The organism is Flavobacterium sp. PL02 (genome assembly GCF_035013205.1).
In the GTDB taxonomy this organism is placed as follows: Bacteria; Bacteroidota; Bacteroidia; order Flavobacteriales; family Flavobacteriaceae; genus Flavobacterium.
In genome coordinates, this window is sequence record NZ_JAYGJP010000001.1 from 230686 (window position 1) to 288356 (window position 57671).

Below are 57671 nucleotides of genomic sequence, written 5' to 3' on the forward strand. Positions count from 1 at the left end.
AGATTTAATTTCAGAAAATATACCCCTGATAGGAATCGAACCATCTGCAATATTGACTTTTAGAGACGAATACATTCGATTGGCAAAAGACAAAGAAAGTGCTGAACGATTATCGAAAAACACATTTACAGTCGAAGAGTTCTTTAAGAGAGAAATAACAGCAGGAAAAATTCATTCTGGACAATTTTCGAATGTAGAGAAAACAATAAAAATTCACGGACATTGTCATCAAAAATCATTAAGTACAGTCGAAGCTTCTTTTGCAATGCTCAATGTGCCTAAAAATAGTTCGGTTACCATTTATAATTCAGGTTGTTGTGGTATGGCAGGTTCATTTGGATATGAAAAAGAGCATTACGAAATAAGTATGCAAATGGGTGAGGATACTTTGTTCCCAAAAATCCGTTCAACCGAAGCAACAACAGCAATTGCTGCTGCAGGAACGAGTTGCCGTCACCAGATTTTTGACGGAACCAATAGAAAAGCAATGCATCCAGTGACGATTTTGAGGGATTGTTTGAAATAAATTTCTCGAATCTAAATTTTATATTTTTTGAGTTTTATTAAAGAAATAAAATTGTAACAAAAAAAGTTAACCATGTAAGTGATGTAAGAAAATATAAGCATGACTAATCAGCATAAAACTTAAATGGACTTATATCACTTACATGGTTAAAATAGTTTTATTTAATTGTGTGTTACCTTTTAGCTCAAGCTTTAAAGTCAGTGAAATAAGAACTTAAAAGAAAGAAAGTTAATCATTTAACCCGTTATATTTTTTTGTCAAAATGTATCAGAAATAAAAAATCTCATACATTTTGAAGAAAAGTTATTGCCTCTTTTTAACTAAAAGAAACCATAATTCTATGAAAAAAACAATTTACACATTACTCTTAGTATTTCTATTTTTTTCTGCCAAAGCTGCTAAGATTGACACGATACAAGTGTTTAGCGCTTCGATGAATAAAAACATAAAGACGTGTGTAATAGTTCCTGATAATTATAAAAAAAGCAAGAAAAAATTCCCAGTAGTTTATTTGCTTCACGGATACAGCGGAAATTATGCAACTTGGGTAAAAAGCTTTAAAGAAGTTGGAGAACAGGTTGATAAATATGGTTTTATAGTAATTGGTGTTGATGGGAATTATTCAAGTTGGTATTTTGATAGTCCAATAGATTCCACTTTTAAATATGAAACTTATGTTGTAAATGAGTTAGTTCCCTTTATAGATGAAAATTACAAAACGATTGCAAGTCGTGAAGGCAGAGCTATATCAGGTCTTAGTATGGGTGGACACGGAGCATTATATCTCTCGTTTAAACATCAGGATGTTTTTGGAGCAGCTGGGAGTATGAGCGGAGGAGTTGATTTTCGTCCGTTTCCTGAAAAGTGGGATATAAAAAAACGTTTAGGTTCTATAACTGAATTCCCTGAAAATTGGGAGAAAAATACAGTAGTAAATATGCTTGGATTAGTAGAAAACAATAATCTAAAACTTATTATCGATTGTGGAGTAGATGATTTTTTTATTGATGTAAACAGAGAACTTCATACAAAGATGCTTGCCCAAAAAATTAACCATGATTATATAGAACGTCCAGGAAAACATAATATTGAATATTGGGAGAACTCCTTAAAATTTCAATTGCTGTTTTTCTATAATTTTTTTAATAATTGAGAGAGGTTCAAAGGGACAGAGTAACAAAGGTTCAAAGGGACAGAGGTTCAAAGGTTTTCTGTAGACGCACAGTGTATACGAACAGTGTAGAGACGCACCGCAGTGCGTCTAACATAAAGGATTAAAATATTTTTTTCGCCACGAATTAATGAATTTGCACGAATTGAATCTGCTAAATCTGCCGAATCTGCGAGAGAAAAAACGCAAAGATGTATCGTAGAGACGCACCGCAGTGCGTCTAACAAAACAATAACACACAACAATTGCTTATGAAACATTCATTTTCGATAATATTATTGCTTTTTATAATTGTATCAGGGTTTTCTCAAAAGGCAGAAAAATCAGGAAATATCAAGTTTGTGCAACTTACAGATTTGCATGTTTCTGTGGGGAACGAAAATGATTTTTTGTTGCAAGACATTATAAAAGAAATCAATAATTCGGATAATGAATTTGTTGTAGTAACGGGAGATTTAACGAATCGTGGTGCAGATGATGAACTAAAGCAAGTGCATTCTATTCTGGCTAAATTGAAAATTCCGTATTATGTAATCTCAGGAAATCACGAAACTAATTGGAGTGAAAGTGCAGGTTTGACTTATAAAAAAATATGGGGTAATGATCGATTTGTTTTTTCAAAAGGCGACTATCTTTTTATCGGATTTCCGTGTGGACCTTATATGAAAATGGGTGATGGTTTTGTAAAGCATGAAGACGTTCTTTGGCTTGACCAAACACTAAAAGACAGTCTTAAAAATAGCAATAAAAAAGTATTGAACTTTGCGCATTATCCATTAGATAATAGTGTGAGTAATTATAAAGAAGTACTTTCTGTTTTAGAAAAATATCCTACAGTTGTTAGTTTTTGTGGTCACGGACACACCTTAAAAAAATATGATTTCTCTGGTCTAAGCGGTATTATGGGAGCATCGATTACCTCTCGCGATGGAAAAACCAGAAGCTACAACGAGGTTGTAATCAATAATGATAGCATTAGTGTTTATCAGAAAATGATAGACAAACCAGGTGTTTTTAATTTCTCAGTTCCAACAAAGCCTTCAAAAATTGAAATTCCAAAAGATAATCTAGAAACTAATTTCCCACCATTTGTAAAAGACATTGCATCAATTTATAGTGTTCCTTGTTTTGATAAAAAGAGCCTCTATTTTACCAATTCTATTGGCGAGATACAATCGATTAATTTGAAAAACAAAACGCTGAATTGGAAAACAGAAATAGGAAATGCTATTTATTTCTCCCCAATTATTGTAAAAAACAATCTTGTTATTGGTACAATAGAAGGGAATCTATTGGGATTTGATACAGCATCAGGCAAACAAAAATGGAAGATTCCTGTAGGTGGAGTTTTGGTAGGTTCGCCAATTGTTGAAAATAATAAAATTTATACAGCAAGCTCTACAGCGTTTATATGCATTGATGCCGTTAGTGGTCAGGTAATCTGGAAGAATAATTTACCACAATCGTATTCGCAAGGAACTCCATTGATACAAGGAGATAAGATTATTTTTGGAGCATGGGATGCGAATGTTTATTGCTTAAATAAAAACACAGGAGCACTTATCTGGCGATGGAATAATGGCAATATAAATCAGCTTTTGTATTCAGCTGGAAATGTAAATGTAGTGTCGTCAAAAAGCAGACTTTACTTTGTTACACCAGAACGTTTTTTGACCATTCTGGATATTGAAACAGGTAAAACTCTTTTGAGAACCTCTAAATGGAAAGTCAGAGAATCGATGGGAAAAAGCCAAGATGGAAAATGGTTTTATGCAAAAACAATGAATGGAGAATTGTTAAGATTACCATTAAGCGATAATCTAGAATTAACCGAAGAAAATTTGATTAGTCAAAGTAAGATTTTAGATTTAAAACTAGGGTACGAACATAATCCAGCGCCAATAGTAGAAAACAATAATAAAATATATATAGGAAGCCGAAAAGGAGAAGTCGTTATTGTTGATGCAGAGAAATTTGAGATTATAAAACAAATCAATTTAGGAAGCTCGAGCGTAAACGGATTTTCAGTTGATGATCAGGGAAAAGTTTGGACATCACTTATAGAAGGTGGAGTTTATTTGTTAGAGTAAGTTTATGTTGTAAAGGTTTTCGCCTCGAATTACATAAATTGAATCTGCTAAATCTGCCAAATCTGCGAGAGAAACAATAAAAGATTATATAGATTAAATGAAAACTTTGCGAACCTTGCGTAAATCTTTGTGAGCTTTGCGTTTAAAGTTTCAACACGAATACAAAACCAAAATAACTAACCAAAAATAGAATTTATGAAAATCTTAAAAATTTTAATTCTAGTGCTGTTGTTTCAAGCCAATCTCTTTGGACAACAACCAGCAAAAAGAGAAATGCGGGCTGCTTGGATTTCTACTGTAGATAATATCGATTGGCCTTCAAAACCAGGTTTATCAGACAAAGCGATGAAAGCCGAAATGATAACGATTCTGGATAATTTACGGTCGTATAATCTGAACACCGTAATCTTTCAAATTCGCCCTACGGCAGATGCCTATTACAAATCGACCAAAGAACCAGCATCACATTGGATAACCGGAACTCAGGGCGTTGCTCCGGGTTTTGATCCATTGCAATTAATGATTGACGAAGCAGGAAAAAGAGGAATGAGCGTACATGTCTGGCTAAATCCGTATCGTGTACAAAAAGATACGGCCAAGAATGTACTTGCAAAAACGCATTTATATTTTAATAAACCAGAGCTATTCCTTACTTACGGAAATACGAGATATTTTAATCCTGGTTACAAAGAAACCAGAGATTTTGTAGCCTCGGTAGTGGGCGAAATAGTTCGAAATTATGATATTCAGGCGATACACATGGACGATTATTTTTATCCATATAGAATTGCTGGACAAGAATTTCCTGATCAGGTTGCATTTGCCAAAGAGCCTCGACAGTTTAAAGACAAAGACGATTGGAGAAGGGATAATGTCGATTTGATAATCAAACAAATACGTGATACTATAATTGCAAATAAACCAGAGGTCGAATTCGGAATTTCACCTTTTGGAGTATGGCGAAATATTGCCAAAGATTCAGAAGGATCAAACACTATGGCAGGAGCTACAAACTATGATGATTTGTATGCCAATGTTTTAAAATGGCAAAAAGAAAACTGGATAGATTATGTAACACCTCAAATATACTGGCACATTGGTTTTGACAGAGCTAATTTTGAAGTTTTGGCAAAATGGTGGGCAAAACATAAATACGGGGCAAATGTATATGTAGGTCACGGAGTTTATAAGCTTTCGAAAACAGCAAATGAAGTAGAGTGGAGAAGTCCAGACCAGATTGGGAAGCAAATAGAAATGGTTCGGTCTCTGCCTTTACTAGATGGTTCCATGTATTTTACAGCAAATAATTTTCTAAAAAAAGGAGATACGCTTAGAAAGCCTCTTATCGAAAAACAATATAAATATATTGCATTAACACCCGAAGCAAACAGAATTACAAGAATAACACCACAGCCGCCAATAAATGCTACAATTGCTAAAAGCGGAGATAAAGGACTGCTTACCTGGAAGGCTGGATTGAACAATAAAAAATATGTGATTTATAGATTTGCTAAAGGAAAAATAACCGATTTCTCTAATCCTGAGAATATTTACTATGTGACCACAGACACAAAATTAGAAGTGCCAAATGCTAATTTTGAAAAATATATTTATGCCATTACCGCTTTGAGTACCACACAAACGGAAAGTATTCCGATACAATTTTAACAAAACAAAAAACCAGAAAAGATGAAAAAAAGTATGCTACTAATCGCAGTTTTCCTGAGTTCCCTGAATGTATTACAGGCTCAGAAACTCGATATAATTCCGCAACCAGTAAAAATAGAACAGAAAGAAGGAACATTTGTAATTCCTTCATCAGTACAAATTGTTGTAGACAAAAAGTTGCAAAAAAGTGCCCATTATATAGGGAGTGATTTTTTTGCAACTACAGGAATTAAACCGATTGTTTCTATTGGAAAAGGAAATAAAAAAGATGGAATATCATTTTTAGTAGATGAAAAACTAAATCTTCCTAATGATGGTTACGAATTGAGCGTAACTAAAAAAGGAGTGGTTATAAAAGGAAAATCTTCAAATGGAGTCCTAAACGGACTTCAAAGCTTATTACAAATTTGCTCTGCCAAAGAGGTAAAAAAAGGAACAATTCCGTTTGTGAAAATAGAAGATTATCCTCGTTTTGAATGGCGCGGAATGATGCTTGATTGTTCAAGACAGTTTTTTGATAAGCAAACGGTTAAGAATTATATAGATTGGCTAGCAGCACACAAAATGAATGTTTTTCATTGGCATCTTACCGATGATAACGGTTGGAGAGCCGAGATTAAATCAATGCCAGATTTAACCTTAAAAGGAGCTTGGAGAGGACCAGGAGAAGTATTGTTGCCATCTTACGGTTCAGGAAACAAACGTTACGGCGGTTATTATACCCAAGCCGATATGAAAGAAGTTGTGGCTTATGCAGCAGCTCGTGGAATCTCAATCATGCCCGAAATCGAAATTCCGGGACATTCACGCGCTGTAACGGCAGCATATCCAGAAATAGGATGTGCTACGACTCAGGAAACAAAAAGTGTTCAGGGAGAAGTAAAAAATGTATGGTGTGTGGGGCGTGAAGAAAACTATCAAATTTTGGATTCTATAATTAGAGAGGTTTCAGAAATGTTCCCTTTTGAATATATTCATGTTGCAGGAGATGAGGTAAACAGAGCCAATTGGGAACATTGCCCAAAATGTAAAGCGCTGATGGAAAAAGAAGGATATACAGATACTTTTCAGCTTCAGAATTATTTCTTTAGGCGTGTTGAAAAAATCGTAGAAAAATACAATAGAAAAACGGCTGGCTGGAATGAAATTTTAAAAGGAGGAGAGATAAATCCAAACACTTTAATTAGTGCCTGGCAGGGAATAAGCTACGGAATTGAATCGGCTAAAAAAGGGTATGAAACTGTTATGATGCCAGGACAATTTACTTATTTTGATATGGCACAGTCCGAAAATGAACGCGGTCATCGTTGGGCAGCAATTACAGATACAAAAAGAGCTTATTCGTTTGAGCCAATTCCAGACAACGATTTAACTCCCGAACAACAAAAATTAATAAAAGGAGTACAAGGTGCTTTGTGGAGTGAATATCTTGATCGTCCGACACGATTTGTAGAATACCAAAGTTACCCAAGAATTAGTGCTTTGTCGGAAATTGGATGGTCTAAAAAAGAAGATAAAAACTGGGATAATTTTTATGGAAGATTAACCAATAGCCATTTACAACGTTTGGCTAATATGGGAATTGCTTTTAGAGATTTTCCGCCAACGGCAATTTATAAAAGCGGAACTATTACAGTAACACCACCTTATGAAGGAGCTGTTGTACGTTATGATGCGCAAGGAAACGAACCTACGAGACAATCCCCTTTATATACTGGACCAATCCAGACTAAGAATTACGAGCAATACCTGTTCCGTACCTTCTTTAATGAAGATTCAGCAAGTCCTGCGGTAAAAGTTGAGAAATTACCAGTTGCAAATTGGAATACATCAAAAGTTGAGGTTTTAAATATTTCAGAGAATATTACGGAGCATGTTGATAAAAGCGGGATTTGGTATCTAACTTTTAATCCAACTGCAGATGAGGCTAGTAATGGAGTTATTAAATCGGTTTCACTTTATGAAAATGATAAATTAATCCAAACTTATTCAGAAGAAAAAACGCTGAAATCCAAACCTCGTTTGCGATTTGTGATTGATAATTATAATGATAAAAACACTTATCGTTTAGATTTTACTGTAGATAATAAAGAGGCTACAGCATCTTCGGCTAAGGTAAAATTCAATTGTTCACCTTATCTGGAACCAGAGGTAAAAGTGACCTCATCAATGGCTGAAAATCCTAAATTCCCAATTTCAAGATTAGAAGATTATAATGAAGAGACTTATTTGCGTACCGATGTTCCGTGTGTAAGTGGTGACTGGATTTTATACACTTTTACCAATCCTGTTGTTTCTTCAAAAATTGATGTGCTGACAGGAATTCCACATCACCCAAGATTTATTGTAAATGATGGTTATGTAGAATATTCGTATAACGGAATTGATTTTGAAAAAGGAGATATTTTTGATTATGGGAATGCTTCCATCTACCCAAAGAAACCTGTAAAAGCAGTTAGAATAATGATCACAGGAACCAACAACGAGCCTCTTATGGCAGGTCAGGACTTGAGAGTTAATCCATAAAGAACATGAAGAAAATAGGAGTTAAAATTGTACTTGTTTTTTTGATACTTCTAGAGATTAGTTGCCATTCTCTAAAAAGTTCAATAAAATCTTTCGATACAAAGCAAAATGAAGTTTACATCGATTCGATGATGAATAATGCGCTCGAAAAAGGATTTTTCCCTGGAGCACAAATTATTGTAGGTAGCAAAGATTCTGTTTTCATTTTGAAAAATTATGGATATCACGATTATTCAAAAAAAGAGTTAGTAAAAACAGGCGACGTGTACGATTTAGCTTCTATGTCTAAAGTTTTGGGAGCTACGCTCGTTGCAATGCGTTTGGTTGGAGAAAACAGAATGAATTTAGATGATAAGTTGGGAGAAGTAGTTCCTATGTATAAAAACACGGCTATTGCCGATTTAACCCTTTTTGAGTTACTTACGCATACATCAGGACTAACGCCTAGTATTACTTTTTATCAAAGTTTGCTGTCTACACCAGATGGATCTCCTTTGTTAAGTAAAGAAAAGTCTGAGAACTATCCTGATTTATTTGATACGATGTATGTAAACAAGAATATTGTTTATGATGCAAATTATCTCTCTTTTGAACCTAAAGATAATTATGTACAAGTCTATAAAAATATGTGGATAAATCCAGAGTTTTATAAAACGGTTTATGCAAAAATTGCTGTTGCCAATACCAACCCTCGTGGTAAGTATTTGTACAGCGATTTAAACCTGATCCTTGTGCAACAAATGATGGAGACAAATACAGGTAAAAAATTAGATCAACTGGCGAATAAAATTTATGCTGAATTAGGGATTTCAAAAATTGGATATAATCCTTTAAAATGGACTTCGGAGCAAAATGTAATGCCAACCGAAATTGATAATTTTTTCAGAAAAGATACCATCAAAGGATATGTTCACGATGAAGCTGCGGCTATTTTAGGTGGAGTTTCCGGGAATGCAGGTTTGTTTGCCAATGCACAATCGATCTCGGTAATTTGCCAGATGTTGCTTAACAATGGGAAGTATCAAGGAAAGCAAATTCTAAAAGCAAAGGTGGTTGCAGCATTTACTAATTCACCTCTTGCCAAAGAAGGAATTTATCGTGGACTTGGTTTTGATAAACGAAAACCTGATGCATTTTATTGCAAAAATGATTTTGGACATACGGGTTTTACAGGAACATTTTTCTTTTTGAATCCCGATAATAATAGGTTCTTAATTATTCTTACCAATCGTGTAAACCCTACAAGAACTAATAGATTAATGTATAAAGATGATTTTTGCCCGAAGATTTGGAAACAAATAAATGAGTGAAAAAAGTTAGCCACAGATTAAAAATGATTTTTGTTTTGTTGACGCTAAGTTTTTCACGCAGATTTTACAGATTTAAGCAGATCAACACAGATTATAAAATTTAAATCTGCCAGAATCTGCAAAATCTGCGAGAAACAATTTATTATAATGTAAATCTCCTAAATCTGCAGAATCTGCGAGAAACAAAAATTAGTGGCAAAAAACAATCTGTGTTAATCGGCTAAATCTGAGTGAAACAATTTATGCTAATTCGTGCAATTAGTGAAAAACAAATAAACCCTATGAAAAAACTAACCATAATATGCGTATTAATTACAACCGTTTCTTTTGCGCAAAAAATAAAAACAGGAGCAGAAAATTATACTGAATATTTACCTTTACTAAAAGGGAAAACTATTGGTATTGTAACCAATCAAACAGGAATTATTGATAAGAAAACCCATCTGGTAGATTTTTTGGTTGAAAAGAAAGTAAAGATAAAAACCATTTTTGCACCAGAACATGGTTTTAGGGGGACAGCCGATGCTGGCGAACACGTATCTGATGAAATCGATACAAAAACAGGATTGTCGATTGCTTCCCTTTACGGGAAAAATAACAAACCAAATGCTGAGCAATTAAAAGGAATTGACATCATGGTTTTTGATTTGCAAGATGTAGGAACACGATTATATACGTATGTTTCTACAATGCATAGAATAATGGAAGCATGTGCCGAGAATAACATTCCGTTAATTGTATTGGATCGCCCGAATCCGAATATTGGTATTGTAGATGGTCCTGTTTTGGATATTGCGTTTCAAAGCGGAATTGGAATGCACCGAACTCCCTTACTTCACGGAATGACTTTAGGCGAAGAAGCTAAAATGATTAATGGTGAAAAATGGCTTAAAGACGGAATTCAATGTAAACTGACAGTTATCCCGTGTCTGAATTATAATAGAAGCATGAGTTATAGTTTACCAGTGCGACCTTCGCCTAATTTACCTAACGATCAATCGATTAATTTATATGTTAGCTTATGCCTTTTTGAAGGAACTAATATAAGTATGGGACGTGGAACTGAGAAACAATTCCAGATATATGGTTCTCCTTATTTGCCCAAAAGCGACTTTGCATTTACTCCAAAACCAAATTTTGGAGATAAAGACCCTTTATATAATGATGTAGAATGTAATGGAGAGGATTTGTCGGCAATTCCTAGAATTAATAGACTAGAAATTAAATGGCTGATTAAGGCGTATCAAACAACTGCCGATAAGTCTAAATTCTTTGATAAAAGAAAATTCTCTATACGAGCTGGAAATGAAAAATTGCAACAACAAATAGAAGCTGGAACCTCCGAAGAAGAAATTAGAAATAGTTGGAAAGATGGTTTGCGAGACTTTAAAAAAATGAGAGCAAAATATCTGATTTACAAATAAAAATAATAAATAGAAAGGCATAGCCCTAACAAGATTTTAAAACTTGTTAGGGCTTTTTTTATTATGAAAAGAAAGTAACGCAGATAAAACGGATTTTTACATCTAAACAAAGCCTTTGAACCTTTGTCTCTCAGCACCTTTGCGCCTCAACACCTTATCCACTTAAATGGTACTGTAAGAAAAACAACATTTTTTGTAACAAAATTATAATTATAACTTATTGATATATAGTATGTTAAAAACTTGATTAAAATTTAAATTTATTCGATGTACTGCATGAAAATATGAGAAATATTTTAATTATATGCAGAAATATTTTGTTAATTTTATCATTAAGTTTTTTAAACGTCTGTAATTCAATAACTTATGAATTATGTATTTCTTGATAAAAAATGCATTGATAACATTTTAATCAAATGGAATTTCTTTTTAATACCACACTTATCATAAATACCCTTTACCCCAAATAATTAACTGATTTTTTTCATTATTAAAACCTACTATTATGAAATTAAAATTATTTTTATTACTCGTCTTTATTAGTTCTTATTCGTGGTCCCAAGCAGGATCGACGAAAACGTATACCAACAATGGGACATTTCCTGTCCCTGCTGGTATAACTAGTGTCATTGTTCAGGCATGGGGCGGTGGCGGATCTGGCGGTGGAGCCAGTGGTGCCCCATTGCTTTTAGGAAGAGGTGCTGCCGGAGGAGGAGGAGGAGCTTATGCAAGTGCTCCAATTACAGTTACTCCCGGAGCAACGCTAAATGTATTAGTTGCTAGTCAAACCGCTGGTACCAGCGGAACTGGTGCTGCAGGAGGGAACTCTACTATTAGTGGTTTCGAAACGTCTATCTTAGCCGCAGGAGGTTTAGGTGGAGATGCCAATAATGCCGGAGGTTCTCCAGCAGGAGGAACAGGAGGAACAATTGCAGCTTCGGCAGGTTCTAGTAAGTTTGCAGGTGTAAACGGAGGTAATGGTAACTCATGGAATCTTCTAGGATTATTGCTTTCGTCTGGTGCTGGAGGTGCCGGAGCAAATTCAGGAGGAGCCGGAGGAGGAGCTGTTTCAGGTTTACTCTTAAGTAATGCACCCGGAATCGCAGGTTCACCAGCTGGTGGAGGAGGTAGTGGTGCCATAAATTCGGCGTTGGGTGTTGCACAAATTGGAGGTGCAGGCGCAGCAGGAAAAGTGATTATTTCTTATTCTTGTCCTAATTATAGTATTGCATCTACAACTGCTGCAAGTATTTGTGCTTCTAGTGGTACAACATCTACAATAACATTAGCGGGTAGCGTTACGTCATTGCCTGTTGGTAATTATGTAGTGACTTATAACAGAAGTAGTCCTAGTGCTACAGCACTAACTGCAAATTTAGCAGTTAGTACAGCAGGCACTGGAACTTTTACAGCGGAAGGACTAACTACTGCAGGTTCGAGCATTATAACAGTTACTAAACTTACTTCAGAAACTTGTTCTTCAACTATTACGACTAATAATTCAGCTACGGTAATTGTATCACCGGCAACAGTTGGAGGAACAGTAAGTGGCGGTACTACTATTAATGCTGGAAATACAAGCGGCTTGCTAACATTATCTGGTCATACAGGAGTAGTTATTAAATGGCAATCTGCGGTGAGTCCGTTTACAACATGGGTCGATATCGTCAATACAAATACAACTTATACTTCAGGAACATTAACAGCAACTACGCAATTTAGAGCAGTTGTTCAGAGTGGTGCTTGTGTAGCAGCAAATTCTGCTGCAACAACGGTTACAGTAGTGCCTTTACCCACTATAACGGGATTAGCTGCAAATAGTGTATGTACGAGTGATGATGCACAAAGTACAGCTCTAAGTTACAGTGCAACAACGGGAGCTCCAATTACCTATAGTATAGTTTGGAATTCTTCTCCTGCAAATAGCTTTGCAGCAGTTACAGATGAAGTGTTGCCATCTAGTCCAATTACGATTGCAGTTCCTGCCGAAGCTGCCGCCGGAACTTATACCGGAACATTAACGGTAAAAAATGCAAGCGGTGGTATAAGTACAGGTTCAGTTTTTACTGTAACTATAAATGAAACTCCTACAATTATATCAGATGGAGTACTTTCTCTAATTTGTGCAAACGGCAATTCACAAACATCAACTTTATTTTATGTTGCTTCTTTTGGTAATCCAACAAGTTATGCCCTTGATTGGAATAACGCAGCAAATGCAGCTTTGTTAGCGGATATCCCTGATACTTCATATAATTTTGCTTCAAGTGGAGGAATCCCAATTCAAATACCTGCAAATGCTTTACCGGGAACCTATAACGGATCATTTATAGTGAAAAGTGGATCTTGCAGTTCTGCATCTACGGTAACGATAACAATAATTGGGCAAGCTATTGGTGGAACAGTAACTGGCGGAACAACAATTAATTCCGGAGAGACAAGTGGTTTGCTGACTTTATCAGGTCATACAGGATCTGTTGTTAAGTGGCAGTCATCAGTAAGTCCGTTTACGGCTTGGGTTGATATTGACAATACAAATACAACTTACACTTCAGGAGTACTAACAGAAACTACACAATTTAGAGCAGTTGTACGAACAGGATTTTGTCCGGTTGTAAATTCTGCTGCAACAACTGTAACGGTAGAGGCTTTACCTACTATAACAGCGTCAGCTTCGGCTGGATCTCGATGTTCAATTGTGGGTGCGCAAAATACACCGTTAAGTTATAGTGAAACAACGGGATCTCCAATTAGTTATAGTATTGTTTGGGATTCTTCTCCAGCAAATAGTTTTGCAGCAGTTACAGATGCAGCATTACCGTCTAGTCCAATTACGATTGCAGTTCCTGCCGGAACAGCTGTGGGAACTTATACGGGAACATTGACTGTGAAAAATGCAAATGGTGGTGTTAGTACGGGTTCAATTTTTACTGTAACTATAAATGAAATTCCTAAAATTACATCAACTCGAATATTCTCTGCGATTTGTGCAGGCTCGCAAATATCAGATTTAGCTTATAGTGCTACTACTGGAAGTCCTACAAGCTATGCAGTTAATTGGGATAACGAAGCAAATGCAGCTTTCTTAGTAGATATTCCTGATACTCCACATCTTTTTACTTCAACTCCTAATACATTTCAAATCGAAGTATCAGCAAATGCTTTACCAGGAACCTATCAAGGATCATTGATATTAAAAAATGGATCTTGCGGTTCTGTATATCCCGTGTCTATAACAATATATCCGCCAACAGTTGGTGGAACAGTAACTGGCGGAACAACAATTACTTCTGGAAACACAAGTGGTTTACTGACTTTATCCGGTCATACAGGATCGGTTGTTAACTGGCAGTCATCTGTAAATCCGTTTACGACATGGGTTGATATCGCAAATACAAATACTACGTACACTTCAGGCGTATTAACAGAAACTACACAGTTTAGAGCTGTTGTACAAAGTGGGGATTGTGCAGTAGTAAATTCTGTGGCAACAACTGTAACAGTAGAGGATTTACCTACTATAACCATATCAGACGGAACCTTTCCTATTTGTCCAGCTGATGAAGAGCGAATAACAAATTTATATTATAGTGAAACAACGGGTTCTCCAGTTACTTATAGTATTGTTTGGGATTCTTCTCCAGCAAATAGTTTTGCAGCAGTTACTGATGCAGCATTACCTGAAAGCCCTATCGATATTCATGTTCCTGCGGGAACTGTTGGAGGATCTTATACGGGAACATTGACTGTGAAAAATGCAAGTGGCGTAGTTAGTACAGGCTCATCTTTTACTGTGCCTATAAATGAAAAACCTACAATTACAACAAATGGAACAATTTCTCCAGTTTTTACAAGTACGAACTCGCAAACTGCATCATTAACATATACTGCAGTTACAGGAGATCCTATAGGATATTATATTGAGTGGGACGTTTTTTCAGGTAATAGTCCAATGCAAAATCAAGGTACAACTTCATTCACTTTTGCTCCCGGCGGAGGTGTAATAAATACAATTGAAGTATCTCCTAATGTTCCGCCTGGAACCTATATTGGAAGTTTGGTTATTTACAATGGAACTTGTATCTCAGCAGCTCAGGAAGTATCAATAGTAATTAACCCTGAAGCACCCACTATAACAGCAGCAGAATCAACAAATGCTGTTTGTTCAAGAGTTTCTGCGCAAGGAGCAGCATTAAGTTATAGTGCAACAACAGGATCTCCTGTCTCTTATAGTATTGTTTGGGATTCTTCTCCAACAAATAGTTTTGCAGCCGTTACAGATGCAGCATTACCTGCCAGTCCAATTAAGATTAATGTGCCTGGGGGAACTGCTGAGGGAACTTATACCGGAACATTGACTGTTAAAAATGCGAGTGGTGTTAGTAGTGCAGGCTCACTTTTTACAGTAACTGTAAATCCACTTCCTACAATTACAACAAATGGAGAAATTACACCAGTTTTTACAAGTACCAGTTCGCAAACAACATTATTAGCATATACTGCAGTTACAGGAAACCCTACAGAGTATTCTGTTAAATGGAATGTTATTTCCACTAACAGTCCAATACAAAACCAAGGTTTAACTCCATTCACTGCAGCTCCAGGCGGAGGTGTGATCAATACAATTGAAATATCTCCAAATGTCCCGTCAGGAACCTACGTTGGACTACTGACTATTTATAGCGGAACTTGTAAAACGGATCTAGCAGTAACAATACAAGTGAATGATGTAGTACTACCACCAACAATAACAGCAGCAGAATCAACAAATGCTGTTTGTTCAAGAGTTTCTGCGCAAGGAGCAGCATTAAGTTATAGTGCAACAACAGGATCTCCTGTCTCTTATAGTATTGTTTGGGATTCTTCTCCAACAAATAGTTTTGCAGCCGTTACAGATGTAGCATTACCTGCCAGTCCAATTAAGATTAATGTGCCTGGGGGAACTGCTGAGGGAACTTATACCGGAACATTGACTGTTAAAAATGCGAGTGGTGTTAGTAGTGCAGGCTCACTTTTTACAGTAACTGTAAATCCACTTCCTACAATTACAACAAATGGAGAAATTACACCAGTTTTTACAAGTACCAGTTCGCAAACAACATCATTAGCATATACTGCAGTTACAGGAAACCCTACAGAGTATTCTGTTAAATGGAATGTTATTTCCACTAACAGTCCAATACAAAACCAAGGTTTAACTCCATTCACTGCAGCTCCAGGCGGAGGCGTGATAAATACAATTGAAATATCTCCAAATGTCCCGTCAGGAACCTACGTTGGACTACTGACTATCTATAGCGGAACTTGTAAAACGGATCTAGCAGTAACAATAGTAGTTAATGATGCGGTTGTACCACCAACAATAACAGGAATAGGTGCAACTGACATATGTTCAAGCCCTAGTGCGCAAAATACAACATTCTATCTCTTTACAACCGGCTCTCCAGTTGTGTATAGTATAGTATGGGATTCTTCGCCTACAAATAGTTTTGCTGCTGTTACTGATGAAGCATTGATTGATAATACGGTCACGGTTGCTATTCCTGCAGGAACTGCGGCCGGGGTTTATAACGGAGCATTGACTGTAAAAAATGCGAACGGTATAAGCAGTAGTTCAAGTTTAATAACTGTGACTATTAACGAAACGCCAGCGGTTACGCCTACAGTTACACCAGAAACATCTTCATCTAAGGGAAGTGTTCTTTTAGAAAATTTACCTGAGGGTGATTGGACTGTATCATTTAATTCAGGAGCAACTGTTTATGAGTCAGATCTACCTTCTTTATTAATTCAAAATCTATCATCCGGCACTTATACTTTTATAATAACTTCAGATCAAGGTTGTGTGCAGGAATTAACAGTTGGTATTCCTTTCGTATTTGGTCGTGCAGTTGCTTCAAAATATTCTGCATCGGCAAACAATACAATTTCTGTAGCTACTTTAAACAAAGTGATTAGTGTTAATGCTTTTGATCAGAATATTAATCAGGTACTTATTTATGATGTTTCAGGTAATTTACTCTACCAGAAAGATGGGGTAGGAAATCCTAAATTGAGTATTGATAATTTAAAATCTGCCAATCAGGTTCTGGTGGTTAAAGTTGTTTTAGATAACAATCAGATTAAAATTAAAAAAGTGATTTATTAAATTGAATAAAGTTTTGTTTTTAAAACCATTCCGTTTTGCGGAATGGTTTTTTGTTTTTTAATAGATTCTAAACTGTTGAGGTTTAAAGGTGCTAAGTTGTAAAGTTTCAAAGGTGCTGAGGTTCTAAGTTACAAAGAGACAAAGGGACAAAGACTTGACCACAACATAACCCCAATCTTGTCACCCTGATGAAAGAAGGGTCTCCGCGAGAAACTCGATAATTAAGAGATGCAAAGGTTTTCTATCGATGCGCTAAGAAAGGTTTAAAGTTGCAAAGTTGCAAAGGGACAAAGACTTGATCACAACATAACCCCAGTCTTGTCATTCCGAAGAATTGAGGAATCTCCGCGAATGGCTCCGCAATTTAAGAAAAACTTTATGTTAGTTACTTGTGGGGCTTCGACTCCGCTCAGCCTGACATTCGCAAACCTAACTTTTACACTTTTGTCTCCCAGTTTCAAAGGGACAAAGGCGCTGAGGTTCTGAGCTACAAAGGGACAAAGACTAAGGCAATTTTGCGGTTAATTTTTTAGCTACAAATTTCACGAATTTAAACTTTTAAAATCCGTTTTTATCTGTGTTTTTCGCTTTAGCGAATCTGTCTTATCCGCGTTCCTTTTCATCCACAGATTATCCCGATGCTTTGGGATTGCGTGCTTTGCGTAATTCTTTGCGAACTTTTCGATTAATTTTTTCTACCACAAATTGCACAAATTTTCACAAATTTAAACTTTTAAAATCCGCTTTTATCTGTTTTATCCGCGTTCCTTTTCATCCACAGACTTAAAAAAAAGCTCCGAAATTAAATTTCAGAGCTTTTAAAATGGTATTATATAATTACATTTTTATTTGTCTATTCTAAGGAAATTTCCAAGAGTGTCAAAAATTAAATCTGTATCATTAGAAAGTTCTACTTCAGTATATGTTTTTTCATTATCAATAGATGTTATGAATAAACCTGGATAAGTGGTTGTAACATATGTATTGATTTTTGCAGGAATTAATGCAACAGGAATTGCAAGACGATCTCCATCGATATCAATCCATTTTCCATTTACATCAAAATCAATTTCAAATCCGTTAGAAAGAGAAACATCATAAACAGAACCGTTTGCATCTGGTTTATTTTGTTTTTCTACCAATCTAATTGTTGCATTAGGGAAATGTGTGCTAATTAATGTTTTTGCTGTTTGTGGTAAGTCAGCTGGATTGATAACAACTTCATTGTGATTATCTCCATCATGATCTATTCTCACAAAATCGCCTTGTAGAGTAAAAACTAAATCTACATCATTAGATAATTCTACGTCGTATTTAGTTTTTTCGTTTTCGATTTGTACGATAAACAAACCAGGATAATTTGCAGCAACATAAGCATTAATTTTCTCTGGAATTAAAGCAGTAGGTATTGCTTGGTTACCTCCATCTATTTCAGTCCAGTTTCCGTTAGCATCAAAATCTATTTCGAAACCATTTGCAAGCGAAACATCATAAATAGTTCCATTTAAACTAGGTGTGTTTAATTTTACTGTTGATTTATATACAGGATTAGGAAAATAGGTTTCGGTAAATGTTTTTGCTGTAGTAGGAAGATTAGTTGGCTCGATTACAGTTTTATCTCTGGTAATTATATCGTCATTACTATCGCAAGATGCTATTGAAAGTAAAATTGATAGGGCGATGAAACTTGTTAAAAATGTCTTTTTCATAATTATAGTATTTAATAGGTTAAACGTATATTTCGTTTTATTATACTGCAATAGTAATATCTGAATCTGGAAAGATTTAGGAATATTCTTATTTTTAATAAAAGAAATAATAAGGGGATTAATTTTACTAACGATATATTTTTAAATAAATTATATTTATTTTGGTTTTAACTATTTGGTAGTTAGTGATTTGTGTTTGTTTGATTTATGGGGGTTTTATAATTCGTGTAGATTCGTGAAATTTGTGGCGAAAAAATGAACCGCAAAGTTTTAGGAAAAGGTTCTAAGGCGCAAAGGTTTCTCTGAATGTGCTGAAAAAATCCTTTTATCCTTTTATCCCGATAGATATTCTGAATGGGTGAATTTTTTCTCACGCAGATTTTAAAAATTTTTAAGCCGATGAGCACAGATTTATTTATTACTTTTTTTTAAATTAAATCTGCTTAAATCTGTCGAATCTGCGTGAAAAAAATCATTTTAATCAGTGGCTAAAAAAGGTACTGAGTTACAAAGGTTCAAAGGTTACAAAGGTTCAAAGGTTTCCTATCGATACGCTTATAAATTTGTATAATTTGTGGCAGAAAAATTTTAAAATCTCCAGCAAAAAAAAGCCCCGAGATTAAATTTCGGAGCTTTTAATGTATTATGTAGTTTTATTTTTATTTATCTATTCGAAGAAAATTTCCTTCAAGATCAAAAACTAGTTCAAGATTATTAGAAAGTTCTATTTCTATAAACGTTTTTTCGTTATCGATTGATGTTACAAATTGATCAGGATAATTTGTAGTTACATACGTATTGATTTTTACAGGAATCAAAGCAACCGGAATTGCCTGATGATTTCCATCTATATCAATCCAATTTCCTTTAGCATCAAAATCAATGTCGAAATTATTACTTAGTAAAACATCATAAATTGACCCATCGGCATCAGGAATATTTTGTCTAGTTATAAGCTTATAAGTAGCATCAGGAAAATATGTAGTAACAAATGCAGTTGCTGGTTGAGGTAAATCAGTGGCACTAATTATTGTTTCATGATCATTATCATCATCGCTATCACAAGATGTTGCCGAGAATAAAAGTGTTAAGGCTATAAAACCAGATAAGATTATTTTTTTCATGATTGTTGTATTTAATGTTAATTATCAATTCTTATAAAATTGCCTTTAGAGTTAAACTCTAATTCAAGACCGTTACTTAAATTTACTTCATATCCCCAAGTTCCTTTGTCAATTTTTGTTATTGCCGTATTTGCAAAATTAGTAGTAACGTAAGATGTTATTTTTTTAGGAATTATACTATTTGGAATTGCTTGGTGATTACCATCTACTTCTTCCCAATTTCCTTTTCCGTCAAATTCTATTTCTATATAATTTGTAAACTGAACTTTGTAATCTTTAGAGAAAGTTTCTTTATCCTCAATAATATTAACAGGTTCTTGTCCTGGAAAATGAGTTTTTAAAAAAGTTTGAGCATTTGCAGGTAAAGCATTTTTTGTAATTACTGTTTTTTGTGCATTTGCCGAAAGTCCAAATGCTAATCCTGCTATTAGGCATGTAGCCAAGTTTAATTTAGTTTTCATAATTGATGTTTTTAATTCTGGTACAAGTGTATAACCAGAATTTGGAAACAATTAGGAAAATAAATAAAAGACTACTTTTTTGGAAAAATAATTTTGAATTGATGATTTCCGGTGAACAAATATTCGATAGTAATCGAGTAATTATTTATAATAGATTTTACGATAGACAAGCCTAAACCAGTAGATTCATTGGTTGTAGTATGGCGATAAAATCTACCAAAAATTGCTTCAGGATTTAATGGAGAATTATTACCACTATTCGAAATGATGATATCATTCTTGTTTATTACAAAATTTACAAAACCATCAGGATGATTATGAATCAAAGCATTTTTTAATAAATTACTAATTAATGCAATGGCTAATCCTTTGTTCATCATAAAAAACAAAGTATCATTTTCGGTTACTGTGATTTTTATTTTTTTGAACTCTGCTAAGTCTGCATAATCCTCTGTTAATACTAATATGAGTTTATTAAAGTTGACGCTTTCTTCTTCAGAATATTGTTGGTTTTCTATTTTGGATAACATCAATAACGACTTGTTTAATCTTGTTAATCGAGTCAGGGTATCTGTTATTTTACCTATTTCCATCATTTGTTCATCAGAAAGTGTAGTATTCTCTGCAAATAATTCGAGTTTGTTAATGCTAATTGCCAGAGGAGTTTGTAATTCGTGAGAAGCATTCTCTATAAATTGTTTCTGACTAGAATAAATGGTTTCATTACGATTTAACATTTTCTCTACTTCTTTTGCCAAAACATTAAACTCATCAATAGGTGAATTTATAGGTTTTAATCGGCTGCCAGTTCCTAATTTAATTTCTTTAAGATTTTCTAAAATGATATGAAACGATTTCCAGATTCTTTTTAATAACAAATGGTTTACCGCCAATATGCTAATAACAAGCATAACATACAAACCTATTAAAGCGAGAAATAGATCTTCGAGTAATTCATCTTCTTCTACAATTGATGCTTTTATAATTAATTCATGAGGATTACCTTTATCATCATTAAAAATGGTTTTTAATGTTCTGATAGGCTCGTTATCGTTATCATATTCCATGAATTCCTTAGAAGTAGAAAATTCATCTTTTCGAGAATAATCACCTTTAGGAAGTGGTTTTATAGTAAACTTATTGATACCAAATTCGGGAGAATTTAATAGTTTTTTGTCGGCAAAAGTATGTCGGATAATAATGATTTTAGAGTTTTTTAAATCATCATCAATATTATCATGCACTTCATCTAAAATCAGCATATAAAAAATCCCAGCCCAAATTGGGATGACAATAAGTAGCGTAAGTGCGAGATAGCGAAGTGTATAGTTTTGTAATTTCATTAATTCATTTTATATCCAATTCCGTAAACAGCCTGAATATCAATTTCGGCATTACTGTCTTTTAGTTTTTTGCGTAAATTTTTAATCTGTGAATATACAAAATCCAGATTGTCTGCCTGATCTGTATGGTCGCCCCAAACATATTCGGCTATTGCAGTTTTATTAATTAATCGGTTTGGGTTTATTATAAAATAGTAAAGTAAATCAAATTCTTTTCTGTTTAAGATTAGTTCTTTATTGTCTATAGAAACTGTTCGTTGTTCTGGGCAAAGCGTTACGTTTTTCCAAACAATTAAATTGTCTCCATTGTGATTGTTTCTCCGAAGTGCCGACTTAATTCGGGCATGTAATTCTGATAAATGAAAAGGCTTACTTAAATAATCATCGGCACCTAAGTCCAGTCCTTTTACTTTATCATCAACAGCATCTTTTGCCGATATAATAATAACTGCACTTTGTTTTTTTTGATTTTTTATTTCCCTCAGTAAGTCCAAACCATTTCCGTTAGGAAGCATAATATCGATTAATATACAATCATAATCGTACGCGCCTAGTTTGTCTAGTCCGGAAATATAATCATGTGCGGTTTCGACAATATATTTCTCTTTTTCGAGTGATTGTTGCACGACTTCACGTAAACCAGCTTCATCTTCTATTATTAAAATTTTCATGTTACCTGTTTTATGTAATTCAAATGTATGAATACGAATTCAAAATAAAACTTGGTTTCTGGAAACATTTAGGAATTAATGGAATTTGCATTAAATAATTTATTTAAAAAGGCTAAATACAAAAATGATGTATCTAGCCTTTTTTATAATTGGTTATTTTTTTAATATCAAATTGTTTTGATTTTAGAGCTTAATTATCTTCGACCTCTAAAACCTCCGCCACCATCTAATCTATTTCCGCCACCTCTTTGAAAGTTTTGAAAATCTCGTGTTTGAGTTTCTCCACGTTGTCTGGCAAAATCCGAATGGTTTAGCCCTTGTATGGTATTATCATGATCAGGTTCTCTAAGAGGTCTGTCAGGTGAACCAGAACCAAGCGTTTGGTTCGGTTTCTGTATGTTATTGCGTTCAGTTTCTCCTCCAAGAGATCTGTTAGGAGAGTTAAGCGTTTGGTTTGGTTTCTGAACGTTATCACGCTGGATTTTATCTCCATTATGTTGTGTAGAACCTAGCGTACCAGCTTTAGACCATCCGCCGTTGCCATTATTATAATGGCTCCAGTTACCGTTATTGTCTTTTTTATAAACGTGTCCATCATGTCCGGCATAAAGATTATTGTTTGTGTGTACAGTAGTTCCTCCGCCTCTATGGTGTGTGATTACACCCTCTTTACCACCAGAAGTTTGATAGCCAACTACTGTTCCTTGTCTTGTTGTTACATGACCCGATTGTACCCATTGGCGACCATTGGACGCTGCAGAATGTCCCCATTGTGCATACGCATTATGCCCTTGTTCTGTTCTTCCATAATTTCCTGTCCAAGGGTTGTAACCACCAGCTGCGGTGCGCCCGCCATACCAACCTTGTACACTAGCCGAACGACCATATCTTCCTGTTGCAGGATTGTACCAAGCTGCTGTTCCTACAGATCCGTATGGACCATATGCAGCTCTTCCTGCTGCCCACCCCCCCGACCACGGATTATAAACTGCTCCAACACCATAAGTACATGGCCACGGGCGATATACAGGATAAATTCCGGGACCATAATAAAGATATGGAGGATAGTAAAAACCAGTTCCATAAGTAAGTACAGATCCTATTACTGCACCTACAATAAAAGCTCCAAAATAACCTGCTGTAGTACTACTCTCTACAGTTGTATCTGTAACATTTGTTTGGGTTACATAGGTAACATTATATACAGGAGAGCTAGGCGGAATAGAATAGATTTCTTTAGGTACAGAATCGGTTACTTTCCAAGGGCCATTAGGAGTTGTAGACATAAACCACACTGCCTGAAAACACAGATAATATAAATCTCCAACCTTTATTACTTTTTCTTGTGTGTTGCTCGCGTATTGAAGCGATGTACCCTGAATAGGTTTAAACTGAGGAGTTCCGTCGTAAGTAACTTTTGCTTTTGCTTCGGCATCGGCTTTTTTTACAATAGCAGTTGTAGGAACTTGTGATAGCATTACTGCATCCGAGGCTTCTTGTGTTCCAGGAACAGATGCTAATACATTTGCTCGTGGAGAATCTTTAGGGATTTTTGCAAAATCGGCAGGTAACTTATCAGTTGCATAACTCCATGGACCAGTAAGCTCTTTAGAGCGAAACCATCTCCCCGATAATAATACATAATATTGCCCGTTACCTTCATCTGCAAAAATATCATTATCAGTATTCTCAATATATATTAATTTAGTTCCGGGTATTTTAACAAATTTAGGAGTTCCGTTTATGGCAATAAGTTCAGCCGGTTTATCACTAAAGAAAACTTGTAAAGAGGTATTGTTTGCTGGTGGAGGAATCATTTTCTTTACTTCATCAAAGTTTTGTCCTGATGGTAAATTGCCCATTTCTTTAGGTAAGCTGGTCGTCTTTTCCCATTTGCCTTTTAAATCTGTAGCAGTTAACCAAACATTTTCGACTAACAGATAGTATTTCTTAGCCGATTTATCAAAAAATAAATCCCAATTTGTATTTACAATATAACTCAGATTTGTTTTTTCAATCGGAACCAAAACTGGATCTCCTTGAACCATCAATAATATCGAAGGACTTGTACTATAAAAAATAGGAGGAGGGTCGTTTTTAACCGCTATACCTTTAGGTGGAGTTTTGGTTTTACTTAAATCTGCCATTACACGATCTATAGAAATAGGATCTCCTCCTTTAGGAATTAATTCTTTAAATAGTTTTTCCATTTGTGGAACTAGTTTTTCATCGAGAGCAGGAAATCTAATATCAGTAACTTCTACATTTCTAAAAAACACGCTTCTGGCATCTTTATCTACCAAGGTTCCTGCTTTTAGAGAAGCTACACCCAGAACCTCTTTGCCATCTTTTGGAGTTAAGGCAAATGCAATTCGTGCAGTTATTTCTTTAAAATCTTTCCAGTCATCTACCTGTGGTTGGTAATAAACTAATTTGGCATCATTGTTTGTTACTTCGCGAGGCCAACCATTATCGATTGTTTTTGTAGAATCTGAAGCAGAAGGATTTTCTGCTTGAGCTTTTTTATCTTCTTTGTCTTTTTTACAAGAAAAAGAAATCAAGAGAAAACTAAAGGCTATTGCAATTAAAAATGTCTTTTTCATAATTTTAGAATATATCTCATAAAATTAAGGGGACATGAATTACAAGCCTAATATTTAATAGTTTAGTCTGTTTCAGATTTTAAAATGATACAAAAAAAAAATCAACTATTTAAAGTTTGCGAATTGTTTTAAAATTAAACTGTAAAATGACTCTCTTTTTATTAATAGATTATAGTTCTATTAAAACGCACTCAACATTTTGACGAATGGTCGTATTTCATTGACGTAATTCTCAGATTTGTGATTAAAATCAATTCATTATGTACTATTTTTATATACTTATAAACTCTTGTTAAATAAGTTTTTTTGAAATAATAAGGGGTATTAATTTTCGTTCTAAAAACACAATGAAATCATATTTTTCTTTTTTACTCCTTTTTGCTTTTCCTCTTTTTTGCAATGCGCAAATCGATACGACTTACATTAAACCTTTTGAGAATAAACTTTCGCTAAGGACATATATGTCAATGAAACTTATTTCGATGGAAAAAGAAGTAGATGGAAAGGTTAAAAATTTCATGCCCAATAACCCTATGAGCTTAGGCTTTGGAGTGTCTATAAATAACACAATAATTAATTTGAGTTATGGATATGGTTTGAGCTTTATGAAAGATAAAGAAAAGGGAAGAACCAAAGCATTAGATTTTCAAATTCATAATTATGGTCGAAAGTTTATAATTGACCTTTTTGTACAAAAATATCATGGATTTTATACTGCTGATAATAATGATAAAAACATACAATTATACCCAGATTTAAATATTCAGCAATATGGTGCATTTGGACAATATGTATTTAATAATAAAAAGTTCTCTTATAAAGCTGCTTTCAATCAGAACGAAAAGCAATTAAAATCGGCAGGGAGTTTTTTATTAGGAGGTGGAGTTTATTTTACAAAAATAGATTCAGATAGTTCTTTTGTGCATAAGGACAAGAATTCCTTGCGTAATTTTCAGTTTGGAGTAAGTGGAGGATATGCCTATACCTGGGCAATAAATAAAAGATGGTTTGCTAGTGGCTCTGTAACAGTAGGCGCTAATTTTGGTACGGAAAGAATAGATGACTTTGGAAAAAAAAAGATAGAAATATATCCCACAGTTTTCCCAAGAATAGCGATGGGATATAACAAGGAAAAATGGTTCCTAGGCCTGTCCTATGTCAATAATCTTATATTTTCTTCATTTTCAGATAATAATGATAGTAGTAACATAGGTTTGGCTTCAGGGAATTTTCAGATTGCTTATATATGGAGACTTGATTCTAATCCCTTTTGGGGAAGGAAGAAACCAAATAAGTAGTCCGTTTTTTTTTCAATTTTTAAGCAATATGATTTGGGTAATTATTTACCCTTAATAAGGTATTTTGCAATAGCTTCGTAAGCAGGTAAAGAATAAGGATCATTTGCAGAGTTAGCCGCAACAGGATTAGAAGCAAAACGCACAATAACCATATCCGCTTTTGGGTCAATATAAATAAGTTGCCCATGTACGCCACGAGCACAAAATGCACCATTATCGTTATTAGTTATCCACCACATATTTCGGTAGCTCCATCCTTTTAACAATGTATAGTTTGCTTTTGCAAATGCTTTTTTGTTTCCGCCCTTTTTTATGTCATCAATTGCCGATTTCGGAATAATTTGTTCCCCGTTAGCCTTACCATTATCTAAGATTAACTGTCCAAAGCGCGCCATATCTCTTAAACCTAGGTTATAACCTCCACCTGCAAATGGGGTACCTGCAGCATCTACAGAGTAATAACCATCTTGTTCTGTTCCTAGTTTCTTCCATATTTTTTCGGATAAAACTTCGGCAACAGTTTTTCCTGTAACTCTGGCAATAATCCATCCCAAAACATCGGAGTTTACTGTTTTATAGCCAAATGCATCTCCATGAGTTCCTTTTTTCTTAACCGTTGGTAGGTACTCGTAATAGGTTTTAGGTCCAGTGTAATCTTTAGGTTTTGGTAGCGGATTACCTGCTGCCGAAAATTTCCATATTTCGGCATTAGGATCAGCATAATCCTCACTAAACTGTAAAGCGGTAGTCATATCCATTACTTGCCTTACAGTTGCATCCCCAAAAGCTGAATTTTGAAGTTCTGGAATATATTCTGAAACTAGTTTGGTAGGATCTATAAGACCTTCTTCGACCAACATAATCCCAAGTGTTCCCGTAAAAGATTTTGTTACAGACATGGCAGCATGTTGTCCATCGGTGGTTAATGCTCCAAGATATTTTTCATATACAACCTTTCCGTGGTGCATGATAATAACACCATCGGCATAGGTTTTTTGCAACGATTCTTCCCAGGAAATTGTTTTTTTCTCGTTTAGAGGTTTGAATTTAATTTGATCAATGTCACTTTTAATATTTGCGTCTAATGGAGTTGAATTTCCTAAACCACGAGAAACATTTACTGTTGGCATAAATTGGCGCATATGTGCTACGCTCCATCTTAGTGCTGGAAATTGAAAAAAACTGCCATCATCAAAACGTACAAGACGGTCAGCAGTTGGCGGAGAACCTACCATCCAGCCCATTTTTATAGGATCACTCTGTTCAGCATTTAGATATTTGGTTTTCTCTTGAGCATTACCAATGTTACTTGATAATAATATTGAACAGGAAAATAATACACTGGAATAAAAATAGGTTTGTTTCATATTGTCTTAATTGATTAGCTAATGGGTAATAGAAAATGGAATGTAGAATGAATTATTTTTCAGCTTGTTTTTGGATGTGGTTTTACTGAAAAAATAAGAATTTACGCTAAGTTAAGAACTTAATTTTGAAATGTTAAAATTTAAAGAAATATAATTTATCTAAAATGGAAATGTGATTATTATTAGAAAGGAGTTTTTACTGATGAAAAGTCTTCTTTTTGTGCTAGAATTAATAAGATTAAAAGGATTTTTTTTACGCAGATTCGACAGATTTAAGCAGATTTAATTTAAAAAATCAGGCATAAATAAATCTGCGTTCATCGGCTCAAATCTTTTAAAATCTGCGTGAGAAAAAAAATAATCACTCCAGATAGCTATCGGAATAAAAGGATAAAAGGAATTTCAGCGGATCTACAGAAAACCTTTGTGCTTTTGTACCTAAGAATCTAAAAGGATTTTTTTCACGCAGATTCGACAGATTTAAGCAGATTTAATTTAAAAAATTAGTCATGAATAAATCTGCGTTCATCGGCTCAAATCTTTTAAAATCTGCGTGAGGAAAAATTTAATCACTCCATATAGCTATCGGAATAAAAGGATAAAAGGAATTTCAGTGTATCTACAGAAACCTTAGTACCTTAGTTTCTTAGTGCCTTTTTAGAAGAATTAAAAAAATAAAAACTAATCAATGCTAAAATCCAGACTCCAAAACCTCCGTACAAGAGGATTAAGTCAAAACCATGTGCAAGCGCTTCGTGTACAATTCGACCTGATGCATCTAATGAAGTTAGTTCAGGAAAATCTTGATTGAGAGAGGAGAAGTTTCCTGCTGCTATTTTCTCTGCTAATGAACGTAATGTTTCTCGGTTTAGAGATTCAGAAAAGGCAGTTGATAAATGAGAAAAGATTCCTTCGACTAGTATAAAACCCATTAATGCAATATTTATAGATAATGAAATCATTCGTGCGCTCATGTCTATTCCCGAAGCCATTCCTGCTCGATTACTCGATACAGAACTAGTTGTAGTATTGGTTACAGGTGTGTTGGTTAAGCCTAAGCCAATACCTGCCAAAAGAGAACCAGGAAGCATGGTGAGCCAACTAGGATTTTCTGCTACGCTACCATATCTCATAACAATAAAGCCTAATCCTAGTATAAACAATCCCAAAGGAATTACTACGCCTGAACGATAGCGAACTGAAAGATATTCTGCCAACGGAGGTATAATTAGAGTAGGTAGGGTATAGGCAAGTAATGAGAGTCCTACTGTTACAACATCGTAACCCAAACAGCTTTGGAAATAAATAGGTAAGTAAATTATAAACGGCCAAAAACTAAAATTCATACCGATTGAACCAAAGATAGCGCCAGAGAAATTACGAATTTTAAAAACTGAGAAATCAAACATGGGATGAGGATTTGTTTTTTCGACCCATATAAAAAGTACTAAACTTATTATTGTGATAAGAATGATTGTTAGTGCAATAGGGCTAGAGAAACCTAAATCTGGTCCTTGTGTAATATAATAAGTGAGCCCAAAAATAGATATAGATAAGGTGAGCATTCCCCAAACGTCTAGTTTTTTGGCTTGAGGGTCTTTGGATTCATTTACATTACTATAAACAAGAATAGCTGCTATAATAGCTATTGGAACGTGAATCAGGAATACCCATTCCCAAGATAATAAGGCTGTGATTGAACCACCAATAATAGGTCCGAATCCTAACCCAACTCCAAGGATTATTCCCCAGATGCTAAAAGCCCTGCTGCGTTCTTTTCCTTCTTGAAATTGATAGGATAAAGTAGCTACTTGGCATATAAGCATTGCACCGCCACTTACTCCCTGAAAGAATCGGCTTATGATTAATACGGTTACATTTTGTGCTAAACCACAGATTAGGGATGAAATACCAAATAGAATTAAAGTGATGATAAGAATGCGTTTTCGACCATATCGATCGGCCAAGGTTCCAGCAGCCATAAGAACTGCAGTGCAACCAATTGTATAAATATTCATTATCCATTGCATATCCCGAAGATTAGCGTTTAAGACTTTTTCGAGAGTTGGGAGAATTACAGGAACACTCGAAATTTCTAGTGAGAACATTAATGTGGCTAGACAAATGGCGATTAAGGCAATTGTATTTTTGGTGAGTTTAAATTTTTGCGTCATTTTTAATTTTTTATATTTAGCAAAAATAAACTGAGTATAATTGATATTTCGGTACAATTTTATGATAAAGAGGTATCTTTGCAAGATGAGAAAAGAAAATATGCACCAATCTGTCGAGGTAATTTATAAGAAGGTTAATGAATGCCCTATCGGAAATTCGCAATTCAGCTTTTTCCAGATGGTTTATGTTATTTCAGGAAATGGATTTCTTCATATTAACGGGAATTGTATCTCTTATCAAGCGGGTAATTTAATGTTGCTTACGCCAAATGATTATCATACGTTTGATATCGTTACAACTACAGAATTTTTATTGGTTAAACTTAATAGTGAATATGTAAGAGATTATAAGTCGAAAAGTATCGATCATATTGAATGTATATTACATTATGCAACTCATTTATCAGGCTGTATTTTAAATCGTAAAGAAGATGAATTTCTTGTTAAGTCTATTGCAGAATCTTTGATACATAGTATTGATAACAAAGATATTTATGATGAAGATTTAATTATTCATTACGTAAATGCATTGATTGTAATTGCTGCAAGAAATATTGCTAAAATAAAACCAGTTGGGATAAAGGAGAATGCTGATAAAAGAATTTTGGAAATCATTAATTACATTCAATCTAATATTTTGTGTCCTCAAAAATTGAAAGCTTCTGCAATAGCAGAGAAATTTGATATATCGGATACGTATTTGGGGAGTTATTTCAAGAATCATTGTGGAGAAACGATTCAGTCTTTTATCTCAAATTATAAAATTAGATTGATAGAGCACCGATTAAGTTTTAGCGATATGCGAATTAATGAGATTGTAGATGAATTTGGTTTTTCTGACGAAAGTCATCTGAATAAATTCTTTAAGAAGCACAGAAACATTAGTTTAACGGGATATCGAAAAGCTAAAGTTTTGTTGAGCTAAGAATAGTTTTGGTACAATTATTTTAACACATAGAAACATAGATTTTATATTCTTAAAAAAGGCGTTTCACTTATTTAAAAGGCACAGAGTTGGCTATGTGAAAGGAATGTATTTCTTTTTGTGTTCTTTATAACATATAGTATCTATGTTTCTATGTGGTAAATAAAACAACGATAGCGTGGAAATTCTTTGCATTTTTACAATGAACATAAAAAAAGCCGAAGAGATATCTTCGGCTTTTGTATTTTTATTTACTTCTAAAGAAATTAAAAAGAAGTCAATGCTTTTAAATCGGCGATTGTAGCTGTTGGGTTTTCGGCTTTAAAAACGAAACTTCCTGCTACTAGAACATCTGCTCCAGCTTCAACTAATTGTTTTGCATTTTTATTAGTTACACCACCATCAATTTCAATAATTGTAGATGCATTTTTTTTGGTAATTAAATCTTTTAGTTTTTTAACTTTTGCGTATGTATTCTCGATAAATGATTGTCCGCCAAAACCAGGATTTACACTCATGATACAAACCAAATCGATGTCGTTTATAACATCTTCTAGTAAATCTATGTTTGTATGTGGATTAATTGCTACTCCAGCTTTCATTCCTTCTGCTTTAATCGCTTGTAAGGTTCTATGAAGATGTGTACAAGCTTCATAATGTACGCTTAATATATTAGCGCCTAAGTCGGCAAAAGTTTTAATATATCTATCTGGATCAACTATCATTAAGTGAACATCGATAGTTTTTTTTGCATGTTTGTTAATTGCTTCTAAAACTGGCATTCCGAAAGAAATGTTTGGAACAAAAACGCCATCCATGATGTCTATATGAAACCAATCGGCTTGACTGTTGTTAATCATCTCGATGTCACGTTGTAAGTTTGCAAAATCGGCAGCAAGAACGGACGGTGCAATAAGTGTATTTTTCATTGTGTAGTTGTGTGTTGTGTTATTTTTTTGCAAAGGTAATTTTTTTAACCGCAAAGTTCGTAAGGATTTATGTAAAGTTCATTAGGGTATTTTATGCTGTTTTTTTAACCGCAAAGGGCACAAGGATTTACGCAAAGTTCACAAAGCTTTGTGTTCTTTGCGGTTAAATTTCAATATAAAGCATGAAAACCTCTGACTACTAAAATGGTCTTGCGTGAGGGATTGAGCAATTGTTTGAGCTCTTTTTTAAATGATGTAACGTAGTGGAATGATTTAAAAAAAGCGAGTGCGAAAGCCTGACCTGTAGTTTTTACGGAAGGGCACGCCCAATTATAAGGTGAAATAGTTGATGGTATAAAAAAATAAAACTCCGGTAATCAGCCGGAGTTTCAATCATCAATCAAAAAACGAACAGTCAATCAAACTGTTGTTTACTGTTTAGTCGAAAGTTAAATGTCTTAAAGTCTAAACCTTTGGACTTTATAAACTTTCTAACTTTAAGGCTAGTTTTAACCTAAATAAGTTTTAAGAATTTTACTTCTTGAAGTATGTTTTAATCTACGGATTGCTTTTTCTTTAATCTGACGTACACGCTCACGAGTTAGGTCGAAAGTTTCTCCAATTTCTTCCAGAGTCATTGGGTGTTGGTCTCCAAGACCAAAATATAAACGAACTACATCTGCCTCTCTTGGAGTTAATGTTTCTAATGAACGTTCGATTTCTGTACGTAATGATTCGTGAATTAACTCTCTGTCAGGATTTGGAGATTCACCAGAACGTAATACATCGTAAAGGTTTGAATCTTCTCCTTCTACAAGAGGTGCATCCATTGATAGGTGACGACCAGAGTTTTTCATAGACTCTTTTACGTCATTTACTGTCATGTCTAGTTCCTTAGCAATTTCTTCAGCAGATGGTGGACGCTCATTAGATTGCTCTAATAATGCATACATCTTGTTGATTTTATTGATAGAACCAATTTTATTTAAAGGTAAACGAACGATACGTGATTGTTCTGCTAATGCTTGAAGAATCGATTGACGAATCCACCAAACTGCGTATGATATAAATTTGAAACCACGTGTTTCATCAAAACGTTGTGCCGCTTTAATCAAACCTAAATTTCCTTCGTTTATTAAATCGGGAAGTGTTAACCCTTGATTTTGATATTGTTTTGCCACCGAAACCACAAAACGTAAGTTGGCTTTTGTTAATTTTTCTAATGCTCTTTGATCACCAGCTTTAATTTTTTGTGCTAACTCTACTTCTTCGTCAGCGGTAATTAGGTCAACTTTTCCAATTTCTTGTAAATATTTGTCTAATGAAGCAGTCTCACGATTGGTTACCTGCTTGGTGATTTTAAGTTGTCTCATGTTTTTGTCTCCTCAATTTTTAAGTGTACAAATGGTTATACGTATGAAGTTGCAAAAAAGTTACAAAAATTTAAAAATAATTATTTCACTTCGAAAGTTTCTCTCAATGATACAGGGATTCCTTCTTGTGTAAACCCTTCTAAATTGATCTCATATTCTCCAGATACATCAGAAGTGAAAAAGGAAATTGTGTTCTCTTTATTTTCCAGTGTTAAGTCTGGTTGCCAAAGTAATTGGTATCTATAATCAGGAATTCTATTGTATTTATCACCATCAGTATAATCTTGTTTGAAATAGATAGTTTTATTTAAAGGTCTTTGAATTTCAGATTTCAAAATATAGTTTCCAGTTTCTTTACTTACATAATCATTTCTTTTTGTAGTGATGCTTATGATGCCATTAAATGCTTTTGGACCATAAAAATAAACTCCTGGGACAACACTTATTTTATATATATTTTCTGTTTTGTAATCAAATAATTCGTTGACATTCTGGATTAATAATCCATCGACTAATACTAATGTTGGCTCAGAAAAATATTTTAAATCATAGTTTATGTCTCTCACATTAAGGCTATATTTTTTATCTTCTTCACGATAATAAACTTCTTTTACCACTTCAGTTATTGTTTCTTTTAAACTCGGAAAGCTTGTGTAGTCCCCAAGAATATACTCTTTCTGTAATGGATTAAAAAATGATACAGCTTTACTATTGGCTTCTACACTATCTTTTTTTATGGAGTAATAAGCGTTTTCTATTTGGTTTGCAATTGATCTTTCTTCAATGCTATTTTTATAATCTGAAGTAAGATTTAACTCATCTGTAAATTTTAACTCTGATAAAGTGTATGGTTTGGTTTTATCAATTTCTATAGTGTAATCATTTTTGTCATCTCCTATTACCTGAGCTACAACATTTGTGTAGTTGGGGTTTTTATCTAAAATAAAGTTGAATTTACCATTTTGATCTGTCTTAACTATTTTAAAACCAAAATCAGTTCCAGGTATAGATAATGCTACACTTTTGTCGCTTATTTGTTTTGAATCTTTACTATTTGTAATTGTACCAGATATTATTTCTCCTCTAAGTTCCGGTATAAATAAGATTGTATCATTTATTGTATTTGCCCATTTATTATCTGAATTATACTTTGTAAATTCATAAGAACTCAATGGTTTTTTTGAAGGTAAATTGTCAATCTTTTTTATGGAAAGAGAATAGTTTCCTTTACCGCTAATAGAGTTTAAGGATTTAATTTTAAGTGAAAGTTGTTCTCTTTTTATTGCACTTATCTTATTTAATTCTATTGCAAAAGTTTGGTCTTTAGTAGGAGATAAGGCTAAATCTGATTTAGTTTCAGAAACTTTTGTTTCGTTTTTTTGAGAGTTGGAATCTTTGATCGAATTGCTTTTTACGCTTTTTAGATAGGGATTAATTATTACAAGATCAATTTCTGATACTTTTGAATCTTTTTTGTTTAACATCCAATTTGTATATGCGATAAGCTTGTAGTTACCAGTGTTAATAGTTGTCGGTATAAAGAAATCACCTTGTCCCTTTCCGTTATCTAAATAGATTTTATTCATGAAAATAAGATTATTTTCACTGTCAATAAGTTCTACATGAGCAATTTTGCTGATGCTGCTTAATTTATTATTTTCAGGGTTTACAGCATATAATTTGCAATGCAACGTTTCTCCAGTAATTAGAGTAGAGGTGCTTAAGTGAACAAATATATTTTCGCTAGTTGATCTGCTTATAGATCCATTTTTATTTAATGAACTATTTTGTGCAATAGCCAATGTGTGAATTGCTATTAACATCACTATGCTTATGATTTTTTTTAGTCTATCCAAAATAAAGGTTTAATGTTAGATGAAATTTTTGTGCAGTCGGTACAAGGAGCGGTAATAAATGCAAAGGTATCTTTATCGTTTCCATAATATAAAACATCCATTCCTGACCCTTTAACAATCGAAAGTATTTTATCTCCTCCACATCCTCTATCTTTCCAACAGTTACTGTATAAACTAATTTCACATTTGAAATAATATGGAGGATATGGGTCGTCTATAAAAATATCTCTAAAATTAAAAAATATTCTTTTTGACGAAATTGATGATACTTCAAAAAAGCCAATTATTTTTTCACTTGGATTGTCATTTGATTTTAAATTACCATAGTTAAATCCAGGCTGAACTTGAGAGAAGATGCTTTCGGAAGTAGATAAACTTTTTAATGTTTTGTAATAGGTATAAGATTCTAAGTTCTGAACATATTGGCGTACTATAATACTGTAACGCTCATTAAGAATCGGGTTTTTGATGTCTATAAAACGTATTGGTAAATTAATGCGATCTTCGCTTAGTCCTACAGTATTCATTAAAAGTAAATCATCAGATTTTTTTGTGGTATAACAAACTCGGGATTCTCCTTCTCTGGGTACTACCAAGAAATCAGGATGACCATCTGTAGTAAATGGTGCTACTATAAGTTTATCCGGTTTCCAATCGGGTGCTATAATCTTATAGGTTTCATCATATTCATATCTGTAATATTTTGATTTAGCATCTGGATCATAACTACTCACAACTATTTGTACTCCTTTTTCTCCCTTAATAGTTTCAATCTTTGGTTCTACCTGAATTTCACTAACAGGCGTTAAAGACTGAACAGATGAAGAGTATGATTTTCCTTCTTTTGTAGTGATGTTTAATTGATATGTTTTTCCAGGAACTGCCTGAAATTCATTATTTGAAACATATAGTCCAGATATTTTTTCAAGACTAAATGAATAGTTGTTATTGTCATTATCGGTTACATAAACAGTAGCTCCTTCTTCTATAGTTGGACCATTCTCTTCGAAACGATAAGATCTTGAAATTTTTATTTCTTGTTTTTTGTATTCATTTGTAATGTTTGCCTGAACAACAAGTATATTTTCAAACGTACTGGTTTTAAATGCATATTGTTCTGTGCAACTACTTATAGTAAAGCAAAAAAGTATAAAAAATAATGTTTTATATAAGTATCTGATATGTTGGATTCTTAATTCCATTTGCTTTGGTTGTTGAAATTTATTACTATGTGTTTTAATCTCATTTTTATTTAATGCAATAACAATCTATAATTTCTATCAATTTTAGAATGTTTATTATTTAGTCTCTCCAAAATAAAGGTCTAATGTTAGATGAAATTTTGGTACAGTCGCCACAAGGCGCGGTCACAAAATAAAAGTTTCCTTTCGCATCAGCTCCATAATATACTTGCTCAGTTCCAGATCCGTTAACTAGAGATAGTATTTTGTTTCCTCCGCATCCTCTTTCAGTCCAGCAGTTACTGTATGGAGTAATAAAACACTCGAAATAATAGGGAGGATATGGATCATCAAAAAAGATATCTCTAAAGTTAAAGAAAATTCTTTTTGATGAAATTGATGATACTTCAAAAAAGCCAATTATTTTTTCACTAGGATCATCATTAGATTTTAAATTACCGTAGTTAAATCCAGGCTGAACTTGCGAGAAGATACTTTTGCTAGTTGACAAACTTTTTAATGTTTCATAATAGGTATAAGACTCTAAGTTCTGAATATATTGACGCACTATAATGCTGTATCGCTCATTAAGAATCGGACTTTTAATATCTATAAAACGTATAGGGTAATTAATTCGATCTTCACTTAAACCTAATGTATTCAATAAAAATAAATCATCAGATTTTTTTGTAGTGTAACAAATTCTGGTCTCTTCTGTTCTGGGAACAACCAAAAAATCTGGATGACCATCTGTTGTAAATGGAGCTACAATAAGTTTATCAGATGTCCAGCTCGGGGCAATTACCTTATAGGTTTCGTCATATTCATATCTGTAAAACTTTGATTTGGCATCTGGATCATAACTACTCACAACTATTTGTACCCCTTTTTGTCCATCAATAGTAGTAATCTTTGGTTCTACCTGAATTTCACTAGCAGCTGTTAAAGACTGCACATTTGAAGAATATGATTTTCCTTCTTTTGTAGTAATATTTAATTGATATGTTTTTTCCGGAACTGCTTGAAATTCGCTATTTGAAACATATAAACCTGATATTTTTTCAAATCCAAATTGATAGCTATTATTGTCACTATCGGTTACATAAACAGTAGCCCCTTCTTCGTTAGTTGGTCCATTTTCTTCAAAACGATAAGATCTTGAAATTTTTATTTCTTGTTTTTTGTATTCATTCGTAATGTTTGCCTGAATAACCAGTATATTTTCGAATGTACTGGTTTTAAAAGCATACTGCTCTGTACAACTACTTATAGTAAGACAAAGAAGTATAAGAACAAATGACTTGTATAAGTATCTAATATCTAGGATTCTTAGTTTCATTTGTTAAAATTTAATATTATAAGTTATCGTAGGAATAGGAACAGAAAAAATGGAGGTTTTGTATGCTTTAATTTCTCCATTTGCTGTTACAAAAAAGATAGAATATGGATTATTTCTTCCTAATACATTATAGATAGATATGTTCCAGAAACTATGTGTTAATTTCTTAATTTTATGATTTCCTTCTATATTAAAACCAATATCCAATCGATAATAGTCTGGTATTCTGTATTTATTTCGGTCACTATATACGGTATATTCTATCCCATTGTACATATAACTTCCTATAGGGTAGGTAATTGGTCTTCCTGATTGATATACAAAATTACTTGATACGCTATATCTCTTCGTGAACTTATAATTTAATACAGCACTTATCTCATGAGGTTTATCAAAATTTGTTGGAAAATAATCTCCGTTGTTTACTTTTTCCTCATTAAACTGAGTGTCTAATTTTATAAAAGTACGTGAATAGGTATATCCTAACCAACCATTAAGTTTTCCTGCATTTTTTTTAAGTAACAATTCAATTCCATAAGCTTTCCCTTCACCTTGTAATAATTGTGTTTCTGTGTTTTTGTTTAAGACTAAATCGGCTCCAACTTTATAATCTAGTAAGTTGTTAGATTTTTTATAATACCCCTCCAAACTAAGCTCAATATTATCATTATCAAGATTTTTATAAAAACCTAATGAGAATTGTTGAGCATCTTGTGGCGCAATGTGTAAGCCAGATAACTTCCATGCATCTGTAGGCGATTGAGTCGTATTATTGGTTAATAGGTGAATGTATTGGTACGTTTTGTCATAGCTTGCCTTTACAGAGAAATCATCAGTAAATAAATAACGTACTGCTAGTCTGGGTTCAAATCCACCATAAGTTTTAATCACTTCATTTTTTTTGTAATATTGGGTACCAACAACGGTATTATCATTAACAGGAGTATTATCTCCGTAAATTCTTTGTGTTGATTCTCCTAATGCTGAATATGTTGAATAACGCAGCCCCATACTAACTAATATTTTTTCGCTTAGATTATAATTGTCCGAAATGTAAACGGCAGATTCTACTGCTTTTTCGTCAGCTATAGTTATTGGAATTAATGTAGAGTTGGGATTTTTTGGGTTAAGATATCCAGGTTCAACATTATACAGTTTGCTTGAAACACCATAATTAAAAGCGTGCTTATTATTTGGTGTATAATTACCATTTAATATAACTTGAGTTTCATTTAATTTATAACCGTAATCAAAAGAATTCATTCCTCCATTATCATAGTCGATATTAAATTTGTATTCGCTATTTGTAAAAATTAAGTCAGCTTTACTTTTGTTGTTAAATGCATGGTTCCATTTTAATGAAATTAGAGCATTACTATATTTATAAACAGAATCTGAAGAGATACTAAAACGATCTTTGCTATAATACAAAGTAGATTCAATAGTATTGTTGGTATTAATTTTATGATTGTATTTTAGAATACCATCAAAAAATGCTGCTTGGCTATTATTTAAAGATTCATTATCTATTTTTTTCAAAATCCATTCAGAATAAGTCGCTCTTACACCAACTAACAAACTAGATTTATTTTTTATAACAGGAGTTCCTATAGAAAGATTACTTGTTACAGAACCAATTCCTCCCTCTCCAGAAAACTTTTCTGGGTTACCATTTTTTGTAGTAATATCAAAAACAGACGATAGTCTGCCTCCAAATCTAGCAGGAATACTTCCTTTATAAATATCTACTTTGTTGGTAGTGTAGGGATTAACTGCAGAGAAAAAACCTAAAAAATGTGATGTATTATACAAAACTGCATTGTCTAAAAGTATAAGATTCTGATCATCTTTACCTCCACGAACATTGAATCCTGCAGAACCTTCTCCGGTAGTTTTTATTCCAGGTAAAGTTGTAGCTACTCTAAAAATGTCTCTTTCTCCAAGAACTAGAGGAATATTTTTAATTCCTTCTACATCTATAGTCGAAACACCAGCAATGACATTTTTTACGTTTTTATTTGCGTTTTTCTTTATGATAACTTCATCTAATTCATTTATGTTTTCATAAAGAGTTACGTCTAGTTTACCATTGCCATAAATCATGACAGTCTCCGTATTTTTTCTGTGATTGATTGATTCTATTTCAATATAATTAAGACCATAAGGAACTTCAATAGTGTAGTATCCTTCATTATTGGTAACTGTGCTTGTGTTTTTATCACGTATTCTGATCGTTACGTTAGAAAGAGGTTTTTTTGTTTTTTCATTTTTTATAAAACCAGAAAGAGTATATGATTTTAATTCTCCTCCCTTTTTTTCTTTACCAATGTAAGTTATGCCAGAATTAATATTGTTGTGTATTATTGTATCATATTGTTGATGAAATATTGGTTTTGCAGAGTCTTTATTCTCAGTTTTATCTATTTGTGGAGTTGATGAAGACCCAAAATAATCGTCGGGTAGCGAATTGTGAATTATGCTGTTTTTTGTTAGAATTATTTTTTTGTCAGAAATAAAATAATTCAGATTAGTCTTCTCAAAAAGATTATCTAATATATCTTCAACTGAAGTATTTACATAATTTTTATTAATTAAGACGGCATCAACAGTATTAAGCCAATTTGTATCAAAATAAAATTTATAATCTGTAGTTTTTTCAATTTTCTCTAATGCAGTTTTTAAATCAACGTTATTAAATTCAATGGATATTTTATCTCCTTTTTCTTGACTAAATGATAACGCATGAAAAGTTAATAAAAATAGGGTTAGTATAATTTTTCTCATTTTTTAATTGAATACATTAGTTAGAGGGAGTACTGTTGATTTCTTTTATTAGATTTTCAATGAAAATTTTCTTATCCGATTCCTCTAACTGAGAATAGTTATTGTAATAATTCTTTATTTTACTTTTAGACTCGGGAAATATTTTGATAATATCACTTTTGGAACTTATTTTATAATAGTTGCCTTTGTGTTTTAGGATAAAATCATTCTTCTCAATAAATTCATCAAATGTATTTTGGTTAGCTACATCAGAAATTCTTTTATTATCAATAATCTTTCCTCTGTTTTTATGATGTTTAATATAAAGAACATCATCTGGAGAATAAATAATTTCTTGATAATAACCATTCATGTAGTCTGGACATGTAGGATTGTTGTAGTTTACATTAATAAAATTTTTATTATTAATGCTAAAACTAGCTGTTTTTTCTTTTATAACATTAATTCCTAGGTAGTCAAATTCGCCAGTGGCTTTTAAGACCAGAACATCATTGTTAACATCGTATTTAAGATCAAGGTTATTATAGTCTTGACCTTCATAGTTAAGATTTCCAATACTAAAGTTATTTGAAAAATAATAACTATGGCTGTTATCTATTGTTCTGTAATAGTTCACATGGCGTGAGCCATTGTATATTGCTAAATTTTCTTTACCTATGGCTTTATCAAACAAATTATATATAGAAGTTTCTTTGTTTGTTTGAGAATGTAAAGCATTAATGCTTATGATAACGCCTAGTAATAGTAATGTTAGTTTGTTTTGGGAATTTTTCAACTGTATCTTTTGATATAAAGTTAATTTCTTGCTTAATTTCAAAAGTATTAAAAAAATGTTATAAATATCACGTAAATGTGTTAAATAGTAATATAATAGCTATTGCAAAAAATAAAAAAATCAATTATTCCTTTAAAACAATAGGTCTACCTGAGAATTTATTTTTTCGACATAATAATCTATTTTTCGATTGGCTCGATTGTAGAATGAATTTTGCTCTTTGATTCCCGAAGCGCCCAAAGACTTTGAGTTGATAATTTGCTGCTTAAAGAATTGATGTACGTTTTTGCAACTATCTACATTATCAGTAATAAAATAACCGAGTAAGGTATAAGGAACAAACATGGTTAGTTTTTCTTCAGTTTCTATGAGCATATTATTGTTTAATAATATTAACTCGTTGTAGTATATAGTGAAATTAGAATTTGGTTTATTGCCTTTTTCCTGAATAGAATTAATGATTCTTTTTAAGTCTTTACAAAGTGCATTTGCATTTTTAAGGTTAAGTAAACCAGCTTCATAAAAATATAAAATTTGCTGCAGACTACTGTTTATCGTAGTGTCATTCCATATCTCATTTACAATAGCATTTTCATAAACATTTTTCAATTTTTGCATGTATTCTGTAAAGGATTCTTCGATTACAAAATTTTCAAAAGTAACTTTTTTCTGTTTAGTATTTAAAAGATTTAACCATACAAAAGCTTTGAATTTTGATAAAATTGTACCATCCATAAAATAGAATAGCGGAATATCCTTGGCGGAATAAAAAAGAGTAGTTTTTGGATTTTTGGTTAAAAATTCAATTTGTTCTGCTGAAGTTTTGAAATACTGAAGCATATCTTTTAATGTCTCTATTTCAATTGTTTTTTCAACAATAACTTTTTCTTTTTTTGAAAATAAATTATCTAACGAAATATTAAAATGATCTGCAAGTTTAATGGTTTCGTCTATCGAAAATTTACTTTTTTCGGATATTCTTCGGTGTGATGCATCATAGCTAATCTCTAAAACAGAGGCGACTTCATCTATTAAAGAGGCTGACTTAGAAACTTTACTTCGAATTGCTTTTAGAAATGATTCTTGATATTTCATAATTTGCGATAATCACAAATATAAGAAATAGTTTTATTGTTTTAAGCAAATTTATATGTGATTATTGCGATAGGTTTGTCTTGAAATTTTAAAATAATGATTTATGAAAACATCAATTTTGGTATCCTTATTATTTGGTTTTGGAGGAATATATGCTCAGGATACAATTAGAATTCAGACTATTGATTCTATTGCGCCACACTCGAAAATTTTTAGCCTATCTCCAATTTCTAAAAAAGTAAATAAAGTAAACGGATTAGCTCTTGGGGTTGGACATGTTGAAAATAGACATATAAAGTCTCAAACAATTAATGGGATAAATATAGAAGCAAACCCGGCGCCAGCTGCTGGAGCTTTATATGCTTTTATGTGTTTAATGTATATTGATAAAGCAATCGAAAATCATAAAAAAGAAGATGCTTTAAAATCTACTGAAGAAGATTATAAAATTAAAAACATGAATTATACGCCTTATTTAAAATTGAATGGTTTGAATGTTAGTTCCGGATGTTTTTTTACAACCACCAGTATGAATGGATTAAATATTTCTGCAGGAAACAAATTCAATAATTTTAACGGACTTTCGGTTACTGTTTTGGGTACAATTGCAGATAATCAGAATGGAATTTCAATAGGATTGTATAGTGCAAATAATAATTTAGCAGGTTCTGCGATTGGTGTTTACAACAAATCATATCAGTTGAACGGATTGCATGTTGGCATTTTTAATAAGGCTAAAATTAATAAAGGGTTACAGATAGGTGTTTTTAATAAATCAAATTCTAAAGGTTTTCAGTTAGGGCTTTGGAATGTGAATAATAAAAGGACAATGCCTTTTTTAAATTGGTAGAATCATGAAAAAAGTTCCTTTTTTGCTTATTATGACTCGATTAATGTTGGGTTTTGTAATGATTGCAATAGCAAACAATAATTTTGCTTATGTTAGATTGGTTTTAGTCTTGTTGATGATATTGGGCTTGTTGACAGATATTTTTGATGGTATAATTGCTCGTAAAGTGGGTGTTTCGTCAGAAAAATTACGCCGCATGGATAGTCAGGTAGATTTAGTTTTTTGGCTCTGTGTGGGTTGGTGTACTTGGTTATTAAGTCCAGAAATAATCCGTGACTATAAATATGCTATTATTTCAATTTTTGTAATGGAAGGTTTAACGTATGTTTTTAGTATTCTAAAATTCGGAAAAGAAACATGTACGCATGCTATTTTATCTAAATTATGGGGAGTAACATTATTAGTTGCATTTGTCTCTATGATTGGTTTTGGTCATGCTGGAATTCCTTTTTTTCTTGCAGTATTTTTTGGGATAGTAGGGCATATTGATGTTTACCTGATCATTTATTTTTTACCTAAATGGATACATGATGTTCCGAGTTCTTATCATGCTTATTTAATTCGACAAGGAAAAACAATTAAAAGGCACAGATGGTTTAATGGGTAATTGTTTAAAATGGATTGCAGGATGAGTTTTGTGTAGTATTTAGATGTATTAAATTAAAAACGAAAAACCCCAATTCAAGCAAATGAATTGGGGTTTTCTATGAATAAACCTTTAGTAAACTAAGATCTGATTACTCTTTTTTCTCCTCACGTGGAGGTCTTGGAAGAAGTGCTTTTCTTGACACTTTTTCTTTTCTTGTTTTAGGATCAAGTCCAAGGTATTTAACTTGAAAAACGTCTCCCATGTTAACTACATCAGTAACATTTTCAGTACGTTCCCAAGCTAGCTCAGATACGTGAAGTAAAACTTCGTTTCCTGGTGCAGCAGTATATTCTACTACAGCTCCAAAATCAAGCATTTTAATTACTTTAACTTCGTAAGCTTCGCCCATTTGAGGTTTGAAAGTAATAGATTGAATTTTAGCTAAAACAGCTTCAATTCCTGCAGGATCTGTACCTAAGATTTCGATAACACCTTGTTCATCAACTTCATTGATTACAATAGTTGTTCCAGTAGCTTTTTGTAATTCTTGAATTACTTTTCCTCCAGGTCCAATTAATGCTCCAATAAAGTTTCCAGGAATAGTTCTAGTGATGATTTTTGGAGAATGCGCTTTAACGTCTGCTCTTGGAGCAGCAATAGTTTCAGTTAGTTTTCCTAAAATGTGTAAACGTCCTTCACGTGCTTGCCCTAAAGCTTGCTCCATGATATCATAACGTAAACCATCAATTTTAATATCCATCTGGCAAGCTGTAATACCGTCAGCAGTTCCAGTTACTTTAAAGTCCATGTCTCCTAAGTGATCTTCATCACCTAAAATGTCAGACAATACAGCAAATTTATCACCGTCAGTAATTAATCCCATAGCAATTCCAGAAACTGGTTTTACCATTTGAACTCCAGCATCCATCAAAGCCATTGTTCCAGCACAAACTGTAGCCATAGAAGAAGAACCGTTAGATTCTAAAACCTCAGATACAATACGGATAGTGTAAGGACAATCAGCAGGGATCATGTTTTTTAAAGCTCTTTGAGCTAAGTTACCGTGACCAACTTCTCTTCTTGAAGTTCCTCTTAGAGGTTTAGCTTCACCAGTCGAGAAAGGAGGGAAGTTATAGTGTAAGTAGAATTTCTCTTCACCTTGTTCAGATGGGGAATCAATTTGGTTAGCTTCTCTAGAAGTTCCTAAAGTTACTGTAGCCAATGCTTGAGTTTCTCCACGTGTAAATAAAGAAGAACCGTGAACTCTTGGTAAATAATCAATTTCACACCAGATTGGTCTGATATCTGTTGTTTTTCTACCATCTAAACGAACACCTAATTCTAATACTACGTTACGAACAGCTTCTTTGTTTGTTTTGTAGAAATATTTAGAAACTAAATCTCCATCAGCAGCTAATTCTTCTTCTGTAAATAAAGCTTTTACTTCTTCTTTTACTTCAGCAAATGCAGCAGTTCTTTCGTGTTTAGCTGAACCAACTTTTGCAATAGCATAAATTTTATCGTATGCTGCAGCTTTTACTTTTTTGTAAATTTCTTCGTTTTCTTTCTCACCTTCGTAAGTACGAATTTCTTTTTTACCAAAAGCAGCTTGTAAACGTAATTGTGCCTGAATTTGAACTTTAATAGCTTCGTGAGCAAATTTAATTGCTTCTACCATTTCAGCTTCTGAAATTTCTTTCATTTCTCCTTCAACCATCGCAACTGAGTCCATAGAAGCTCCAATCATCATGTCGATGTCAGATTTTGCTAAGTCTTCTCTACTTGGGTTAATTACAAATTTTCCGTCAATACGTGCAACACGTACTTCAGAAATTAAGTTGTAAAAAGGAATGTCTGAAACTGCTAATGCTGCAGATGCAGCTAAACCAGCTAAAGCATCAGGCATAACAGTTTCGTCATGAGACATTAATTGAATCATAACTTGTGTTTCAGCATGGTAATCGTCTGGGAAAAGCGGACGTAAAACACGGTCAACTAATCTCATCGTTAATACCTCGCTATCGCTTGGACGAGCTTCTCTCTTAAAGAAACCTCCTGGGAAACGACCAGCTGCTGCAAATTTTTCGCGATAATCTACCGTTAATGGTAAAAAATCAACATTTGGGTTAGCGCTACGTGCAGATACTGCTGTTGCAAGTATCATCGTATCGCCCATTCTTACTACTACAGAACCATCAGCTTGTTTAGCTAAACGTCCTGTCTCGATTGTGATGCTTCTGCCATCACCTAAATCGATTTTTTCTACAAATAATTGTGGAATCATAAATTTTTCCTTATTGGTTATACAATGGGTTTTAGTTGTGTTGTAGTTGTTGTTGTGCGTAGTTAATGCCTAAAACCCAATGAAAAACCAAACTTTTTTTCTTTGTTTGTGTAAAAACAAAAAGAGGCACTCTCGCACCTCTTTTTTATATTGATTATTTTCTGATATTCAATACTTTGATAATCTCACGATATCTGTTGATTTCTTTTTTCTTCAAGTAATCTAACAAAGCTCTTCTTTTACCTACTAAAAGTACAAGTGAACGCTCAGTGTTATAATCGTGACGATTTTTTTTCAAGTGTTCAGTTAAGTGTGAAATTCTGTAAGTGAACAATGCGATTTGACCTTCAGCTTTTCCAGTGTTTGTAACATCACCGTGTTGTGCAAAAATCTCTTCCTTTTTTTCTTTAGTTAAATACATTCCAATATTATTTAATGATTTTTATGTATGTCATACAACTTTTGTAAGACGGGTGCAAAAATAGTACTTTTTTCTCTAAAAATAAATTTTATTGAGTATTTTTTCTAATTGTTATAGGTAATGTGTACAGAACTCTTATCGGAATTCCTCTTTTAGTCCCCGGATTCCAATTTTTAGAGTGTTTAATCACGCTAATTGCGTTTTCGTCTAATCCGTAACCAATTCCTTTTAGGATTCGAGGTTCAACTAATTTTCCTTCTTTGTCTACTATAAAGGATAAATATATTTTTCCTGAAACTTTATTTCTAGCTTCATAAGGGATGTACATTGCTTTTGCAACATAACTATAAAAAGAATTAATTCCTTTTTTAGGTGCTGGAGCTTGAAATATAATAGTGTATGGATGTTCAATGTTTAAAGAGTCAGTACTTACTCCCGAAATTAATTTACCATTTTCATAGTTCTCGACAAAAGTATATTTGCTTTTTTTACTTTTCCCTTTCCAGGTTCCATCAGGGAATCCATTTTTTACTTTTCCGCTTTCTTCATTTCCATTGTCGTCGATATCTTCATAATCGCCATTTCCTTCCGATACTTTTTGTTCTTTTTGAAGATTCCAATAGTTGTTAATTTTAAACTCAACAATTTTTTCTTTGTTTTCGAAATATTCGATTTCAGATTTTAAATTTCCGTTATCGTACCAATTGTATTCTTTTCCAGTTTTTTTTCCATCAGAATAGCTAACAGATGTTTCTCTGTTTCCATTTTCATAATAATAAACAGATTGTCCTTCTTTTCTTATTATGTCTCTATCAGATGAAGTACTAATCATCTTTATAGCTTTCGATTTATAGAAATCCTTAAAAATATAAGCTTTTTTATCCGAATAATATTCTTCAATAAGTCTTACATATTTGTGGTTTCCTTCAGAGGTTTCTGCCCACATAGAGTCTAAGTAAACTAATTTGCTTACTGGTGTTGGAGCTTGAGCTAATAGTTTTGTAGTTACTAATAAGAATAGTGCAATCGTAAAATAATAATAGGAAAGACCAGATTTCATTTGTATTTGGTTTTTAAGAATAAAAAACAAATATAATAGTATTTTTAATACAATTTAGCAACTTCTTGATTAACAAATTCCAAAAATTTCTCATCAGCTTCGGTAAACGGATCTAGAACGTGACTGTCAATATCTATTTGTCCAATATTTTGCCCGTTTACGAATAATGGTATCACGATTTCAGATTTTACGGTAAAACTACACGCAATATAATTGTCCTGAGCGGCAACATCTGGAACTACAAAATTAGCATTGCTTTCAGCAACTTGTCCACAAATTCCTTTTCCAAATGGAATTACAGTATGATCAGTTTCAGCTCCTACATATGGTCCTAAATGCAATGTTTTATTTTCGTGGTTGGCAAAATAAAATCCAACCCAGTTATAATAGTCAACATTGTCGCTTAATAATTGACAAATGTTTAATAGTTTTTCGTCTCTAGACTGATTTGTATCTGCTACAATTGCAGTTATTTTTGGTTGTAATTCCTGAAAAGTCATCTTATTTAGTTTTTATACAAAAGTATTTAAAGCCAAATTCAAAAAATACATAAATTTGTTAAAAATTTCTCTTGAAAAAATATTTAATCCAGTACAAGTCTTTTCTTCTTTTTATAGGTACATTTTTTGGGACTTATATTCTATTGACATTAGTTTATCAATTCTATTTGGGTAGTTTTGAGAATGATAAAATAGATGGAATAACAAAATTAGTAGGCAATCATACCGAGTGGTTGTTGCAATTATTTAATAATGATGCTAGGGTTGATGAAATTTCCTCAGAGCCATATTTACAGATATTCTACAATCAGGAAGTAGTTGCTGTAATTGTAGAAGGCTGTAATGCGATTAGCGTGATTATTTTGTTTGTCGCTTTTATAGTCGCTTTTTCAGGTAAATTAAAGCCGACATTGTTTTATATTTTAGGAGGAAGTCTTTTTATTTATATTCTTAATATTTGCCGAATCGCTTCATTAGCAGGATTGTTATATTATTTCCCAGAGAAAACACATCTTTTGCATGGTGTGCTTTTTCCATTGGTTATTTATGGAGTAGTTTTTATTTTGTGGATTATTTGGGTAAGTAAATTTTCGAAATATGCTAAATAATATTCTTCAAAATAAATCAAGAATTTTTCTCTTAATTGTGTTTGTGTTTCTTCTGGTAGGCATAAGAGCATACGAAAATCAATTATTTTATGATCCTTTTCTCGTTTATTTTGAGAGAGATTATAAAGAACTTCCTCTGCCTGAATTCAATTCGATTCAATTGTTCTTGGGATTGTTATTTAGATATTTCTTAAATACGATTATATCATTAGGAATAATTTATGTCATTTTTAGAGAAACAGAACTGGTTAAGTTTGCTTTGGTTTTATATGTTCTGTTTTTTCTTATCCTCATTATTGCTTTCTATTGTATTGTTTATTTTTATGGCAACCATAATAATTTGATTCTTTTTTATGTACGTCGTTTTTTAATTCAACCTATTCTTATACTGTTGTTTATTCCTGGATTTTATTATCAAAAAATAAATAAATAGCCCTTTTTTTGTACCTTTATTAGTCGATTTGTATTTGTTTAATTTTCAAATCAAAAAATAAATGAGAGTTGTAAAAAAATCAGGAGATACTGTTGTTTTTGATAGAAAGAAATTAGAGAAATCTCTTTTGAATTCTGGTGCAAATCAATCAGTTGTTCAGGATGTTTTACAAATGATAGAGAAAGAAATGTACGAGGGGATTTCGACCAAGAGAATCTATAAGATGGCTTTTAAATTGTTAAGAAAAATATCCCATTCGCATGCGGCACGTTATAACCTAAAAGAAGCCATTCAGTTATTAGGACCTGCTGGTTTTTACTTCGAAAAATATATTGCCAGACTTTTTTCTAAAGAAAATTATGAAACAAAGACTAATTTGACTTTGCAAGGTAAATGTGTTACTCATGAAATAGATGTCCTGATAAAAAAGAATGATGTCATTGCAATGGTAGAATGTAAGTTTCATATGGGAAAAGAAGCATCTACAGATGTAAAAGTGCCAATGTATATTCTATCCCGATTTAATGATATTAAAGAAAGGAAACATCCTGTTTTTACAGACAAAGATGTTATCTCTGAGTGTTGGATAGTTACCAATAATCGATTTACATTGGATGCGATGACTTTTGGAGCGTGTTCAGGATTAAATTTATTAAGTTGGGATTATCCTGCAAATAATAACTTGAGAACAAAGAATGAGAATAATAATCTATATCCTATAACTTGTTTAACCACACTTGCTTTGGCTGAAAAGGATAAATTATTGGCTTTGGATGTGATTTTGGTTAAAGAATTGTTGAATAACCGCAGTTGTTTAGAAGAAATTGGATTGAGTTCTCAAAGAATAAAAAGTGTTACAAAAGAAGCCTCAGAATTATGTAGGTATTCTTGAAAGTATTGCTTTTTGTTGTCGGTGTAATTTAAATTCAAATAAAATGAAAGTCAAATTCATTGGAGGTGCGGGAACAGTAACAGGTTCCAAAACGTTGATTGAGAGTAATGGGGTAAGAATTTTAATTGATTGTGGGCAGTTTCAGGGGATAAAACCTTTACGGGAACTCAACTGGGAACCTTTGCCTATTTTACCTTCAACTATAGATTTTGTGTTGCTTACACATGGACATTTAGATCATTGTGGTTGGTTGCCGAGATTGGTATATCAGGGATTTAAAGGGAAAATATATTGTTCTGGCCCTACAAAAGAAATAGCCAAGCTTATTCTTCTGGATAGTGCTAAGATTCAGGAAGAAGAAGCTAATAAAGCTAATGAAGAGCAATATTCTAAACATGAAATAGCAGAACCACTTTATACTGTGGAACAAGCCAGGAAAGTCTTTCCGCTTTTTAGAGTGGTAACAGTAAATGAACCATCTCTTTTAGAAGCAGATATTTCGGCAGTTTTTTTTACTGCGGGACATATTATGGGAGCTTGTAGCATTGCATTAACGGTTGAGAAAAAAACACTAGTTTTTTCGGGAGATATTGGTCGTGATAATGATGTACTGTTATATCCTCCAGAAAAACCTAAAATTGCTGATTATATATTTTTAGAAAGTACTTACGGAAACCGATTGCATCCAGATACCGATGCTAAAGATGAACTGGAAAAATACATCAATGCTACATTTCAGAAAAAGGGAACAGTTATCATTCCTAGTTTTGCCGTAGAGCGAGCACAAAGTGTAATGTATTTGTTGTGGCAGCTTAAGAAAGAAGGTAGGATCCCGAATATTCCTTATATTATTGATACACCAATGGGAATTAGTGCCTTAGAAATCTTTATGAATAATAGAGAATGGCATAAATTAACGATGGAAGAATGTACAGGTATGGCCAAAATGTTTTCTCTAGTTTCAGATTATCAGGAAACGATGGATGTTATTTATAATAAAAGTACAAAGGTTATTATTGCTGCAAGCGGAATGGCAACAGGAGGAAGGGTTTTAAATTATTTTGAACATTATATCGGATTGCGTGAAACAACGGTAATTATTGTTGGTTATCAAGCCGAAGGAACTCGTGGTAGAAAGTTATTAGAAGGTGATAATGAAATTAAAATTAGAGGTAAATATTTCCCAGTTAAAGCTAAGATTTTAGAAATAGCGGGACTTTCTGCTCATGGTGATCAGGATGATTTACTTCTTTGGCTTTCGGCATTAGAAAATAAGCCTAAAAAAGTTTTTCTGGTTCATGGAGAAAATGTTCCTGCAGATGCGCTTCGTATAAAAATTAAAGAGAAATATGGTTTTAATTGTTCTATTCCTTTAATGGGGCAGGAGTTTGACTTGTAAAAGGTACTTTTTGAAATTTTTAACAAGAATTTGATTTTAAGAATTGATTATAATGCTAATTTTGCAGACGATATGAATATAAAAAAATGCACTAGTTTATTTTTAGCATTTCTACTATTGGTTTGCAATGTAGGGCTAGCTTTTGATGTGCATTATTGTGGTGACAAATTAGCTTCAATTTCATTAAACAAAACTGTAGAAGCTCCACCAACAAAAACATGTTGTGGAATTACTTCCGAAAAAAAATCATCTTGCTGCAAAGATAAAGTAGTTCATTTTGAGAAAAAGTCAGATACAGCTACGATTAAAACATTCTTGTTTCAGTTTGATTTCCCTTTTATACTACAAGAATTTAAAACCGTTGCGTTTTTCTCTATTCCGAGTTTTAAAAACAAGCAGATAATTGCATATTATAGCGATGCTCATGCACCTCCGCTATTTAAACTCTATCACCAATATATATTTTACGCCTGATTTTAATGTTTTTTAAAGTCAAATCATTCAGTATGGTTTGAATCTACTTTTTTTAAACATTAAAATTATTCTCATGAAAAAAAATATAGCACTTTTTGCTATGCTTTTGTTTTGTATTCCTGTTTTTGCACAAGAAAAATTGGAAGAAGTTAAGATTACTAAAAAGCAAAAAGGAATTAAAAAATCATATACACTTACAGGAAATACTTCGCTTATAACAAGTAAAGAATTGCTTAAAGCAGCTTGTTGTAATCTTGCCGAAAGTTTTGAAACTAATCCATCTATTGATGTTAACTTTTCGGATGCCTTAACGGGAACGAAGCAAATTAAAATGTTGGGGCTTACGAGTCCATATTTAATGATTACTGAAGAGAATGTTCCGTCAGTTCGTGGAGCTTCTCAAGCCTATGGAATGTCATTTACACCAGGAACTTGGGTTGAAAGTATTCAGATAACCAAAGGAGCTGGAAGTGTTGTAAATGGTTACGAAAGTATTTCAGGACAAATAAACACAGAGTTGTTAAAGCCGATGAATGATATCCCGTTCTTCCTGAATGCTTATGGCTCTACCGATTCACGATTTGAATTAAATACGCATTTTACTAAGCAACTTTCGGATAAATGGGCAACAAGTTTGTTGGTTCATGGTAATGCGCGTGTTGCAAAAACCGATATGAATGATGATGGATTTATGGATAATCCATTAGCGAAGCAAATCAATATTCTAAATCGTTATCAATATACTAATGCCGAGAAAGGTTGGGTTGGTTTTGTTAATCTTAGGTATATGAATGACAAAAAGCAAACGGGCGAACTTGACTTTGATAAAGATCGGGATAAAGGCACAACCAATTATTGGGGATCTGAAATAAATACAGAGCGAATTGATGTTTCGACCAAAATAGGTTATGTTTTTCCAGATATGCCTTTTCAGAGTATTGGTTTTCAGAATGCATTTAATAGTCATAATCAGAAATCTTACTATGGTTTAAATGATTATAATATCAAGCAGAATAGTTATTATTCTAATTTGATTTTTAATTCGATTATCGATAATACCAAGAACAAATTTGCAGCAGGATTAAATTTTACATACGATCAATATCAGGAGTTTGTGAATGTAACTGATTATAGCCGAATCGATAATTCTGTTGGAGCTTTCTTTGAATATACGTATGACAACACGGATAACTTTAGTATTATTTTAGGCGGAAGAATAGATAATCATAATCGTTTAGGAACTTTTGTAACACCACGTTTGCATGTAAGGTACAACCCTTGGGAGAAAGCAGTTTTGAGATTCTCAGCAGGAAGAGGAAAACGTTCGGCTAATATTTTTGCCGAGAATCAGCAACTCTTTGCTAGTTCAAGAGTATTCTCGATTCTTGATAATAGCGGTAAAATTTACGGAATGAATCCTGAGATCGCTTGGAATTATGGGTTGAGCTTTTCGCAAAGATTTTCTCTTTTTGATAGACATGCCGAAGTTGTTTTTGATTTATACAGAACCGATTTTCAAAATCAGGTTGTTGTAGATGTAATGCAAAGTCCACAGGAAGTTTTATTCTATAATTTAAACGGAAAATCATATGCTAATAGTTTGCAAGTTGAGTTTAATTATGAATTATTAAAGAATTTTAATTTCCGTTCGGCTTATAAATATTATGATATTCGAACAGATTATTTATCTGGAAATTACGCAAGACCGTTACAGGCAAAACATCGTTTTTTTGGTAATCTGGAATATGAAACAAATCTTGTTGACGGAAAGCAATGGAAAATGGACTATACTTTTAATTGGATTGGACAACAGCAATTGCCAAACACAGCTTCAAATCCAGAAAAGGATAGATTGCCTGAGTTTTCACCTTCATACTCTTTGATGAATGCACAAGTAACAAGAGTTTTTTCGGATACTTTTGAAGTGTATGTAGGAGGTGAGAATATTGGAAATTACCGACAAGACAAGGCTATCTTAGGAAGTGATAATCCGTTTGGGCCAGATTTTGATGCGTCGATTGTCTATGCTCCGGTTTTTGGACAAATGTATTATGCAGGATTACGATTTAAAATAAAATAAAAACAACTTAAATATAATTTAATAAACCCTTAAAAATAAAACAAAATGAAATTGAAGATTTACGAACTCCCAAAAAATAATAGAAAAATGATGAGTAATAATGTAATAATAGTTTTACTGGTGACTCTTTTCTCATTTGCTGCTCAGGCACAAGAGAAAAAGAATAAGAATGCAAAATACGAGACAGAAGTAAGTGGTAATTGCGAGGATTGTAAAAAGCGAATAGAAAAAGCAGCTTTTAGTGTTTCGGGAGTGAAATCGGCAACATGGGATATTAGTACCCATAAATTAAATTTAATCTTGAATGAAGAGAAAACTTCACTTGTAGATGTAAAAAATGCTATTGCCAAAGTAGGTCATGATACTGATGCTGCGAAGACTACGCAAGATGTTTATGATGGACTTCCGACGTGTTGCCAATATGAAAGAAAATAATATTAGAGAAGAAGTGTGAATTTGACTTTTTATAGCGTTAATAAAACTTTAAAATATGCCAATTTATTGTGGCTAAACTAATTTATTATTACTTTCACCAACTTATAAATTTAACGAATAAATCGCTTATATGAATAATTTTGATTGGACTCAATTAATCAATCCTGAGTTTTATATTACCCTTACCATTGGTGGATTTCAAATTGGTTTATACATTGTTATATTTATAGTTTTTGCCGAAACAGGACTTTTTGCAGGTTTCTTTTTACCAGGTGATAGCTTACTTTTTTTAGCAGGAATTTATAGCCGTGATTTAATCCAGAATATGGTTTATATTGAAAGCGACTTTATAAATGTTTTTTTGCTCTCTTTAATGGTGGCTATTTCTGGAATTTTTGGTAATATGACTGGATATTGGTTTGGAGCCAAAAGCGGTTATTATTTATTTAAAAAAGAAGATACATTTTGGTTTAAGAAAAAATACTTGTTACAATCAAAAGATTTCTTTGAAAAATACGGAGGTAAAGCTATAATCTATGCTCGTTTTTTACCAATTTTTAGAACATTTGCGCCTATAGTTGCAGGAATTGTATCTATGGACAAAAAGAAATTTATGTTCTACAATATTTTAAGTTCATTTTTATGGGCTTTCATTCTGATATTTTCAGGACACTATCTTTACGGTGTGTTTTTGAAACAAGGAGTTGACTTAAAGCAGCATATTGAATACATCATTATAATTATTGTTATCATAACGACTTTTCCAGTTTTAATGAAACTACTAAAGAAAAGACCAGCAGATAAAATACAATAGATATTAAAACTAAGAAATCCGAAGCTTAAACTTCGGATTTTTTTATTTATGATTGTTATCATAACAACTTTTTAGCTTTAATAAATTGCTAAAGAAGCGATAGTAGAAAAAATACGATAGGTGTTATAACAAAAAAACCGAAGCTATAAACTTCGGATTTTTTATTTCGGGACTTTTTGTAAGTCAGGAAGGATATTACATCATTCCTGGCATACCTCCACCCATTGGGTTTCCGCCTCCATTATCTTCTTTAATATCGATCAAAGCACATTCAGTAGTTAAGATCATACCTGCTACAGAAGCAGCATTTTCTAAAGCTACACGAGTTACTTTTTTAGGATCGATAATCCCTGCTTTAAGCATATCTACATACTCGTCAGTTTTAGCATTGTATCCAAAATCACCAGAACCTTCGGCAACTTTAGCAACAACTACAGAACCTTCAAGACCTGCATTTTCAACGATAGTTCTTAACGGAGCTTCTACAGCACGAGATACGATTTGAATACCTGTAGCTTCATCAGCATTGTCAGCTTTAATTTCGCTTAAAGCGTTTTTAGCTCTTAACAAAGCAACTCCACCACCAGCAACAATTCCTTCTTCAACAGCAGCACGAGTAGCATGTAATGCATCATCAACTCTGTCTTTTTTCTCTTTCATTTCTACTTCAGATGCAGCACCAACATAAAGTACAGCAACACCACCAGCTAATTTAGCTAAACGTTCCTGTAATTTTTCTTTGTCATAATCAGAAGTTGTAGCTTCCATTTGACCTTTAATTTGGTTTACACGATTTTTGATCATGTCAGCTTCACCAGCACCACTTACAATTGTAGTGTTATCTTTATCGATAGTTACTTTTTTAGAAGTACCTAACATTTCGATTGTAGTGTTTTCTAAAGTATAACCTCTTTCTTCAGAGATTACAGTTCCGCCAGTTAAGATAGCGATATCTTCTAGCATTGCTTTTCTTCTGTCTCCAAAACCAGGTGCTTTTACAGCAGCAATTTTAAGGGCTCCACGTAATTTGTTAACTACAAGAGTTGATAAAGCTTCTCCGTCAACATCTTCAGCAATAATTAATAATGGTTTTCCTGATTGAGCTACTGGCTCTAAAACTGGTAAAAGTTCTTTTAAAGAAGAAACTTTTTTGTCGTACAAAAGGATATATGGATTCTCTAATTCTACTTCCATTTTTTCAGGATTTGTAACGAAATATGGAGAAAGGTATCCTCTGTCAAATTGCATTCCTTCTACAACATCTACGAAAGTATCTGTTCCTTTTGCTTCTTCAACAGTAATAACGCCTTCTTTTCCAACTTTTGCGAAAGCAGTAGCGATTAACTCACCAATTACTTCGTCGTTATTTGCAGAAATAGATGCAATTTGTTTTATTTTTTCTGAATCACTTCCAACTACTTTAGCTTGTTTAGCTAAGTCGGCAACGATAGCTTCAACAGCTTTGTCGATACCACGTTTTAAATCCATTGGGTTAGCTCCGGCAGCTACGTTTTTCAAACCTTCTTTTACGATTGCTTGAGCTAAAACTGTAGCAGTTGTAGTACCATCTCCAGCTAAATCATTAGTTTTTGACGCTACTTCTTTAACCATCTGAGCTCCCATATTTTCTAATGGGTCTTTTAATTCAATTTCTTTAGCAACTGTAACACCATCTTTAGTTACGTTTGGTCCACCAAAAGATTTTCCGATGATTACGTTACGACCTTTTGGTCCTAAAGTTACTTTTACTGCATTTGCCAATGCATCAACACCACGTTTTAATCCGTCACGTGCTTCAATATCAAATTTTATATCTTTTGCCATTTTAATGTTTTTTGTTTAAAGTTTTATTTGTTTCAAGTTTCCTTAATAGTTAGGACTTAAAGCTTTTTAGATTATCGCTAAGATATCATCTTCACGCATAATCAAATAATCAATTCCTTCATGTTTTAATTCGGTTCCTGCATATTTACCATAAAGAACAGTATCTCCAATTTTTACAGTCATAGTATGGTCTTTAGTACCATTACCTACGGCTACAACAGTTCCTTTTTGTGGTTTTTCTTTGGCAGTATCTGGAATAAAAATCCCTGACGCAGTTTTAGTTTCAGCAGCAACTGGCTCAATAAGTACGCGATCTGAAAGCGGTTTAATGTTTAAAGTCATGATTTTATAATTATGTTATGTTTATAATTTTGTTTGCTTATAAACTTTCAGAAACTATGCCACCTTAAAAAAACTGACATTATTTCTTATAAAAAATGCCAGCTTTGACAGGCTGGCATTTCTATATTTTATAAAGAATGTATTATTTTGCTGGGTTTGTCGCAGCAGGTGCTTCTTGTGCTGGAGCTGCAGGCGTAGTGACTGGAGCAGTAGTTGTAGATTTCTCGATAATTTTAGATTCTACATCGCTTAATGAACCAGTAAAACTTAAACTAGAAAGTAAGATTAATGCAATTAAAATTGTAGCCAAAGTCCAAGTACTTTTGTCTAAAAAGTCAGTTGTTTTTTGAACTCCACCTAACATTTGAGATCCACTTATTGTTGAAGATAATCCACCACCTTTAGGGTTTTGAACCATGATTACTACGATCAATAGAAAACATACTATTGTGATTAAAACTAAAAAAATTGAAAATGTGCTCATTGTTTAATTATTATTGTTATTTTGTTGTAATGTCTTAATATCCGAAATACGGTCTGCAAAGAAACTAATTTTTTCTGGATATTTCAAAATTAATATTTCATATGCTTGTATTGCTTTTGTATATTTCTTTTGTTCTAAATATACTCTGGCTAAAGTCTCTGTCATTAAATAGGTATTATCGTCCTTGTTAATGTCTATCTGTATGTTTGCTGCAACTGTTGTGGTTTGTTTTACAGGAGATATTTTTGGGCTTGTTTCAATAAATTTATCTATTAACTCAGCTTTTTTCTTTTTCTCTTCGTCAATTTCGAT

Annotated in this window: 44 protein-coding genes (2 of these 44 only partly in view); 20 read left to right on the forward strand and 24 right to left on the reverse strand. The window is 33.1% G+C overall.

Annotated features, from left to right (window positions below; genetic code table 11):
• The 8 genes from SHI72_RS01015 to SHI72_RS01050 form a co-directional block, all read left to right on the forward strand.
• Positions 1 to 526, forward strand: the 3' end of a protein-coding gene (locus SHI72_RS01015) for an FAD-binding and (Fe-S)-binding domain-containing protein (protein ID WP_323488765.1). 2390 nt of this gene lie to the left of the window's left edge; only the last 526 of its 2916 coding nucleotides appear in the window; its start codon lies beyond the left edge, outside the window; the stop codon is at positions 524 to 526.
• Between the two features lie 340 nt (positions 527 to 866).
• A complete protein-coding gene (locus tag SHI72_RS01020) occupies positions 867 to 1679 on the forward strand; it encodes an alpha/beta hydrolase family protein (protein ID WP_323488766.1) in 813 nt (270 codons plus the stop codon).
• Between the two features lie 269 nt (positions 1680 to 1948).
• Positions 1949 to 3787: a PQQ-binding-like beta-propeller repeat protein gene (locus tag SHI72_RS01025; RefSeq protein WP_323488767.1), complete on the forward strand. Its 1839-nt coding sequence runs from the start codon at positions 1949 to 1951 to the stop codon at positions 3785 to 3787.
• 195 nt (positions 3788 to 3982) lie between these two features.
• Positions 3983 to 5455 (forward strand): glycoside hydrolase family 10 protein, encoded by a 1473-nt coding sequence (locus tag SHI72_RS01030; protein ID WP_323488768.1) that lies wholly within the window; start codon positions 3983 to 3985, stop codon positions 5453 to 5455.
• 21 nt (positions 5456 to 5476) lie between these two features.
• On the forward strand, positions 5477 to 7981 hold the full coding sequence (locus tag SHI72_RS01035) for a beta-N-acetylhexosaminidase (RefSeq protein WP_323488769.1): 2505 nt from the start codon (positions 5477 to 5479) through the stop codon (positions 7979 to 7981).
• A gap of 5 nt (positions 7982 to 7986) precedes the next feature.
• A complete protein-coding gene (locus tag SHI72_RS01040) occupies positions 7987 to 9291 on the forward strand; it encodes a serine hydrolase domain-containing protein (protein WP_323488770.1) in 1305 nt (434 codons plus the stop codon).
• Between the two features lie 281 nt (positions 9292 to 9572).
• Positions 9573 to 10715 (forward strand): DUF1343 domain-containing protein, encoded by a 1143-nt coding sequence (locus SHI72_RS01045; RefSeq protein WP_323488771.1) that lies wholly within the window; start codon positions 9573 to 9575, stop codon positions 10713 to 10715.
• 505 nt (positions 10716 to 11220) lie between these two features.
• On the forward strand, positions 11221 to 16863 hold the full coding sequence (locus SHI72_RS01050) for a T9SS sorting signal type C domain-containing protein (RefSeq protein ID WP_323488772.1): 5643 nt from the start codon (positions 11221 to 11223) through the stop codon (positions 16861 to 16863).
• Between the two features lie 845 nt (positions 16864 to 17708).
• Here the strand turns inward: SHI72_RS01050 and SHI72_RS01055 are convergent.
• The 6 genes from SHI72_RS01055 to SHI72_RS01080 all read right to left on the reverse strand — a co-directional run bounded on the left by SHI72_RS01055 (position 17709) and on the right by SHI72_RS01080 (position 24774).
• Positions 17709 to 18572, reverse strand: a complete 864-nt coding sequence (locus SHI72_RS01055; RefSeq protein ID WP_323488773.1) for a PepSY-like domain-containing protein — start codon at positions 18570 to 18572, stop codon at positions 17709 to 17711.
• 659 nt (positions 18573 to 19231) lie between these two features.
• Positions 19232 to 19696, reverse strand: a complete 465-nt coding sequence (locus tag SHI72_RS01060) for a PepSY-like domain-containing protein (RefSeq protein WP_039119433.1) — start codon at positions 19694 to 19696, stop codon at positions 19232 to 19234.
• A gap of 17 nt (positions 19697 to 19713) precedes the next feature.
• Positions 19714 to 20157, reverse strand: a complete 444-nt coding sequence (locus tag SHI72_RS01065) for a PepSY-like domain-containing protein (protein WP_323488774.1) — start codon at positions 20155 to 20157, stop codon at positions 19714 to 19716.
• Between the two features lie 71 nt (positions 20158 to 20228).
• Positions 20229 to 21500, reverse strand: coding sequence for a HAMP domain-containing sensor histidine kinase (locus SHI72_RS01070; RefSeq protein WP_323488775.1), 1272 nt, complete (start codon positions 21498 to 21500; stop codon positions 20229 to 20231).
• Positions 21500 to 22171 (reverse strand): response regulator transcription factor, encoded by a 672-nt coding sequence (locus SHI72_RS01075; protein WP_323488776.1) that lies wholly within the window; start codon positions 22169 to 22171, stop codon positions 21500 to 21502. Before SHI72_RS01075 ends, SHI72_RS01070 begins: the two co-directional genes overlap by 1 nt.
• 194 nt (positions 22172 to 22365) lie before the next feature.
• A complete protein-coding gene (locus SHI72_RS01080) occupies positions 22366 to 24774 on the reverse strand; it encodes a hypothetical protein (protein WP_323488777.1) in 2409 nt (802 codons plus the stop codon).
• A gap of 347 nt (positions 24775 to 25121) precedes the next feature.
• On the opposite strand from SHI72_RS01080, the gene SHI72_RS01085 reads away from it, so the two are divergent.
• A complete protein-coding gene (locus SHI72_RS01085; protein WP_323488778.1) occupies positions 25122 to 26072 on the forward strand; it encodes a DUF4421 family protein in 951 nt (316 codons plus the stop codon).
• 41 nt (positions 26073 to 26113) lie between these two features.
• Here SHI72_RS01085 and SHI72_RS01090 read toward each other — a convergent pair whose 3' ends face one another.
• Complete coding sequence (locus SHI72_RS01090) at positions 26114 to 27439, reverse strand: serine hydrolase (RefSeq protein ID WP_323488779.1); 1326 nt, start codon at positions 27437 to 27439, stop codon at positions 26114 to 26116.
• A 638-nt stretch (positions 27440 to 28077) separates the two neighbouring features.
• On the reverse strand, positions 28078 to 29613 hold the full coding sequence (locus SHI72_RS01095; protein ID WP_323488780.1) for an MFS transporter: 1536 nt from the start codon (positions 29611 to 29613) through the stop codon (positions 28078 to 28080).
• Between the two features lie 85 nt (positions 29614 to 29698).
• Between SHI72_RS01095 and SHI72_RS01100 the strand changes: the two genes are divergently transcribed.
• The gene (locus tag SHI72_RS01100; RefSeq protein WP_039111522.1) at positions 29699 to 30538 is read left to right on the forward strand and encodes an AraC family transcriptional regulator; all 840 of its coding nucleotides are present in this window, start codon (positions 29699 to 29701) and stop codon (positions 30536 to 30538) included.
• A gap of 266 nt (positions 30539 to 30804) precedes the next feature.
• On the opposite strand, the gene rpe is transcribed toward SHI72_RS01100, so the two are convergent.
• From rpe to SHI72_RS01140, 8 genes are all read right to left on the reverse strand, one after another.
• Positions 30805 to 31467: a ribulose-phosphate 3-epimerase gene (gene rpe, locus SHI72_RS01105; protein WP_323488781.1), complete on the reverse strand. Its 663-nt coding sequence runs from the start codon at positions 31465 to 31467 to the stop codon at positions 30805 to 30807.
• 509 nt (positions 31468 to 31976) lie between these two features.
• Entirely contained in the window at positions 31977 to 32840 is an 864-nt protein-coding gene (locus SHI72_RS01110) for a sigma-70 family RNA polymerase sigma factor (RefSeq protein ID WP_026707723.1), read from the reverse strand.
• 80 nt (positions 32841 to 32920) lie between these two features.
• Positions 32921 to 34663 carry a hypothetical protein gene (locus SHI72_RS01115; RefSeq protein WP_323488782.1) on the reverse strand — a complete coding sequence of 581 codons (1743 nt, stop codon included), beginning with the start codon at positions 34661 to 34663 and terminating at the stop codon, positions 32921 to 32923.
• A gap of 20 nt (positions 34664 to 34683) precedes the next feature.
• Positions 34684 to 35898, reverse strand: a complete 1215-nt coding sequence (locus SHI72_RS01120; protein WP_323488783.1) for a DUF4249 domain-containing protein — start codon at positions 35896 to 35898, stop codon at positions 34684 to 34686.
• A 100-nt stretch (positions 35899 to 35998) separates the two neighbouring features.
• Complete coding sequence (locus SHI72_RS01125) at positions 35999 to 37216, reverse strand: DUF4249 domain-containing protein (RefSeq protein ID WP_323488784.1); 1218 nt, start codon at positions 37214 to 37216, stop codon at positions 35999 to 36001.
• A gap of 3 nt (positions 37217 to 37219) precedes the next feature.
• Positions 37220 to 40000: a TonB-dependent receptor gene (locus SHI72_RS01130; RefSeq protein WP_323488785.1), complete on the reverse strand. Its 2781-nt coding sequence runs from the start codon at positions 39998 to 40000 to the stop codon at positions 37220 to 37222.
• Between the two features lie 16 nt (positions 40001 to 40016).
• Positions 40017 to 40775: a hypothetical protein gene (locus SHI72_RS01135; RefSeq protein WP_323488786.1), complete on the reverse strand. Its 759-nt coding sequence runs from the start codon at positions 40773 to 40775 to the stop codon at positions 40017 to 40019.
• Positions 40776 to 40907: 132 nt separating this feature from the next.
• Entirely contained in the window at positions 40908 to 41870 is a 963-nt protein-coding gene (locus SHI72_RS01140; protein ID WP_323488787.1) for a hypothetical protein, read from the reverse strand.
• A gap of 103 nt (positions 41871 to 41973) precedes the next feature.
• Here SHI72_RS01140 and SHI72_RS01145 point away from each other — a divergent pair, with 103 nt between their 5' ends.
• Both SHI72_RS01145 and SHI72_RS01150 read left to right on the forward strand, forming a co-directional pair.
• Positions 41974 to 42720, forward strand: coding sequence for an LA_2272 family surface repeat-containing protein (locus tag SHI72_RS01145; RefSeq protein WP_323488788.1), 747 nt, complete (start codon positions 41974 to 41976; stop codon positions 42718 to 42720).
• 4 nt (positions 42721 to 42724) lie between these two features.
• Complete coding sequence (locus SHI72_RS01150) at positions 42725 to 43327, forward strand: CDP-alcohol phosphatidyltransferase family protein (RefSeq protein WP_323488789.1); 603 nt, start codon at positions 42725 to 42727, stop codon at positions 43325 to 43327.
• Between the two features lie 130 nt (positions 43328 to 43457).
• Here the strand turns inward: SHI72_RS01150 and SHI72_RS01155 are convergent, their stop codons facing one another.
• From SHI72_RS01155 to SHI72_RS01170, 4 genes are all read right to left on the reverse strand, one after another.
• Entirely contained in the window at positions 43458 to 45593 is a 2136-nt protein-coding gene (locus tag SHI72_RS01155; protein ID WP_039111514.1) for a polyribonucleotide nucleotidyltransferase, read from the reverse strand.
• A 154-nt stretch (positions 45594 to 45747) separates the two neighbouring features.
• Positions 45748 to 46014 carry a 30S ribosomal protein S15 gene (rpsO, locus tag SHI72_RS01160; protein ID WP_039111513.1) on the reverse strand — a complete coding sequence of 89 codons (267 nt, stop codon included), beginning with the start codon at positions 46012 to 46014 and terminating at the stop codon, positions 45748 to 45750.
• An 88-nt stretch (positions 46015 to 46102) separates the two neighbouring features.
• Positions 46103 to 47074, reverse strand: coding sequence for an energy transducer TonB (locus SHI72_RS01165; protein WP_323488790.1), 972 nt, complete (start codon positions 47072 to 47074; stop codon positions 46103 to 46105).
• 44 nt (positions 47075 to 47118) lie between these two features.
• Positions 47119 to 47574 (reverse strand): GAF domain-containing protein, encoded by a 456-nt coding sequence (locus SHI72_RS01170; protein WP_323488791.1) that lies wholly within the window; start codon positions 47572 to 47574, stop codon positions 47119 to 47121.
• 71 nt (positions 47575 to 47645) lie between these two features.
• On the opposite strand from SHI72_RS01170, the gene xrtF reads away from it, so the two are divergent.
• The 8 genes from xrtF (at position 47646) to SHI72_RS01210 (ending at position 54709) form a co-directional block, all read left to right on the forward strand.
• Positions 47646 to 48182: an exosortase family protein XrtF gene (gene xrtF / locus SHI72_RS01175; RefSeq protein WP_323488792.1), complete on the forward strand. Its 537-nt coding sequence runs from the start codon at positions 47646 to 47648 to the stop codon at positions 48180 to 48182.
• Entirely contained in the window at positions 48172 to 48615 is a 444-nt protein-coding gene (locus tag SHI72_RS01180; RefSeq protein WP_323488793.1) for an exosortase F system-associated membrane protein, read from the forward strand. Before xrtF ends, SHI72_RS01180 begins: the two co-directional genes overlap by 11 nt.
• A gap of 61 nt (positions 48616 to 48676) precedes the next feature.
• Positions 48677 to 49507, forward strand: coding sequence for an ATP cone domain-containing protein (locus SHI72_RS01185; protein WP_323488794.1), 831 nt, complete (start codon positions 48677 to 48679; stop codon positions 49505 to 49507).
• A 43-nt stretch (positions 49508 to 49550) separates the two neighbouring features.
• Positions 49551 to 50906 carry an MBL fold metallo-hydrolase gene (locus tag SHI72_RS01190; protein WP_323488795.1) on the forward strand — a complete coding sequence of 452 codons (1356 nt, stop codon included), beginning with the start codon at positions 49551 to 49553 and terminating at the stop codon, positions 50904 to 50906.
• Positions 50907 to 50978: 72 nt separating this feature from the next.
• The gene (locus tag SHI72_RS01195; protein ID WP_416348465.1) at positions 50979 to 51380 is read left to right on the forward strand and encodes an HYC_CC_PP family protein; all 402 of its coding nucleotides are present in this window, start codon (positions 50979 to 50981) and stop codon (positions 51378 to 51380) included.
• Positions 51381 to 51453: 73 nt separating this feature from the next.
• A complete protein-coding gene (locus SHI72_RS01200; RefSeq protein ID WP_323488797.1) occupies positions 51454 to 53460 on the forward strand; it encodes a TonB-dependent receptor plug domain-containing protein in 2007 nt (668 codons plus the stop codon).
• A 45-nt stretch (positions 53461 to 53505) separates the two neighbouring features.
• Positions 53506 to 53895 carry a heavy-metal-associated domain-containing protein gene (locus tag SHI72_RS01205; protein WP_323488798.1) on the forward strand — a complete coding sequence of 130 codons (390 nt, stop codon included), beginning with the start codon at positions 53506 to 53508 and terminating at the stop codon, positions 53893 to 53895.
• Between the two features lie 130 nt (positions 53896 to 54025).
• Positions 54026 to 54709: a DedA family protein gene (locus SHI72_RS01210; RefSeq protein WP_039111505.1), complete on the forward strand. Its 684-nt coding sequence runs from the start codon at positions 54026 to 54028 to the stop codon at positions 54707 to 54709.
• A 195-nt stretch (positions 54710 to 54904) separates the two neighbouring features.
• On the opposite strand, the gene groL is transcribed toward SHI72_RS01210, so the two are convergent.
• The 4 genes from groL to SHI72_RS01230 form a co-directional block, all read right to left on the reverse strand.
• Positions 54905 to 56533, reverse strand: coding sequence for a chaperonin GroEL (groL, locus tag SHI72_RS01215; RefSeq protein WP_039111504.1), 1629 nt, complete (start codon positions 56531 to 56533; stop codon positions 54905 to 54907).
• Positions 56534 to 56599: 66 nt separating this feature from the next.
• A complete protein-coding gene (locus SHI72_RS01220) occupies positions 56600 to 56875 on the reverse strand; it encodes a co-chaperone GroES (protein WP_035623321.1) in 276 nt (91 codons plus the stop codon).
• Positions 56876 to 57017: 142 nt separating this feature from the next.
• Entirely contained in the window at positions 57018 to 57359 is a 342-nt protein-coding gene (secG, locus tag SHI72_RS01225; protein ID WP_039111503.1) for a preprotein translocase subunit SecG, read from the reverse strand.
• Positions 57360 to 57362: 3 nt separating this feature from the next.
• A protein-coding gene (locus SHI72_RS01230; RefSeq protein ID WP_323488799.1) for a tetratricopeptide repeat protein crosses the window boundary here: on the reverse strand, positions 57363 to 57671 show its end. 702 nt of this gene lie beyond the right edge of the window; the window shows 309 of its 1011 coding nt (coding positions 703-1011); its start codon lies off the right edge, out of view — the gene reads right to left on this strand; its stop codon occupies positions 57363 to 57365.

Coding starts and splice junctions, on each gene's coding strand:
- SHI72_RS01020 (WP_323488766.1), top strand. CDS start 867: ATGAAAAAAACAATTTACACATTACTCTTAGTATTTCTATTTTTTTCT.
- SHI72_RS01025 (WP_323488767.1), top strand. CDS start 1,949: ATGAAACATTCATTTTCGATAATATTATTGCTTTTTATAATTGTATCA.
- SHI72_RS01030 (WP_323488768.1), top strand. CDS start 3,983: ATGAAAATCTTAAAAATTTTAATTCTAGTGCTGTTGTTTCAAGCCAAT.
- SHI72_RS01035 (WP_323488769.1), top strand. CDS start 5,477: ATGAAAAAAAGTATGCTACTAATCGCAGTTTTCCTGAGTTCCCTGAAT.
- SHI72_RS01040 (WP_323488770.1), top strand. CDS start 7,987: ATGAAGAAAATAGGAGTTAAAATTGTACTTGTTTTTTTGATACTTCTA.
- SHI72_RS01045 (WP_323488771.1), top strand. CDS start 9,573: ATGAAAAAACTAACCATAATATGCGTATTAATTACAACCGTTTCTTTT.
- SHI72_RS01050 (WP_323488772.1), top strand. CDS start 11,221: ATGAAATTAAAATTATTTTTATTACTCGTCTTTATTAGTTCTTATTCG.
- SHI72_RS01055 (WP_323488773.1), bottom strand. CDS start 18,572: ATGAAAAAGACATTTTTAACAAGTTTCATCGCCCTATCAATTTTACTT.
- SHI72_RS01060 (WP_039119433.1), bottom strand. CDS start 19,696: ATGAAAAAAATAATCTTATCTGGTTTTATAGCCTTAACACTTTTATTC.
- SHI72_RS01065 (WP_323488774.1), bottom strand. CDS start 20,157: ATGAAAACTAAATTAAACTTGGCTACATGCCTAATAGCAGGATTAGCA.
- SHI72_RS01070 (WP_323488775.1), bottom strand. CDS start 21,500: ATGAAATTACAAAACTATACACTTCGCTATCTCGCACTTACGCTACTT.
- SHI72_RS01075 (WP_323488776.1), bottom strand. CDS start 22,171: ATGAAAATTTTAATAATAGAAGATGAAGCTGGTTTACGTGAAGTCGTG.
- SHI72_RS01080 (WP_323488777.1), bottom strand. CDS start 24,774: ATGAAAAAGACATTTTTAATTGCAATAGCCTTTAGTTTTCTCTTGATT.
- SHI72_RS01085 (WP_323488778.1), top strand. CDS start 25,122: ATGAAATCATATTTTTCTTTTTTACTCCTTTTTGCTTTTCCTCTTTTT.
- SHI72_RS01090 (WP_323488779.1), bottom strand. CDS start 27,439: ATGAAACAAACCTATTTTTATTCCAGTGTATTATTTTCCTGTTCAATA.
- SHI72_RS01095 (WP_323488780.1), bottom strand. CDS start 29,613: ATGACGCAAAAATTTAAACTCACCAAAAATACAATTGCCTTAATCGCC.
- SHI72_RS01100 (WP_039111522.1), top strand. CDS start 29,699: ATGAGAAAAGAAAATATGCACCAATCTGTCGAGGTAATTTATAAGAAG.
- rpe (WP_323488781.1), bottom strand. CDS start 31,467: ATGAAAAATACACTTATTGCACCGTCCGTTCTTGCTGCCGATTTTGCA.
- SHI72_RS01110 (WP_026707723.1), bottom strand. CDS start 32,840: ATGAGACAACTTAAAATCACCAAGCAGGTAACCAATCGTGAGACTGCT.
- SHI72_RS01115 (WP_323488782.1), bottom strand. CDS start 34,663: ATGTTAATAGCAATTCACACATTGGCTATTGCACAAAATAGTTCATTA.
- SHI72_RS01120 (WP_323488783.1), bottom strand. CDS start 35,898: ATGGAATTAAGAATCCAACATATCAGATACTTATATAAAACATTATTT.
- SHI72_RS01125 (WP_323488784.1), bottom strand. CDS start 37,216: ATGAAACTAAGAATCCTAGATATTAGATACTTATACAAGTCATTTGTT.
- SHI72_RS01130 (WP_323488785.1), bottom strand. CDS start 40,000: ATGAGAAAAATTATACTAACCCTATTTTTATTAACTTTTCATGCGTTA.
- SHI72_RS01140 (WP_323488787.1), bottom strand. CDS start 41,870: ATGAAATATCAAGAATCATTTCTAAAAGCAATTCGAAGTAAAGTTTCT.
- SHI72_RS01145 (WP_323488788.1), top strand. CDS start 41,974: ATGAAAACATCAATTTTGGTATCCTTATTATTTGGTTTTGGAGGAATA.
- SHI72_RS01150 (WP_323488789.1), top strand. CDS start 42,725: ATGAAAAAAGTTCCTTTTTTGCTTATTATGACTCGATTAATGTTGGGT.
- SHI72_RS01155 (WP_039111514.1), bottom strand. CDS start 45,593: ATGATTCCACAATTATTTGTAGAAAAAATCGATTTAGGTGATGGCAGA.
- rpsO (WP_039111513.1), bottom strand. CDS start 46,014: ATGTATTTAACTAAAGAAAAAAAGGAAGAGATTTTTGCACAACACGGT.
- SHI72_RS01165 (WP_323488790.1), bottom strand. CDS start 47,074: ATGAAATCTGGTCTTTCCTATTATTATTTTACGATTGCACTATTCTTA.
- SHI72_RS01170 (WP_323488791.1), bottom strand. CDS start 47,574: ATGACTTTTCAGGAATTACAACCAAAAATAACTGCAATTGTAGCAGAT.
- SHI72_RS01180 (WP_323488793.1), top strand. CDS start 48,172: ATGCTAAATAATATTCTTCAAAATAAATCAAGAATTTTTCTCTTAATT.
- SHI72_RS01185 (WP_323488794.1), top strand. CDS start 48,677: ATGAGAGTTGTAAAAAAATCAGGAGATACTGTTGTTTTTGATAGAAAG.
- SHI72_RS01190 (WP_323488795.1), top strand. CDS start 49,551: ATGAAAGTCAAATTCATTGGAGGTGCGGGAACAGTAACAGGTTCCAAA.
- SHI72_RS01195 (WP_416348465.1), top strand. CDS start 50,979: ATGAATATAAAAAAATGCACTAGTTTATTTTTAGCATTTCTACTATTG.
- SHI72_RS01200 (WP_323488797.1), top strand. CDS start 51,454: ATGAAAAAAAATATAGCACTTTTTGCTATGCTTTTGTTTTGTATTCCT.
- SHI72_RS01205 (WP_323488798.1), top strand. CDS start 53,506: ATGAAATTGAAGATTTACGAACTCCCAAAAAATAATAGAAAAATGATG.
- SHI72_RS01210 (WP_039111505.1), top strand. CDS start 54,026: ATGAATAATTTTGATTGGACTCAATTAATCAATCCTGAGTTTTATATT.
- groL (WP_039111504.1), bottom strand. CDS start 56,533: ATGGCAAAAGATATAAAATTTGATATTGAAGCACGTGACGGATTAAAA.
- SHI72_RS01220 (WP_035623321.1), bottom strand. CDS start 56,875: ATGACTTTAAACATTAAACCGCTTTCAGATCGCGTACTTATTGAGCCA.
- secG (WP_039111503.1), bottom strand. CDS start 57,359: ATGAGCACATTTTCAATTTTTTTAGTTTTAATCACAATAGTATGTTTT.